Source organism: Herbaspirillum autotrophicum (assembly GCF_001189915.1).
Classification (GTDB): Bacteria; Pseudomonadota; Gammaproteobacteria; order Burkholderiales; family Burkholderiaceae_D; genus Herbaspirillum; species Herbaspirillum autotrophicum.
In genome coordinates, this window is record NZ_LFLS01000011.1 from 1 (window position 1) to 57,671 (window position 57,671).

General features: G+C 56.3%; 49 protein-coding genes, 1 tRNA gene and 1 riboswitch (1 of these 51 running past the window's edge). Of the genes, 26 read left to right on the forward strand and 24 right to left on the reverse strand.

Annotated elements, in window-relative coordinates; all coding sequences use genetic code 11:
- Positions 1-362: 362 nt before the first annotated feature.
- The gene (locus AKL27_RS10475; protein ID WP_050462771.1) at positions 363-1,139 is read right to left on the reverse strand and encodes an enoyl-CoA hydratase; all 777 of its coding nucleotides are present in this window, start codon (positions 1,137-1,139) and stop codon (positions 363-365) included.
- 176 nt (positions 1,140-1,315) lie between these two features.
- Here AKL27_RS10475 and AKL27_RS10480 point away from each other — a divergent pair, with 176 nt between their 5' ends.
- Positions 1,316-1,753, forward strand: coding sequence for a universal stress protein (locus tag AKL27_RS10480; RefSeq protein WP_050462772.1), 438 nt, complete (start codon positions 1,316-1,318; stop codon positions 1,751-1,753).
- Positions 1,754-1,843: 90 nt separating this feature from the next.
- Here the strand turns inward: AKL27_RS10480 and mltA are convergent, their stop codons facing one another.
- Both mltA and apaG read right to left on the reverse strand, forming a co-directional pair.
- Positions 1,844-3,040: a murein transglycosylase A gene (gene mltA / locus AKL27_RS10485; RefSeq protein WP_050462773.1), complete on the reverse strand. Its 1,197-nt coding sequence runs from the start codon at positions 3,038-3,040 to the stop codon at positions 1,844-1,846.
- 161 nt (positions 3,041-3,201) lie between these two features.
- A complete protein-coding gene (gene apaG / locus AKL27_RS10490; RefSeq protein WP_050462774.1) occupies positions 3,202-3,576 on the reverse strand; it encodes a Co2+/Mg2+ efflux protein ApaG in 375 nt (124 codons plus the stop codon).
- A gap of 126 nt (positions 3,577-3,702) precedes the next feature.
- Here apaG and rpe point away from each other — a divergent pair, with 126 nt between their 5' ends.
- The 7 genes from rpe (at position 3,703) to trpC (ending at position 9,994) form a co-directional block, all read left to right on the forward strand.
- Positions 3,703-4,365 carry a ribulose-phosphate 3-epimerase gene (gene rpe, locus AKL27_RS10495; protein WP_050462775.1) on the forward strand — a complete coding sequence of 221 codons (663 nt, stop codon included), beginning with the start codon at positions 3,703-3,705 and terminating at the stop codon, positions 4,363-4,365.
- Positions 4,366-4,388: 23 nt separating this feature from the next.
- A complete protein-coding gene (locus AKL27_RS10500) occupies positions 4,389-5,057 on the forward strand; it encodes a phosphoglycolate phosphatase (protein WP_050462776.1) in 669 nt (222 codons plus the stop codon).
- A gap of 315 nt (positions 5,058-5,372) precedes the next feature.
- Entirely contained in the window at positions 5,373-6,869 is a 1,497-nt protein-coding gene (gene trpE, locus AKL27_RS10505; protein ID WP_050462777.1) for an anthranilate synthase component I, read from the forward strand.
- Complete coding sequence (locus AKL27_RS10510; RefSeq protein ID WP_050462778.1) at positions 6,870-7,445, forward strand: aminodeoxychorismate/anthranilate synthase component II; 576 nt, start codon at positions 6,870-6,872, stop codon at positions 7,443-7,445.
- A 38-nt stretch (positions 7,446-7,483) separates the two neighbouring features.
- Positions 7,484-8,521 (forward strand): anthranilate phosphoribosyltransferase, encoded by a 1,038-nt coding sequence (gene trpD, locus AKL27_RS10515; RefSeq protein WP_050462779.1) that lies wholly within the window; start codon positions 7,484-7,486, stop codon positions 8,519-8,521.
- A 28-nt stretch (positions 8,522-8,549) separates the two neighbouring features.
- Positions 8,550-9,182 (forward strand): LysE family translocator, encoded by a 633-nt coding sequence (locus AKL27_RS10520; RefSeq protein ID WP_050462780.1) that lies wholly within the window; start codon positions 8,550-8,552, stop codon positions 9,180-9,182.
- An 11-nt stretch (positions 9,183-9,193) separates the two neighbouring features.
- Positions 9,194-9,994, forward strand: coding sequence for an indole-3-glycerol phosphate synthase TrpC (trpC, locus tag AKL27_RS10525; protein ID WP_050462781.1), 801 nt, complete (start codon positions 9,194-9,196; stop codon positions 9,992-9,994).
- 103 nt (positions 9,995-10,097) lie between these two features.
- Here the strand turns inward: trpC and AKL27_RS10530 are convergent, their stop codons facing one another.
- Positions 10,098-10,859: a 3-oxoacyl-ACP reductase family protein gene (locus tag AKL27_RS10530; RefSeq protein WP_050462782.1), complete on the reverse strand. Its 762-nt coding sequence runs from the start codon at positions 10,857-10,859 to the stop codon at positions 10,098-10,100.
- A 164-nt stretch (positions 10,860-11,023) separates the two neighbouring features.
- Between AKL27_RS10530 and AKL27_RS10535 the strand changes: the two genes are divergently transcribed.
- Positions 11,024-11,947 carry a LysR family transcriptional regulator gene (locus AKL27_RS10535; RefSeq protein WP_050462783.1) on the forward strand — a complete coding sequence of 308 codons (924 nt, stop codon included), beginning with the start codon at positions 11,024-11,026 and terminating at the stop codon, positions 11,945-11,947.
- A gap of 9 nt (positions 11,948-11,956) precedes the next feature.
- On the opposite strand, the gene AKL27_RS10540 is transcribed toward AKL27_RS10535, so the two are convergent.
- The 8 genes from AKL27_RS10540 to AKL27_RS10575 all read right to left on the reverse strand — a co-directional run bounded on the left by AKL27_RS10540 (position 11,957) and on the right by AKL27_RS10575 (position 22,535).
- Positions 11,957-13,396, reverse strand: coding sequence for a DHA2 family efflux MFS transporter permease subunit (locus AKL27_RS10540; RefSeq protein ID WP_050462784.1), 1,440 nt, complete (start codon positions 13,394-13,396; stop codon positions 11,957-11,959).
- 114 nt (positions 13,397-13,510) lie between these two features.
- Complete coding sequence (gene ubiB, locus AKL27_RS10545; protein WP_050462785.1) at positions 13,511-15,082, reverse strand: ubiquinone biosynthesis regulatory protein kinase UbiB; 1,572 nt, start codon at positions 15,080-15,082, stop codon at positions 13,511-13,513.
- Positions 15,082-15,648 carry a ubiquinone biosynthesis accessory factor UbiJ gene (locus tag AKL27_RS10550; RefSeq protein ID WP_050462786.1) on the reverse strand — a complete coding sequence of 189 codons (567 nt, stop codon included), beginning with the start codon at positions 15,646-15,648 and terminating at the stop codon, positions 15,082-15,084. Before AKL27_RS10550 ends, ubiB begins: the two co-directional genes overlap by 1 nt.
- 158 nt (positions 15,649-15,806) lie before the next feature.
- Entirely contained in the window at positions 15,807-16,748 is a 942-nt protein-coding gene (locus AKL27_RS10555) for a Tim44 domain-containing protein (protein WP_050462787.1), read from the reverse strand.
- Between the two features lie 33 nt (positions 16,749-16,781).
- Positions 16,782-17,516 carry a bifunctional demethylmenaquinone methyltransferase/2-methoxy-6-polyprenyl-1,4-benzoquinol methylase UbiE gene (gene ubiE / locus AKL27_RS10560; RefSeq protein ID WP_050462788.1) on the reverse strand — a complete coding sequence of 245 codons (735 nt, stop codon included), beginning with the start codon at positions 17,514-17,516 and terminating at the stop codon, positions 16,782-16,784.
- 115 nt (positions 17,517-17,631) lie between these two features.
- Complete coding sequence (locus tag AKL27_RS10565; protein ID WP_050462789.1) at positions 17,632-18,060, reverse strand: gamma-butyrobetaine hydroxylase-like domain-containing protein; 429 nt, start codon at positions 18,058-18,060, stop codon at positions 17,632-17,634.
- 39 nt (positions 18,061-18,099) lie between these two features.
- Positions 18,100-18,531 carry an HIT family protein gene (locus AKL27_RS10570; protein ID WP_050462790.1) on the reverse strand — a complete coding sequence of 144 codons (432 nt, stop codon included), beginning with the start codon at positions 18,529-18,531 and terminating at the stop codon, positions 18,100-18,102.
- A 2-nt stretch (positions 18,532-18,533) separates the two neighbouring features.
- A complete protein-coding gene (locus AKL27_RS10575) occupies positions 18,534-22,535 on the reverse strand; it encodes a DUF3683 domain-containing protein (RefSeq protein ID WP_050462791.1) in 4,002 nt (1,333 codons plus the stop codon).
- A gap of 384 nt (positions 22,536-22,919) precedes the next feature.
- Between AKL27_RS10575 and AKL27_RS10580 the strand changes: the two genes are divergently transcribed.
- A complete protein-coding gene (locus tag AKL27_RS10580) occupies positions 22,920-23,849 on the forward strand; it encodes a ZIP family metal transporter (protein ID WP_157056889.1) in 930 nt (309 codons plus the stop codon).
- A 21-nt stretch (positions 23,850-23,870) separates the two neighbouring features.
- Here the strand turns inward: AKL27_RS10580 and AKL27_RS10585 are convergent, their stop codons facing one another.
- Entirely contained in the window at positions 23,871-24,362 is a 492-nt protein-coding gene (locus tag AKL27_RS10585) for a YqaA family protein (protein WP_050462792.1), read from the reverse strand.
- Positions 24,363-24,528: 166 nt separating this feature from the next.
- On the opposite strand from AKL27_RS10585, the gene ilvA reads away from it, so the two are divergent.
- The 6 genes from ilvA (at position 24,529) to rapZ (ending at position 30,391) form a co-directional block, all read left to right on the forward strand.
- Positions 24,529-26,055, forward strand: coding sequence for a threonine ammonia-lyase, biosynthetic (ilvA, locus tag AKL27_RS10590; RefSeq protein ID WP_050462793.1), 1,527 nt, complete (start codon positions 24,529-24,531; stop codon positions 26,053-26,055).
- Between the two features lie 23 nt (positions 26,056-26,078).
- Positions 26,079-26,915 (forward strand): NADPH-dependent 7-cyano-7-deazaguanine reductase QueF, encoded by an 837-nt coding sequence (queF, locus tag AKL27_RS10595; RefSeq protein ID WP_232310961.1) that lies wholly within the window; start codon positions 26,079-26,081, stop codon positions 26,913-26,915.
- A 336-nt stretch (positions 26,916-27,251) separates the two neighbouring features.
- A complete protein-coding gene (locus AKL27_RS10600) occupies positions 27,252-27,842 on the forward strand; it encodes a hypothetical protein (protein WP_050462877.1) in 591 nt (196 codons plus the stop codon).
- Between the two features lie 136 nt (positions 27,843-27,978).
- Complete coding sequence (locus AKL27_RS10605) at positions 27,979-28,452, forward strand: PTS sugar transporter subunit IIA (RefSeq protein ID WP_050462795.1); 474 nt, start codon at positions 27,979-27,981, stop codon at positions 28,450-28,452.
- A gap of 60 nt (positions 28,453-28,512) precedes the next feature.
- Positions 28,513-29,451 carry an HPr(Ser) kinase/phosphatase gene (hprK, locus tag AKL27_RS10610; RefSeq protein ID WP_050462796.1) on the forward strand — a complete coding sequence of 313 codons (939 nt, stop codon included), beginning with the start codon at positions 28,513-28,515 and terminating at the stop codon, positions 29,449-29,451.
- Between the two features lie 64 nt (positions 29,452-29,515).
- Positions 29,516-30,391, forward strand: a complete 876-nt coding sequence (rapZ, locus tag AKL27_RS10615; protein WP_050462797.1) for an RNase adapter RapZ — start codon at positions 29,516-29,518, stop codon at positions 30,389-30,391.
- An 18-nt stretch (positions 30,392-30,409) separates the two neighbouring features.
- On the opposite strand, the gene mutY is transcribed toward rapZ, so the two are convergent.
- Entirely contained in the window at positions 30,410-31,549 is a 1,140-nt protein-coding gene (gene mutY, locus AKL27_RS10620; protein ID WP_050462798.1) for an A/G-specific adenine glycosylase, read from the reverse strand.
- A complete protein-coding gene (gene mutM, locus AKL27_RS10625; RefSeq protein ID WP_050462799.1) occupies positions 31,546-32,367 on the reverse strand; it encodes a bifunctional DNA-formamidopyrimidine glycosylase/DNA-(apurinic or apyrimidinic site) lyase in 822 nt (273 codons plus the stop codon). The genes mutY and mutM overlap by 4 nt, the downstream gene beginning before the upstream one ends.
- 120 nt (positions 32,368-32,487) lie before the next feature.
- Here mutM and AKL27_RS10630 point away from each other — a divergent pair, with 120 nt between their 5' ends.
- The 6 genes from AKL27_RS10630 to AKL27_RS10655 all read left to right on the forward strand — a co-directional run bounded on the left by AKL27_RS10630 (position 32,488) and on the right by AKL27_RS10655 (position 37,781).
- A complete protein-coding gene (locus AKL27_RS10630) occupies positions 32,488-34,299 on the forward strand; it encodes a tetratricopeptide repeat protein (RefSeq protein WP_232310962.1) in 1,812 nt (603 codons plus the stop codon).
- 17 nt (positions 34,300-34,316) lie between these two features.
- Positions 34,317-34,955 carry a lipoprotein insertase outer membrane protein LolB gene (gene lolB, locus AKL27_RS10635; protein WP_050462801.1) on the forward strand — a complete coding sequence of 213 codons (639 nt, stop codon included), beginning with the start codon at positions 34,317-34,319 and terminating at the stop codon, positions 34,953-34,955.
- A gap of 4 nt (positions 34,956-34,959) precedes the next feature.
- On the forward strand, positions 34,960-35,829 hold the full coding sequence (gene ispE, locus AKL27_RS10640; protein WP_050462802.1) for a 4-(cytidine 5'-diphospho)-2-C-methyl-D-erythritol kinase: 870 nt from the start codon (positions 34,960-34,962) through the stop codon (positions 35,827-35,829).
- A 75-nt stretch (positions 35,830-35,904) separates the two neighbouring features.
- Positions 35,905-35,981: transfer RNA gene (locus AKL27_RS10645), tRNA-Gln, on the forward strand.
- A 129-nt stretch (positions 35,982-36,110) separates the two neighbouring features.
- The gene (locus tag AKL27_RS10650; RefSeq protein ID WP_050462803.1) at positions 36,111-37,061 is read left to right on the forward strand and encodes a ribose-phosphate pyrophosphokinase; all 951 of its coding nucleotides are present in this window, start codon (positions 36,111-36,113) and stop codon (positions 37,059-37,061) included.
- A 108-nt stretch (positions 37,062-37,169) separates the two neighbouring features.
- On the forward strand, positions 37,170-37,781 hold the full coding sequence (locus AKL27_RS10655) for a 50S ribosomal protein L25/general stress protein Ctc (protein ID WP_050462804.1): 612 nt from the start codon (positions 37,170-37,172) through the stop codon (positions 37,779-37,781).
- A gap of 74 nt (positions 37,782-37,855) precedes the next feature.
- Here the strand turns inward: AKL27_RS10655 and AKL27_RS10660 are convergent, their stop codons facing one another.
- The 6 genes from AKL27_RS10660 to AKL27_RS10685 all read right to left on the reverse strand — a co-directional run bounded on the left by AKL27_RS10660 (position 37,856) and on the right by AKL27_RS10685 (position 48,285).
- On the reverse strand, positions 37,856-39,646 hold the full coding sequence (locus tag AKL27_RS10660; protein WP_157056882.1) for a M61 family metallopeptidase: 1,791 nt from the start codon (positions 39,644-39,646) through the stop codon (positions 37,856-37,858).
- Positions 39,647-39,775: 129 nt separating this feature from the next.
- Positions 39,776-41,239 (reverse strand): glutamate synthase subunit beta, encoded by a 1,464-nt coding sequence (locus AKL27_RS10665; RefSeq protein WP_050462806.1) that lies wholly within the window; start codon positions 41,237-41,239, stop codon positions 39,776-39,778.
- Between the two features lie 99 nt (positions 41,240-41,338).
- Positions 41,339-46,015 carry a glutamate synthase-related protein gene (locus tag AKL27_RS10670; RefSeq protein ID WP_050462807.1) on the reverse strand — a complete coding sequence of 1,559 codons (4,677 nt, stop codon included), beginning with the start codon at positions 46,013-46,015 and terminating at the stop codon, positions 41,339-41,341.
- Positions 46,016-46,188: 173 nt separating this feature from the next.
- A complete protein-coding gene (locus AKL27_RS10675) occupies positions 46,189-46,926 on the reverse strand; it encodes a transposase (RefSeq protein ID WP_050462808.1) in 738 nt (245 codons plus the stop codon).
- 66 nt (positions 46,927-46,992) lie between these two features.
- Entirely contained in the window at positions 46,993-47,958 is a 966-nt protein-coding gene (locus AKL27_RS10680) for a TerC family protein (RefSeq protein WP_083438975.1), read from the reverse strand.
- A gap of 24 nt (positions 47,959-47,982) precedes the next feature.
- A complete protein-coding gene (locus tag AKL27_RS10685) occupies positions 47,983-48,285 on the reverse strand; it encodes a TFIIB-type zinc ribbon-containing protein (RefSeq protein WP_050462810.1) in 303 nt (100 codons plus the stop codon).
- 144 nt (positions 48,286-48,429) lie between these two features.
- Between AKL27_RS10685 and nhaR the strand changes: the two genes are divergently transcribed.
- Positions 48,430-49,335, forward strand: coding sequence for a transcriptional activator NhaR (gene nhaR / locus AKL27_RS10690; RefSeq protein ID WP_157056883.1), 906 nt, complete (start codon positions 48,430-48,432; stop codon positions 49,333-49,335).
- A 589-nt stretch (positions 49,336-49,924) separates the two neighbouring features.
- The gene (locus tag AKL27_RS10695; RefSeq protein ID WP_050462812.1) at positions 49,925-51,133 is read left to right on the forward strand and encodes an MFS transporter; all 1,209 of its coding nucleotides are present in this window, start codon (positions 49,925-49,927) and stop codon (positions 51,131-51,133) included.
- A 31-nt stretch (positions 51,134-51,164) separates the two neighbouring features.
- On the opposite strand, the gene AKL27_RS10700 is transcribed toward AKL27_RS10695, so the two are convergent.
- Complete coding sequence (locus tag AKL27_RS10700) at positions 51,165-52,667, reverse strand: AMP nucleosidase (RefSeq protein ID WP_232310967.1); 1,503 nt, start codon at positions 52,665-52,667, stop codon at positions 51,165-51,167.
- A gap of 528 nt (positions 52,668-53,195) precedes the next feature.
- Between AKL27_RS10700 and AKL27_RS10705 the strand changes: the two genes are divergently transcribed.
- Positions 53,196-54,263: a type II asparaginase gene (locus AKL27_RS10705; protein ID WP_050462814.1), complete on the forward strand. Its 1,068-nt coding sequence runs from the start codon at positions 53,196-53,198 to the stop codon at positions 54,261-54,263.
- A 106-nt stretch (positions 54,264-54,369) separates the two neighbouring features.
- Here AKL27_RS10705 and AKL27_RS10710 read toward each other — a convergent pair whose 3' ends face one another.
- Complete coding sequence (locus AKL27_RS10710) at positions 54,370-54,945, reverse strand: TMEM165/GDT1 family protein (RefSeq protein WP_050462815.1); 576 nt, start codon at positions 54,943-54,945, stop codon at positions 54,370-54,372.
- A gap of 4 nt (positions 54,946-54,949) precedes the next feature.
- Positions 54,950-55,130: riboswitch (yybP-ykoY riboswitch) on the reverse strand.
- 306 nt (positions 55,131-55,436) lie between these two features.
- Here AKL27_RS10710 and AKL27_RS10715 point away from each other — a divergent pair.
- Positions 55,437-57,050 (forward strand): glucan biosynthesis protein, encoded by a 1,614-nt coding sequence (locus AKL27_RS10715; protein WP_050462816.1) that lies wholly within the window; start codon positions 55,437-55,439, stop codon positions 57,048-57,050.
- Between the two features lie 12 nt (positions 57,051-57,062).
- Here AKL27_RS10715 and AKL27_RS10720 read toward each other — a convergent pair whose 3' ends face one another.
- On the reverse strand, positions 57,063-57,671 hold the final stretch of the coding sequence (locus tag AKL27_RS10720; protein ID WP_050462817.1) for an MFS transporter. The gene runs 681 nt beyond the window's last position; only the last 609 of its 1,290 coding nucleotides appear in the window; its start codon lies off the right edge, out of view; it ends in the stop codon at positions 57,063-57,065.

Below are 57,671 nucleotides of genomic sequence, written 5' to 3' on the forward strand. Positions count from 1 at the left end.
TTTGTTTGTCATCAGCAGAGAAGCGAGATTATGTAGTCATTTTCGATTCGCGTCAACTTCTTTTTTAACGCTTTTCTTAAATTTCTTACTGCTAAATCCGCACTTCTGAAACCTTCCCCACCACACTTGCTTCGTCACTCGCTACTGCTTGTTTCGTCGCTGCTTCAGCGGGGAGGCGAACTATAGCAAGACATCCCCTGCACTGCAACACTTTATCGCAAATAATTTACTCTTTTTATACCATCTCCCCGCAAACCCACGTCCAGACTCACTTCCCTCAAATTCAACATCACAAACAAAAAGCCCGTCCCTGGCGGGACGGGCTTTTATCTGGCGGAGATGAACGATCAATCCTGCGACAATCAGCGATTCTTGAAGTTAGGCACCCGCTTTTCGAGGAACGCACTCATGCCTTCCGTCTGATCTTCCGTGGCAAAACAGCTATAGAACACTGCGCGCTCGTATTTGATACCTTCTGACAATGTGGTTTCATAAGCACGATTGACCGATTCCTTGACCAGCAATGCTACCGGCTGCGACATCCCGGCAATGGCATTGGCTGCCGACATGGCCTCATCCAGCAACTTGTCCGCCGGCACAATACGCGATACCAGTCCGGCCCGTTCCGCTTCCTGCGCATCCATCATGCGTGCCGTCAGGCACATGTCCATTGCCTTGGCCTTGGAAATTGCCCGCGGCAAACGTTGCGTACCGCCGGCGCCCGGGACGATGCCGAGCTTGACCTCGGGCTGACCGAACTGCGCATTGTCGGCAGCGATGATGAAATCGCACATCATTGCCAGCTCACAGCCACCGCCCAGCGCATAACCGGCTACCGCTGCGATCACTGGCTTGCGTACCCGGCGAATGGTTTCCCAGTTGCGGCCGATGAACTCGCCCTTGAGGACATCCATATAGTTATAGCCGGCCATGACCGTAATATCAGCGCCCGCAGCGAATGCCTTCTCGCTGCCGGTAATGATGATGCAGGCAATACCTTCGTCGGCATCGAAGCCGAGCAGCGCATCGCCCAGCTCAATCATCAACTGTTCGTTGAGGGCATTGAGCGCTTTCGGGCGATTCAGGCGAATCAAGGCAACCTTGCCTGTGACTTCGGTTATTAGTGTTTCGTAGCTCATGCGGTCTCCTGGTCTGATTACATCTATATAGGTATGGTGCAAAATCGAATCACGCACGATTGTAACGTCATTAAAACTTGTGCGAAATCAAACCCGCGTCAGGAATTCTTACAGCAGATCATGGTCAGGACTATACTGAGTCATACCCCCCTTCACCTCTAACAAAGGAGGACCATATGTTCAAGACTATTCTTGTACCGACGGATGGATCCGATCGTTCGGACAAAGCGATCAACAACGCAATCGACTATGCCCGCCACTGCAACGCCAGAATTATCGGCATCTCGGTGGCCGAGCCGTACCCCTTCTCACCGCTGGCGGAAAGCTCGATGGCAATTGATCCCGGGATCTATGAAGATAATGTGCGCTCACTGGCGGAACAGCATGTCAAGAAAATTGCCGATGCCGCCAGAGAAGCCAACGTCACCTGCGAAACCGTCACGGTCCTGTCATTCGCGCCGGATGAAGAAATCGTCAATGCCGCCAAGAAATTCAACTGCGATGTTATCTTTATGGCATCACATGGCCGCAGCGGATTAAGCCGACTGTTTCTCGGCAGCAAGACGCAAAAGGTATTGGCTCATTCGACAATCCCGGTACTGGTATTGCGCTAAACCGCGCACGGTCTTGAAAGACAGAAGCCTGTCCGTTTTCCAACGGGACAGGCTTCTTTGTTTACCCCTATGTACAGAGCGCGCTGATTTTCAGCGTGGCGCCACGCCCGTTGGCAGCAACACCCACATCAAACCGCGCTGCTTCATGCCGCCGGCCTTGTCGCCGGCTTCATCGCCAAAACCCCAGAAGTAATCTGCCCGCACCGGACCGCGAATCGCGCCACCGGTATCTTGCGCCAGCACCAGTCGTTGCAGCAACACATCGCTGTTGGGCTGCGTGGTTGCCAGAAAGACTGGCGCGCCCAGCGGAATGAATTGCGGGTCGACTGCAATCGAGCGCTGACCGGTCAACGGCACGCCCAATGCACCCTTGGGACCTTTGGACGGATCGAGCAGCTTTTCTTCCTTGAAGAAGATATAGCTCGGGTTCACATTCAGCAATTCTTGCTGGCGCGCCGGATTGGCGGCCACCCATGCCTTGATTCCCTGCGCCGAGGCTTGTGCCAGCGTCATTTCACCTTTGTCCACCAGATAGCGGCCAATCGATTTGTAAGGGTGACCATTCTGATCAGCGTAAGCCAGACGCACCGTTTCATTGCTGTCCGGCATGAAAACCCGTCCCGAGCCCTGCACTTGCAGGAAAAATGCCTCGACCGGATCATCTACCCATACCAACTCCTTGCCACTCAGTGCATGCGACTGCAACAGCTCGGCCCGTGACGGATAAGGCACAACCTTGTTGCCGACCACGCGGCCACGCAGACGCATGTTTTTGAGATCGGGATAGACGCTGGCCAGGTCAATCGTCAGCAAATCTTCCGGCGCGCGATACAGCGGTGTCTGATAGACCCCACCGCGCTTGCGGGCGCCACGCAGCAATGGTTCGTAATAGCCCGTCACCAAACCGTTATCGGAGCCGTCCTGATTCAACACCTTATATGGCGTGAAATAGGTTTCAAAGAAAGCCCGTACCGCATTCTGATCACCGGCATTGACCTGACGCGCGGCGGTACAGACCGATTTCCATTCAGCGCGCTTTACCAACGTCGAACAGGAAGTCATGAATGCCGGCCATGCTTCGCGCACATCGTCGCGCGCCCATCCCGGCAATGCGGAAAAATTGCTGGGTTGCATGGTTTGCGTGGCGCCGGCAGGGGTTGCCGGTTGTGGTTTGGCGACCGGCGTTGTTCCGGGAACCACCGGCGCCGGGCCCGGCGTGGTACACGCGGCGAGGCAAACAACGACGATGGCGGCTAATGCAGGTAAACTGATGCGGGTAAAAGACATTGAGGAAAATTTAAAATGTGGTGGTTAATACTGGAAGCGGCGGGAGCATTCTTTATATTCGTATTCATCGTCTGGTGGACCATGTTCTCCGGCCGGAAGCCTGACCGGCCGGCAGCGCAGAAAAAGCCGCAGCCGACATCCAGGGACAAGGAAACGAATTCTTAATGCAGCGTGCGCGGCAATGACAGGATGAATTCAGGAATTCTTACATCAAACTGCTCTCCATCTTCTGCGACACAAAAATACTCTCCGTGCATGGAGCCCTGCGGTGTCTGCAGGGCCGTGCCACTCGTATACTCAAATTGCTCTCCTGGCTGCAAGAACGGTTGATGACCGACCACGCCGAGTCCGCGCACCTCTTCCGTATGGTTATTCGCATCGGTAATCACCCAATGACGTGAAATCAGCTGGGCAGCCACTTTCCCGCTATTGACGATCGTGATCGCATAAGCGAATACATAATGCGACCGCGACGGATCAGACTGTTCCTCCAGATACTGCGTCTTCACCGTCACCGTTAATTCATACGTTGCCATGCGGATTCCTCGATTTTATGGATTGCGTGAGCCATTCCACACGAAATTAACCGCAAGTGCAAGGCTTGCCCCAAACCGATCGGACTCAAACAGGTAAAATAGCGCATCTTTTTAAGCCATACCGCCATGCCTACCTATCGTATTGCTCCAAGCATCCTGTCTGCCGATTTCGCCCGTCTGGGAGAAGAAGTCCGCAATGTCGTCGCCGCCGGCGCTGATTTCATCCACTTCGACGTCATGGATAACCATTACGTTCCCAACCTGACCATCGGTCCGTTGGTATGCGAAGCAATTCGCCCCCACGTGCAGGTGCCGATTGACGTCCATCTGATGGTGAAACCGGTGGATCGCATCGTTCCCGACTTCGCCAAGGCCGGTGCCAACATCATCAGCTTTCATCCGGAAGGCTCCGAACATATCGACCGCACCTTGCAACTGATCCGCGACAACGGCTGCAAAGCCGGTCTGGTCTTCAATCCGGGGACGCCGCTGCATTACCTGGATCACGTCATGGATAAGCTCGATCTGATTCTGATCATGTCGGTCAATCCGGGCTTCGGCGGTCAGTCCTTCATTCCTGAAGCACTCAACAAGATTGCCGCAGTACGCCGCCGCATCGATGAGAGCGGTCGCGACATCCTGTTGCAGGTTGACGGCGGCATCAAGATCGACAACATCGCGGCGGCGGCCAAGGCTGGTGCCGATACCTTTGTCGCTGGCTCTGCCATCTTCGGCAAACCCGACTACAAAGCCGTGATTGACGCCATGCGCGTACAACTGGCCGCATAAAGACCAACAGAAAGTACGTTCCCATGCTGCACGATATCAAAGCTGCCATCATCGACCTCGACGGCACCATGCTCGACACTGCGCCTGACTTTCATGTCGCGGTCAATCGCATGCGCGCCGATCTGGGTCTGACCCCGCTGGCGATGCAGACCATCGTGGATTTCGTCGGCAAGGGGACCGAAAATCTGATGCGACGCGTGCTGGCAGTCGACTATGACGAGCAGGAAGTGGAACAGCATTTCGCGCAGGCGCTGGAGTCTTACCAGTACCACTATCCGTTGATCAATGGCGATTACTCGACGTTGTACCCGGGCGTCATCGATGGCTTGAACGCCATGAAACAAAAGGGATTGCGACTGGCATGCGTGACCAACAAGCCGCTCGCCTTTGCCTTGCCGCTGCTGGAGAAAAAGGGACTGCGTTCCTATTTCGAGATTGTCTATGGCGGCGATTCGCTGCCACAGAAGAAACCGCATCCGGCGCCACTGCTGCAAGTCTGCAAGGATTTTGATCTGCAACCGGCACGGGTAGTCGCCATCGGGGACTCCTCCAATGACGCGCAAGCAGCGCGGGCAGCGGGTTGCCGGGTATTGAACGTACCGTATGGGTATAACCACGGCGAGCCTATACACGACGTCGATTCCGATGGTATAGTTCAAACCTTGCTGGAAGCAGCAAACCTGATTTCGTAAGCATCGGACTGAGTCACACAGATTTACCTGAAGATTACTTAAACGCCACCACAAATGTTTCTCGACAAAAAAACTACCGTCCAACAATCAGCCGCCCCTGAGGCCTGGCTGTGGCGACGCTGGCAATCCTGGGCTAACTGAACCCGAATGCCTCCGGCTGCTCCGCGCAACCGGAAAGTTTTTTGCAACATCCCCCCTATATTAGTACCCGTAAGCAGTACCCCTGTTTAGATAGCGCTATTGCCCGGAACGGCTTCGTAAAGACGCATCTTGCGGATTTATAAACGTTCTACAATAGCGATCCTGGAGAGATACATGACTGAACTCGAATTCAAATCGCTGGCCGCAGAAGGCTATAACCGCATTCCCCTGATCGCTGAAGCCTTTGCCGATCTGGAGACGCCGCTGACGCTGTATCTCAAGCTGGCACAAACCCAGAATGCGGGGAAAAATACTTTCCTGCTGGAATCAGTCGTCGGTGGCGAACGCTTCGGCCGCTATTCCTTCATCGGCCTGCCGGCGTCTACCAAATTACGCAGCTACGGCAACAAGATCGAAGTTCTGAAAAACGACAAGGTGATCGAAACCGCCGAAGGCAATGCGCTGGAATTCATCTCCGAATACCAGGCCCGATACAAAGTGGCGATTCGTCCGGGCATGCCGCGTTTCTGCGGTGGCCTCGCAGGTTACTTCGGCTACGATGCGGTACGTTATATCGAAAAGCGTCTGGCGCATTCGACCCCAAAAGATGATCTCGGCCTGCCCGACATTCAATTGCTGGTTACCGAAGAACTGGCCGTGATCGACAATCTGTCCGGCAAGTTGTATCTGATCGTGTACGCCGATCCGTCGCAGCCGGAAGCATTCTCGAAAGGCCGTCAGCGCCTCAAGGACTTGCGCGCCATGCTGCGTCGCGCCGCCGATGCGCCGGTCACCAGCGGCTCGGTCCGCACTGAAACAATCCGCGATTTCTCCAAGGAAGCGTATCTGAAGGCAGTCGCCAAAGCCAAGGAATACGTCATGGCCGGCGATCTGATGCAGGTGCAGATCGGTCAGCGCCTGCGCAAATCCTATGTCGATTCGCCGCTGATGCTGTATCGCGCACTGCGCTCGCTCAATCCTTCGCCCTATATGTACTTCTACAATTTCGGCGATATGCAGATTGTCGGCGCGTCACCGGAAATTCTGGTGCGCAATGAAAGCCTCGGCGACGGTCAAAAGAAAATCACCATCCGGCCGCTGGCGGGAACCCGTCCACGCGGCTCGACCCCGGAACGCGATGCTCAACTGGCAACCGAGTTGCTGGCCGATCCCAAGGAAATTGCCGAACACGTCATGCTGATCGATCTGGCGCGCAACGATATCGGCCGCATTGCCGCTACCGGCAGCGTGAAAGTAACCGATCAGATGGTGATCGAAAAATATTCGCACGTGCAACACATCGTTTCCAACGTCGAAGGCATTCTCAAGCCGGGCTTGTCGAATCTGGACGTGCTCAAGGCCACCTTCCCGGCCGGCACGCTGTCGGGCGCACCGAAGGTACGGGCCATGGAAATCATTGATGAACTGGAACCGACCAAGCGCGGTATCTACGGCGGTGCCTGTGGTTATCTGTCGTTTGGCGGCGAAATGGATGTCGCCATTGCGATCCGCACCGGGGTGATCAAGGATGGCACGCTGTATGTGCAAGCCGCTGCCGGCATCGTCGCCGATTCGGTGCCGGAAATGGAATGGGAAGAAACCGAAAACAAGGCACGTGCCGTATTGCGTGCTGCCGAACAAGTACAAGATGGCCTGGATGGAGAAATCTAAATGTTACTGATGATCGATAACTACGACTCCTTCACCTACAATCTGGTGCAGTACTTCGGTGAACTCGGTGAAGACGTGCTGACCATCCGCAATGATGAAATCACGCTCGATGACATCGCCAAGCTCAATCCGGAGCGGATTTGCCTGTCGCCCGGGCCATGCAGCCCGAAAGAAGCCGGTATCTGCGTCGATTTGCTCAAGCAATTTTCCGGCAAGCTGCCGATTCTCGGCGTCTGCCTCGGCCATCAGGCCATCGGCGAAGCGTTCGGCGGCAAGATTGTGCGCGCCAAACAGGTCATGCATGGCAAGACTTCGCGGATTGCCCATACCGGCGTTGGTGTGTTCAAGGATATTCCAAGTCCCTATACCGTGATCCGCTATCACTCACTGGCCATTGAACGGGCGTCCCTGCCGGACTGCCTCGAAGTCACGGCCTGGACTGATGATGGTGAAATCATGGGTGTGCGCCACAAGGAGTTCGATCTGCAAGGAGTGCAATTCCACCCTGAATCGATTCTTTCGGAACACGGCCATGCCCTGCTGAAGAATTTCCTGACTGGTTCGGCCCGCGCCTGAACACCGTCATATCACTGAACCCGGATCGGAATCACATCATGTCTATCACTCCGCAAGAAGCGCTGCTGCGCTGTATCGAGCACCGCGAAATCTTTCACGACGAAATGCTGTCGCTGTTTCGGCAAATCATGCGCGGCGAAATGTCGCCGGTCATGATTGCCGCACTGACACTCGGTTTGCGCGTCAAGAAGGAAAGCATCGGCGAAATCGCCGCCGCCGCACAGGTCATGCGCGAATTCGCCACCAAAGTGCCGATGGCGGAAACCGGCAACCTGCTCGATATCGTCGGCACCGGCGGTGACGGCGCGCATACGTTCAATATTTCCACCGCCTCGATGTTCGTCGCCGCCGCCGCCGGTGCCCGCATTGCCAAGCATGGCGGCCGCAGCGTGTCATCTTCGTCCGGCAGCGCCGACGTTCTGGAAGCACTCGGCGCCGATATCAACCTGCAACCGGAACAGGTCGCGCAATCCATTGCCCAGACCGGTATCGGCTTCATGTTCGCGCCCAATCATCACGCCGCCATGAAACACGCGGCGCCGGTACGCAAGGAACTCGGCGTGCGCACCATTTTCAACATTCTCGGCCCGCTGACCAATCCGGCCGGCGCCCCCAATATCCTGATGGGAGTATTTCATCCGGATCTGGTCGGTATCCAGGTGCGCGTCCTGCAACGCCTCGGCGCGCAGCATGCCATCGTGGTCTGGGGTCGCGACAATCTGGATGAAGTCACACTGGGCGGCGCCACCATGATCGGTGAACTGGTCAATGGCGAAATCCGGGAATATGAAATCCATCCGGAAGATTTCGGCATGAGCATGTTTGCCAGCCGCAATCTGCAAGTGGCCAATGCGGCCGAATCCAAGGAAAAAATCTTTGAAGCCCTGGCGGGCACGCCCGGTCCGGTGCACGACATCGTCGCGCTCAATGCCGGTACGGCGCTGTATGCCGCCGGCGTGGTTGAGTCGATCGAAGCCGGTTTGCAAAAAGCCCGTGCCTGTATTGCTTCCGGTGCCGCCCGCGCCAAGCTGGATCAATTTGTCGAAGTGACCCGGCAACTGGGCGGCAAACTCTGAACGATGACCTGACCAAGCCCTGTACATCATGATTCCATTAAACGATTTGCTGCTGTTTTCACTCGCCGCTCTGGCGCTGGTTCTGACACCCGGCCCCAACATGGTGTATTGCGTATCGCGTTCGATTTGCCAGGGCCGCATGGCCGGCATGATTTCCCTGCTGGGAGTCGTGGCCGGCTTTGTGGTGCACATGCTGGCCGCCGCCTTCGGATTGACGGCCTTGTTCCTGGCGATTCCGCTGGCCTACGATATCGTCAAGTATGCCGGCGCCGCGTATCTGTTGTGGATGGCATGGAACACGCTCAAGCCGGGCGGTTCGTCGCCATTTCAAACCCGCGACCTGCCTCACGACAGCACCCGCACGCTTTTGCGCATGGGGTTTCTCACCAATCTGCTCAATCCCAAGGTGGCCGTGTTTTATATGTCGCTGTTTCCGCAATTCATTCACGCTGAACAAGGCCACGTACTGCTGCAAAGCGTGACGCTCGGCGTGACGCAGATCAGCATCAGCTTTACCGTCAATGCACTGATCATTCTCTCAGCCAGCGCCATCACCGGTTTTTTCTCGAACAACCCGGGATGGCTGCGGGCGCAACGCTATGTGATGGGATTGACGCTGGGCGCACTCGCAGTTCGCGTGGCACTCGACCAGCGTAAATAAGGAAAATTCTCATGTCCGACATTCTCAATAAAATTCTCGACGTCAAGGCCGACGAAGTCAACGCTGCCAAAAAATACCGCGACTTCGCCAGTCTGCGCCGCGATGTCGAAAGCGATACCGAAGCACGCGCGGATTTGCGCCATTTCGAAAACAGCCTGCGCGGGAAGATCGCCAACGGTCTGGCGGGCGTGATCGCCGAAGTCAAAAAGGCATCCCCATCGAAAGGCGTGATCCGTGAAAACTTCAACCCGGCCGAGATCGCGCAAAGTTACGCCAGCAATGGTGCCGCCTGCCTGTCAGTACTGACCGACGTGCAATTCTTTCAGGGTTCGCCGGAATACCTCAGACAGGCGCGTGCCGCCTGCGCCATTCCCGCCTTGCGCAAGGATTTCATGATCGATCCGTATCAGATCTATGAAGCGCGCTCCTGGGGTGCCGATGCGATCCTGCTGATCGTGGCGGCACTTGATCACGGCTTGATGGCCGAACTCGAAGCATGCGCACACGATCTGGGCATGAGTGTATTGGTGGAAGTGCACGACGGCGTCGAACTGGATGCCGCACTGAAATTGAAAACGCCCCTGCTCGGCATCAACAATCGCAATCTGCGCACTTTCGAGACCACACTGGAAACTACACTCAATCTGTTGCCGCGCATCCCATCCGACAAACTGGTGGTGACGGAATCGGCCATCGCCACGGCGGCGGATGTCAAACGCATGCGTGATGCCAATGTCCATGCATTTCTGGTCGGCGAAGCCTTCATGCGTGCACCGGAACCCGGTGTCGAACTGGCGCGCCTGTTTGCGTGATCGCAGTTGCCAATGAAAAACCCCGAAAGTTGATGTCCAACTTTCGGGGTTCAGTTCACTGCAGTTCCGCTTTTTTTACGTCTGTTGCGTCAGTTTGACCGGCTCAGGCCGAGAAACCGCCGTCGATGGTCAGGCTGGCGCCGGTGATATAGCCGGCTTCCGGTCCGGCCAGATAGGCAACGAAACTGGCAATTTCCACATCCTTGCCATAGCGCGGCAAAGCCATCAAGCCCTTGAGCGTTTCAGCAAAATCGCCGCTGGCCGGATTCATGTCGGTGTCGACCGGTCCGGGCTGCACATTATTGACTGTAATGCCACGCGGACCGAGGTCGCGTGCCAGCCCCTTGGTCAAACCGACGATGGCAGATTTGCTCATGGCATACACGGCGCCGCCGGCAAACGGCATGCGGTCGGCATTGGTGCTGCCGATGGTGATCACGCGACCGCCATCGCCCATGAAGCGCACCGCCTCCTGCGTGGCAACGAATACGCTGCGCACATTGACGGCGAGAGTGCGATCCAGATCTTCCAATGTGAATTCCTCGACCGGTCCCATCGCCAGCACGCCGGTGTTATTGACCAGAATATCGAGGCGACCGAAGGTTTCGGCGGCAATCCGGATGGCTTGTTGCAGTGCTGCGGAATCGGCACTGTCGGCTTGAATCGCCAGCGCCCGGCCGCCTTTGGCGTCGACTTCATTGACCAGCGCTTGCGCCTTGTCGGCCGAACTGACATAGGTGAAGGCAACCAGCGCGCCTTCGCGTGCCAGACGTTTGACAATCGCGGCGCCGATGCCGCGTGAGCCACCTTGCACAAAGGCAACTTTATCTTGCAGTGACAGATTGGTATTGAGGTTGGCAGTCATGATACAGCTCCTGAATGACGATAGAGAGTGAATAAGATGGCCTGCGGTTTCGCGGATGGGGATTGGATTCCGTTTGGCTTGAAATGAAGTATGGAGCAGCGATTATGTTTAAACCAGATAGCAATCACTCTGTTCTTTATAAACATAATGTTTAAAATTAGCCTATGGAATCCCTGACCAGCATTGAATGTTTTGTTACTGCCGCCGAATACGGCAGCTTCTCGGCTGCTGCGCGACGACTCGGACTGAGCTCTGCCGCAGTCGGCAAGAATGTCGCCCGGCTGGAATCCAATCTGGGAGTACGCCTGTTTCAGCGCAGCACGCGCAGCTTGCGTCTGACCGAGGCCGGTGAACGATTCCGGCAAGAAGTCAGCAGCGGTTTGTTCAGTATTCAACAGGCAGTCGCCAACCTGGCCAGCGCTGACGGACAACCGTCCGGAGTACTCAAAGTCAGCATGGGAACCGGTTTCGGGCGTGAATACATCGTCCCTTTGCTGGCGGATTTTCTGCAGCGCTATCCGGCCATCTCCCCTGACTGGCATTTCGATAACCGCCCGGTAGATTTGATTACGGAAGGTTTCGATGCCGCCATCGGCGGTGGGATCGATCTGCCGCCCGGCATTGTCGCGCGTGAACTGGCGCCGGCGCACCGCGTGTTGCTGGCGTCACCGGACTATCTGGCGCGGCACCCGCCGATACGCTCGCCGGATGACCTGGAAGTGCATGACGGCATTCTGATCCGCTCACCGCAAACCGGCCGGGTTCGTTCCTGGACCTTGCGCAATCGCGAGGGCGCGCAAACGCCGATCAATCTGAAGGTGAAGATGACCATGAGCGACCCGAATGTGGCGTGTGAAATTGCGCAGATGGGATTGGGTATCACGCTGGCAGCCATGCCGCATGCCGTGGTGTATATCGACAGCGGAGCACTGGTGCGGGTGTTGCCGGATTGGCATGTCGATGGCGGCATGCTGGCGCTCTACTTCGCAGCGGCGCGCCTGTTGCCGGCGAAAACCCGTGTGTTTATCGATTATGTGGTCGAGCACTTTCGCCGCGAACAGCTGGCGCGGCGCTTTTCTGCTTTCTAGTGCCAGCGCTCAGCGGCTCTTGGGGAGCGCGCGCGCACCACCGCCAAGATTATTTCCCGCATCCTTTTCCAGTCGCCGGTATCCCAGCGCCGAGCACAATATCAATATGCCGGCCATGGCAAATGCCCAATGGAAGTCGGTCACCGAGAAGTGCGCGCCGGTATCGTCCGTGCCACCGCTGAAGTAAGACGCCACCCGCAAAGCCAGAGCGCCGAATGCGATGCCCATGCCGATGGTCATTTGCTGCGCCACGCTCCACAACGTGCTGGCGGCGCTTTTCTGCTCTTCGGTGACATCTGCATAGGCCAGTGTTGCCAGCGTGGAAAACTGCATTGAGCGCGACAATCCGTAGATGAAAATCGTCAGCAACACCACCACCAGCGGCGTGTCCGGGGTTAACAATCCGCACGCCAGTACGAATACGCCGGCCAGCACCGCATTGTTGAGCGATACGCGACGAAAGCCGAAACGCCGCAAGACGCGCGTGGTAAACATTTTCATCCCGAGATTGCCGAGCGCGCTGGCCAGCAGCAACATGCCGGAATGGAACGCCGACAAGCCGAAGCCGATCTGGAACAACAGCGGCAACAGATACGGCACGGCTTCGATGCCGATACGGGTGAAGGAACCGGTGACGATGGTGACATTGAAGGTCGGTATCTTCAGCGTCGAGTAGTCGAGCAAGGGATGGGCGCTGCGTATGCCATGGCGATAGGAAAACAGGCCGAGCACGATGCCGGCCACGATGAACAGTATCGATACCGTCAGATTGGTTTCGGTATGGCTGGCCAGCTCAGTGCCGTACAACAATGACGTCAGCGCCGTGCCGCTCAGGAAAAAACCCACCAGATCCAGCGGCCGGCGTTGCGTGCCGCGCTCATTCGGTACGATGCTCAGGACCGCAATCAACGCTGCGATGCCGAATGGCACATTGATCAGAAAAATCCAGTGCCAGGAAAAATAGGTAGTGATGAAGCCACCCAGCGCAGGCCCGACCACCGGCGCCGCAATCGCCGGCCAGGTAATGGTCGAAATCGCCTGCATCAGCTTGTCTTTGCTGGTATTGCGCACCACGATCAGGCGCCCCACCGGCACCATCAGCGCACCACCCATGCCTTGCAGGATACGCGCCGCAGTAAATTCAAATACGCTGCCGGAAATGCCGCACAGCACCGATGCCAGCGTAAAGATCACGATTGCCGTACCGAACACGGTGCGCGATCCAAGCCGGTCCGCGACCCAGCCGCTGATCGGGATGAATACCGCCAGCGTCAGCATGTATGCCGTCATGCCCAGACTCAGTTCATTGGGTCCGACGTGAAAGGTTTGCGCCATCTGCGGCAATGCCGTCGCGATGATGGTGGTATCCAGGTACTCCATGAAAAACGTGGCGGCGACGATATACGGCAGCCAGTGCAACCGTGACTTGGCATTGACAGCTGCCGTCATGACGACCTCTCAGAAGGAAAGCGGGCCCGGGGCACGCGCAAAAGATCGCATGAGTATACAAAAAATGCCGGATGCGGGTGCGGCCGGATGCAATATCCGGCGGCACCCGATCCATCAGAAGAAATGGATGAAGCGCATGAACAACTGCAAGACGATAATGCCGCCGATCAGGCCGCCGCCAAAGTAGACGATCACACCAAGCAGCATATTGGTACGCCGCTGTTCGGCCACCAGTTTTTTCATCAGATCGGTATTCTGGTTTTGCCGGGATTCGGTCGCCATGGTCAGCGCCTGATGCGCCAACCGCGGCAACTGTGGCAACAACCGGCTGTAGCGTGGGACTTCCACTTTCAATTGTTCAACAAAACCGCGCCATCCGATCTGTTCGCTCATCCAGCGTTCCAGATAAGGTTTGGCGGTTTTCCACAAATCGAGTTCGGGGTCGAGCTGGCGGCCGAGTCCTTCCACGTTGAGCAAGGTCTTTTGCAGCAATACCAGTTGCGGCTGCACTTCGACATTGAAGCGACGCGAAGTCTGGAACAGGCGCAACAAGACCTGGCCGAACGAAATATCTTTCAGCGGACGATCGAAAATCGGTTCGCAACAAGCGCGTACTGCAGCTTCGAGTTCATCGACACGGGTTTCCTTTGGTGCCCATCCGGATTCGATATGCGCTTCCGCGACGCGTTTGTAATCGCGCTGAAAAAACGCCAGGAAATTCTGCGACAGGTAATCCTTGTCGAAATCATTGAGGGTGCCGACGATACCGAAATCGAGTGCGATATAACGACCGAAAGTGGCCGGATCAACCGAGACCAAAATATTGCCGGGATGCATGTCGGCGTGAAAGAAACCGTCACGGAATACCTGTGTAAAGAAAATCTCGACCCCGTCACGCGACAGTTTTTTGAGATCGACCCCTTCCGCCAGCAAGCGCTCGGTTTGTGAAATCGGAATGCCGCGCATGCGCTCCATCACGATCACCGATGAGGAGCAGTAATCCCAGTGCATTTCCGGCACGATCAGCAAATCGGAGCCGGCAAAGTTGCGCCGCAACTGGCTGCCGTTGGCGGCCTCGCGCATCAGGTCCAGTTCATCGTGCAGATATTTGTCGAACTCGCCGACCACCTCTTTGGCTTTGAGACGACGACCGTCGGCCCACAAGGTTTCCAGCCAGTCGGCCGCAATATGCATCAGGCCGATGTCGTTATCGATGGTGCTGCGCATGCCCGGTCGCAGAACTTTGACCGCCACTTCGGCGCCATTCTTGAGTGTCGCGAAATGCACCTGCGCAATCGAAGCCGAGGCTACCGGCACCCGTTCAAAATTGTTGAACAGTTCATCCGGATGGGCACCGAGCGATTTTTCGATCTGCGCGATTGCCAATGCCGAATCGAATGGCGGCACCCGATCCTGCAAGCGCGCCAGTTCATTGGCGATATCGAGCGGCAACAAGTCGCGCCGGGTCGACAGCACCTGACCGAACTTGACGAAAATCGGCCCCAGATCTTCCAGTGCCTTGCGCAGACGTTCGCCGCGCGGCGCCGACAGATCGCGCCAGAAAAATACCGCATTGGCAAATCTGGCGATACGGGGCGTATCGAAACCGGAAATGACGATTTCATCCAGACCGTACCGGATCGCCACACGCAAAATCTTGAATAATCGTAAAGAACGCAACAACATCAGCGCTTCTCCAGTTTCTCGATGCGCTTGCCAAGGCGTTCGATATCATCACGCAACTTGATCACATCAGCCGAAAAATCGGTAACGGCATGAGGACGTATCAACATCGGTTGCTCTTCCAAAAAGTATTCGGCGACATTTTCTGCCAGTTTTCTGTGGGTCGTCTGTGCCACGTCGATTGCCGAGCGCGCTCCTGCGACGACGCGAGTGGCGGCGATATCGCCGACTACCTTGCTGAGGTCATCCTCGGCATCCCAGCGCAATGACCGGGTCAGTTGCGAAACCGCATTGGCGAAATCAGCATCGCCTTCAATCTTGACGTAAGAAACTGCGCGTTCACGGTTGGCCGCAATCAGCGGCAAGTCGCTCAGTTTGATGCGAATGGTGACATTGGGCGTGGCCCCGGCATCCACTGTTTCGACCATGCCATCAGCCATTACCCGCAGGCGCAACTGAAACAGGCCGGTGTCGATACACGCCAATTTGCCGCCGTGCTCGGCCAACTGGCGTTGTGCCGCAGGTTCTTGCGCAAGTAAATGATTGATGACGGCAGCAGCAGGACGCATGAAGAAAACACTCAAGGGTTAATAAGAAAACAGCGAGGACTACCGCAGGAAAAACAGCGGCAAGACAGATACCGGGCCGGAAACTGGTATAAAACGAAACCGCCCGGCAATCTTGCGGGCGGTCTCAAGTTTAACAGTTTGCTGCAGCCTGCGGCACTTCAGGCGACCTGCTGAATGCCTGCCAGTACCCAGCCACCGTTGCCGCTCTGTGGTTTGGACAGATTCCAGAGTTCCGCAAATGGCTCGGCCGAGGCGTCCGGTGCTTCCTTGATCAGGCCAGTGAACTTGAGAGTGGCCAGATAATCGTCACCAACGGTATCAATGCCAAGCAGTTCGCCATCGATCTGGACCACATCGGTCTGATTCGGTGCCGGGCCGCGTTCTTGCAATTGCAAGCGCAGTTCGGCGAACATTTCCGGCGTCGTGAATTCACGGATATCGTTGATATTGCCCTTGTCCCAGGCGTCCTGCAGACGAATGAAGTAAGCCTTGCCGTTGCGCACGAAGCCGGGCACATCAAAATCGGCAGGAATGCCCCATGGCGCCGCCTTGGCGGCACCTGCGCCGGCGCCGAAGTTGTCGGTCTGCAGCGAAAACGGTGTCTGGGCGCCGGTCGGCTCAATGCGCGAGCCGATTTCAGGCGTGTATGCCGCACCATAGCCCGGCTGGCTGCCGGCAGCGTATGCCGGTTGATTGTCATTGTTGCCATTCTTGCGGCTGAACATGCGAATCACGAACATGACCGCGAATGCCAGCACCGCAATCATCAGCAATGAACCGATCATGCTGCCGAAAGCACCGCCGAGACCGAAGTGGGACAGCAATGCGCCCATGCCGAGACCAAGCAACGCGCCGCCGAGGATACCCTTCCACGGACTGGCCGGTTTTGGCGGCACCGCGCCCGGTGCAGCGGCCGGTGCGGCAGGACGTGCCGGTGAGATATTGCCCGGTGCCGCTGGCTGCGAAGGCATTTGCCGCGAATAGCTTGGCGATTGCTTGCCGAATGAACCGCCGCCGCCCAGACGCTTGGCCTGTGCCGATGACATGCCAACTGCCGCGGCAGTCAGTATCAACATCAAAACGATCAATAGCTTTTTCATGCGAACTCCCACACAAGTTGTTCAGGCTGCAATTTACAGCTTGATCCCGGTATGCAATGCCGCCACACCGGCTGTCAGATTGAAATACTGGACCCGCTCCAGACCGGCGTCCTGCATCATTTGCTTCAAGGTTTCCTGATCCGGATGCATGCGGATCGATTCAGCCAGATAGCGGTAGCTTTCTGCATCACCGGCAATTTTCTGACCCAGCCATGGCAGCACCGAGAACGAATACACGTCATACGGTTTCTTGAGCGGCTCCCATACCTTGGAGAATTCCAGTACCAGCAATTTCCCGCCCGGCTTCAGCACCCGGCGCATTTCGGACAAGGCGACATCCTTGTGCGTCATGTTGCGCAAGCCAAACGCGACCGATACGCGGTCAAAGTAATTATCGGGAAATGGCAACTTCTCGGCGTCACACAGCAAGGTGGGGGTCGGAATACCTTTATTCAATAAGCGATCGCGCCCGACCCGCAACATCGATTCATTGATATCGGTCAGCCAGACTTCGCCGTTTGGTCCGGCCTGACGTGCAAATTCCTTCGACAGATCGCCGGTGCCACCGGCGATATCCAGCACTTTGAAGCCGGGACGCACGGCCGCCTGCGCAATCGTGAAAATCTTCCACGCCCGATGCAGGCCAGCCGACATCAGGTCGTTCATCACATCGTACTTGGAAGCGACGGAGTGAAAGACTTCAGCGACTTTATGAACTTTGTCTTCTTCTGAAACGGTCTGATAACCGAAGTGAGTGGTATTGGTCATGGTGGCAAAGCGCGTTTATTGAATCGACATTATACAAGTGGGGGCAAGTGCGTCTCGCGCTGCCCCGCAAGGCCGGCTGTCGACAGACCGGCGGCGGCCTGACTCCAGGCAGAATTCAGTGCGAATGTCCGCAGGCGTGCCCGGTAGCAGCGGCCGGAGTAGTTTGCGGATCGCGCCCGCTGTCGCCGGCAAATCCGGCTGCATGCAGCTTCTGCAGATAGGTTTCCCACATTGCAGCCTGATCTTGTCCGAGCTGATACAAATAGTCCCAGGTATAAATACCGCTGGCATGACCATCCGAGAATATCGGTTTGATGCCGTAGTTGCCGACCGGTTCGACGCCGACAATTTCCACTTCGCGCTTGCCGACCTGCAAGGTTTCCTGACCCGGGCCATGGCCGCGTACTTCTGCCGACGGCGAATACACGCGCAGCAATTCAAACGACAACGAAAACATCGCACCATCGTCGAATTCGACTTCCATCACCCTGGACTGTTTGCGTACTTTGAACGAGACCGGAACAGGTGCATTGGCAGAGCTCATGGCTTGCGCTTTCTATAAGACTATAAGACGTGAAGCAGATTAATCGAGCAGCGCAATATGGCGCACGATCGCCGCCGTCAATTCCGGCAAGCGGGCGCGCCGCGCCGCCAGCGTCCCGGCCGCTGCCTCGCGGCGGGCTTCTGCCCAGACCGGACTCGGAAAATGCGCATCATTCGTATAACGCGGGATGACATGCCAGTGCAGATGCGGCGTCATGTTGCCCAGCGTCGCCAGATTGATTTTTTCCGGCTGCATGACTTCGCGCACCGCAGCTTCCACGGCCCAGACGACATTACTCAATGCAGTCCGGTCAGCGGCCGGCAAGTCACTCATCTCTTTGACATGCGCATTCCAGATGACCCGGCAAAATCCCGGGTAAGCCGCATCGTCTACCAGCACCACACGATAGTGCGGGCTGCGGTAGACGATCTCACCGCCATCACTGTCACACAGTTCGCAAGGTGCTGTCATGGCTACACCAGAATCCGTTCGATGCCGCCGTTGTTGGCGCGGGCGACATAATCAGGCAACCAGTTTTCACCGAGCAGATGCTTGGCCATTTCGACCACGATGTAGTCGGCAACGGTGCCGGAGTCTTCGTTATAACGCGACAAACCCTGATAGCAGGACGGGCACGAGGTCAGAATCTTGACTTCGCCTTCGAAGCCGTCAGCCCGTACCTTGTCCGCGCCCTTGCGCATTTCTTCTTCCTTGCGGAAGCGCACCTGCGTCGAGACATCCGGACGGGAAACACCGAAGGTGCCGGACTCGCCACAGCAGCGGTCATTCTTTTCGATCTTTTGCGCATCGGCCGTGGTGATCAGTGCATTCACCGTTTTCATCGGATCTTGCAGTTTCATCGGGCTATGGCATGGATCGTGATACATGTAGCGGGTGCCGGTAACGCCTTCGAGTCGCACGCCCTTTTCCAGCAGGTATTCGTGGATGTCGATGATGCGGCAACCCGGGAATATCTTGTCGAACTGGTAGCCCTGCAACTGATCGTAGCAAGTACCGCACGACACGATCACGGTCTTGATATCCAGATAATTGAGGGTATTCGCCATGCGATGGAACAGCACGCGGTTATCCGTAATGATCTTTTCCGCCTTGTCGAAATCGCCCGAGCCGCGTTGCGGATAGCCGCAGCACAGATAGCCCGGTGGCAATACGGTCTGCACGCCGACATTCCACAGCATGGCCTGCGTTGCCAGACCAACCTGCGAGAACAGACGTTCCGAACCGCAACCGGGGAAATAAAACACGGCTTCGGTATCGGCCGTGGTGGTCTTCGGATCGCGGATGATCGGCACGATCTTGTCATCCTCAATATCGAGCAAGGCACGTGCTGTTTTTTTCGGCAGGTTGCCAGGCATCTTCTTGTTGATGAAGTGGATCACCTGTTCCTTGATCGGCGCTTTGCCAACCGTCGCCGCCGGCTTTTGCGTCTGCTTTTTGGCAAACTTCTTCAATACGTCATGCCCCAGACGCTGCGCCTTGAAGCCCCAATCGGTCATCACTTTGCGCGTGGCATTGATGGTGGCCGGATCGGTGGCATTGAGGAAGAACATCGCCGCCGTGGTGCCGGGATTGAAGGACTTCTTGCCCATCTTGCGCAACAGGTTGCGCATGTTCATGGAGACATCGCCGAAGTCGATATCGACCGGGCACGGTGTCACGCACTTGTGGCAAACCGTGCAATGGTCGGCCACATCTTCAAATTCTTCCCAGTGCTTGATCGACACGCCGCGGCGCGTCTGCTCTTCATACAGGAAGGCTTCGACCAGCAACGATGTCGCCAAAATCTTGTTACGTGGCGAGTAAAGCAGATTGGCGCGCGGCACATGAGTGGCGCAAACCGGTTTGCATTTGCCGCAACGCAGACAATCCTTGACGCTGTTGGCAATGGCGCCGATATCGCTTTGCTGCATGATCAGCGATTCATGCCCCATCAGACCGAACGATGGCGTATAGGCATTGCGCAGATCGGCTTCCATGCCCGGCAGGTTCAGCAACTTGCCTTTATTGAAGCGTCCTTCCGGGTCGATCCGCAACTTGTAGTCGCGGAAGTCGCCGATTTCTTCTTCCGTCAGGAATTCCAGTTTGGTGATGCCGATGCCATGCTCGCCGGAGATCACGCCATCCAGCGAACGTGCCAGCTTCATGATGCGCGCTACTGCTTCGTGCGCATCTTGCAGCATTTCATAGTGATCGGAATTGACCGGCAAATTGGTATGCACGTTGCCGTCGCCGGCATGCATGTGCAACGCCACGAAGACGCGGCCGCGCAGGATTTTCTTGTGAATCGCGCTGCACTCTTCCAGGATCAGCTTGAAGGCGGCACCGCTGAAAATCTGGCGCAGTTGCGCCCGCACTTCCTGTTTCCAGGAAACCCGCACGGTGCGATCCTGCACCACGTCGAATACGGTGGCTTCGGGTTGCGCCTGCAAACGCTGTTCAAATACCAGCTCCAGCTTGTCCAGTCCGAGTGCCTGCAATTCGCTGCTGGCCGCGCGCAGCGGTTTATCCAGATTGCCGAGCAGATAGGTCCAGCGTGCCTGCGTGCGCGCAATCAGTTCTTGTGCCTGATGCACGCGGTCCTCCAGCATTTCCGCGGCCGGAATTTCTTCGCCTTCACCATCGTCGCTTTTACCGAGCGGCAGATTGCCGGCGGCGAAGAAGCTATCGAGCTCGCCGAGCAACTGCAACTTGTTCTTGACCGACAATTCGATATTGATGCGTTCGATGCCGTCGGTGTACTCGCCCATGCGGTTGAGCGGAATCACGACGTCTTCGTTGATCTTGAAGGCGTTGGTATGTTTGGCAATGGCGGCAGTGCGCGAACGATCCAGCCAGAATTTCTTGCGTGCTTCCGGGCTGACCGCGATGAAGCCTTCGCCGACGCGGTTGTTGGCCATGCGGATCACTTCCGAAGCCGCCTGCGCTACCGCGTTTTCATCATCGCCGACGATATCGCCGAACAACGCCATCTTCGGCAACACGCCGCGCTTGGATTTGGTGGCATAGCCGACGGCACGCAAATAGCGCTCGTCCAGATGTTCCAGACCGGCCAGAATCGCGCCGCCCTTGCGGGTCTCGGCATCAAGGTAATCCTTGATTTCGACAATCGACGGAATCGCATCGCGCGCCTGACCGAAAAACTCCAGGCAGACGGTACGCGTGTGCTTGGGCATCTTGTGCAAAATCCAGGTCGCCGATGTGATCAGACCATCGCAACCTTCTTTTTGCACGCCCGGCAATCCGGACAGGAATTTGTCGGTAACGTCCTTGCCCAAACCCTCTTTGCGGAAAGTACGGCCGGCAATTTCAAGAATCTCGGTCTTGAACGGCGCGTTCTTTTGTCCCTTGGGAGCCGGATGCGTCCACTGCAACTGGAAGCGGGCCAGCGCCACATCATGAATCTTTCCGAGGTTGTGATCGAGACGCGTGACATCCAGCCAGTCGCCGTTCGGATCCACCATGCGCCAGCTGGCGAGGTTATCCAGTGCGGTTCCCCACAACACGGCCTTTTTGCCGCCGGCATTCATGGCGACGTTGCCGCCGACGCATGACGCCTCTGCCGAGGTCGGATCGACCGCGAACACAAAGCCGGCTTTTTCGGCCGCATCGGAAACCCGCTTGGTGACCACGCCGGCGCCCGAATAAATCGTCGCATACGGTTTGTCCAGACCGGGCAAGACAGTCATCTCGACCGCGCCCAGCTGTTCCAGCTTTTCGGTATTGATCACTGCCGACATCGGTGTCAGCGGAATCGCACCGCCGGTATAACCGGTGCCGCCGCCGCGCGGGATGATGGTCAGTCCCAGTTCGATACAGGCTTTGACCAGACCGGCCATCTCTTCTTCGCTGTCCGGCGTCAGCACCACGAACGGATATTCCACCCGCCAGTCGGTCGCGTCAGTGACATGCGACACCCGGGACAGGCCGTCGAACTTGATATTGTCTTTGGCGGTATGACGGCCAAGCACCTTGTTGGCACGCTTGCGCAAGTCATATATTTGCCTGAATTCTTCGCCGAAATCGGCAATCGCCTTTTTCGCCGCGCGCAGCAATGCTTCCACGTTGGTGCTGCGCCGCACGGCATCAGCGTCACCGGCTTCTGCCAGATCGGTCACGATACGCCGCTTGTCCACTTCACCCAGACGATGATTGAGCGCATCAATCAATGCCGCCCGGCGTTTGGGGTTGTCCAGCATATCGTCCTGCAGATACGGATTGCGCCGCACCACCCAGATATCCCCCAACACTTCATACAGCATGCGTGCCGAACGTCCGGTCTGCCGCTTGCCGCGCAATTCATCGAGCAAATGCCAGGCATCTTCGCCCAACAGGCGAATCACGATTTCACGGTCGGAAAACGAGGTGTAGTTGTAGGGAATTTCGCGCAAGCGCGTGGGAACAGCACCGTGTGGTGCGTCAGTAAGCAATGCCTGAATTTTTGCGGGGGCGTTCATTAATATGGAAGAAAATCTGCTGCCGGATGTGCATTTTATCTTATTGCTGATTCCCGCGAGGTAATGCCCTTACTTTTAGAGGCCCCATCAGAAATGATTCTTGTTTATGGAGAAATAAGAAGCAGATTGCCGACATTTCAACGAACAAGATAGGCAAAAGCAATTGAATCAATAAAAACAATCAAATTAACAGAATCGATAATTAAAAACTATAATCAATCAAAATTCAAAGCCAGTCCCCCTACCTTTTGCGGAGCGTGCTATGTTTCAACAACTGATTATCGATTTTCTAGAGAATCTAGCCATCACCCTGGCCGACTATGCGGAATGCAAGGCATGAAGACTTCTCTGTCTTCTACCCATCCACTGACCAGGATGCCTGCCATGATCCCCACATTGAACCAAGATATACCGATTCCATCGACTGCCGCCAAGCGCCCGTGGTTGCAACTGCGTTTCCGTCAGATTGCCATGCTGGCGGTTGCCGCAGTGTTTCTGCTGGCAAAGCTGGCTGATGCCGCCTCCGGCTTCTTCGTCGCCTATCCGCATGTGAAGCAGGCGTTGATTGCCTCTTCTGCTGCGGCAGGCCTGACTGCGCTGGGTGCGCTGGGGGTTCTGTTCACGCGCCGCATTTCCTTGCGCATGCAGGACATACTGCTCGGCTACGGCGGCGGCGTGATGCTGGCGGCCAGCGTGTTTTCACTGATCTTGCCGGCCATGCAACAGGCGCAGGCGCTCGGCTACGAAAAAACCGCAGCGGTCTTGCTGACGGCTACCGGCATCATGCTTGGCGGTTTGTTTGTGCTGGCGATCAATCATCTGGTGCCGCATGAACACTTCATCGCCCCCAATGCCGCCATTTCATCGGCCCGCAGCAGCCGGATCTGGATGTTCGTGCTGGCAGTGACGATTCACAATTTCCCGGAAGGCCTGGCCATCGGCGTCGGCTTTGGCGGCGATGACTTCGGCAAGGCCGTCGCCCTGGCTACCGGCATCGGCATTCAAGATATCCCGGAAGGTCTGGTTGTCGCATTGGCCTTGCGCACGCTGGGCTACTCGCCGCTCAAAGCGGCCGGTGCCGGCATTCTGTCCGGACTGGTGGAACCGATTGGCGGCGTGCTGGGCGCGCTGGCAACCGGCATCTCGGCCACGGCCCTGCCATGGACTCTGGCTGGCGCAGGCGGCGCAATGTTATTTGTGATCAGCCATGAAGTGATCCCCGAATCGCACCGTCAAGGCCACGAAACGCAAGCCACACTGGGCTTATTGGCAGGTTTCGTGACGATGATGCTGCTCGATGTCTTGCTCGGATGACGCGCTGACAGGCGACCGCGTTTACGCCAGCCAGTCAGCCACCGAACGCCAGAAACCGTCCGGCACATTCAGCAGCAGCCAGGTCATCAGGATATAGCGCAGGAATTTGCCGACCGCCATATAAAACACCGATGGCCAGAATGGCAAACGCAACCAGCCGGCCAGTGTACAAATCGGATCACCGATCCCGGGCAGCCAGCCGAGCAGCATGGTTTTGGCACCGAACCGCTCCAGCCAGCCAAACCATTTGCTGCTGCGCTCCTTGGCAAACGCCTGCTTGGCGCCATATCCCATCCAGTAATCCACCACCCCACCCAGAGTGTTGCCGACCGTAGCCACCAGAATGACTGACCAGTACATGGCCGGATTGGCCTTGATCACGGCGAACACAGCGGGTTCCGAACCGAGCGGCAGCAGCGTGGCAGAAACGAAACTGATGATGAAGACGGAAGTCAGTCCGACGGTCGGTACGGCGAGTACATTCAACATCCATAAAACGGCGGATTCAATCATGCGTAGAGGGGAAAAGGTTAGAGAAAAACGACAAGCCCGGGGCGGTTTGCGCAATCGGACAGCGCCCGGCTTTGAGCGTCCATTATAATGACCAGTTCCTCGCAAGCGTCGCAATATTGCGGATTCGCGCCAAGGCGCGCTTGACAGACTCTGCCTAGACTGGACCATGACTACCGATTATCTGCAAAAAATTCTGACCGCCCGGGTCTACGACGTCGCCATAGAAACACCTTTGGAGCTCGCCAACACTCTCTCGGAGCGGATGGAAAACCGCATTTATTTCAAGCGGGAAGACATGCAAAGCGTCTTCAGCTTCAAGCTGCGCGGCGCTTACAACAAAATGGCGCATCTGACGCCGGCCCAACTGAAGCGCGGCGTGATTTGTGCGTCGGCCGGCAATCATGCCCAGGGCGTGGCGCTGTCCGCCGCCAAACTCGGCTGTCGCGCCGTGATCGTGATGCCCACCACGACGCCGACCGTCAAGATTGAGGCAGTAAAGGCGCGCGGTGGTGAAGTCGTGTTGCACGGCGACTCCTTCACAGATGCCTACAATCACGCACTGACGCTCGAAAAGAAGCTGAAGCTGACCTTTGTCCACCCGTTCGATGATCCGTATGTGATTGCCGGACAAGGCACCGTCGGCATGGAAATTCTGCGTCAGCATGCCGATCCGATCCATGCGATTTTTGTCGCCATCGGCGGCGGCGGTCTGATCTCGGGGATTGCCGCTTACGTCAAGGCCGTGCGTCCGGACATCAAGATCATCGGTGTGCAGACTGCTGATTCCGATGCCATGGCCCGCAGCCTGAAGGCCGGCCGTCGCATCACCTTGCCGGATGTCGGTCTGTTCTCGGACGGCACTGCCGTCAAACTGGTCGGCGAAGAAACCTTCCGCATGGCCAAGTTGTATGTGGATGACATCATCATTGTTGATACCGATGCCGTCTGTACCGCGATCAAGGATATTTTCCAGGACACCCGCAGCATTGTGGAACCGGCCGGCGCGCTCGCCGTCGCCGGCGCCAAGGCGTATATCGAACGCGCCAAGAACAGCAAGAAACCGATCAAGAATGAAGCGCTGATCACGATTGCCTGCGGCGCCAACATGAACTTCGACCGTCTGCGCTTCGTCGCCGAGATGGCAGATGTCGGCCAGTCGCGTGAAGCGGTTTTTGCCGTCACCATTCCGGAAGAACACGGCAGCTTCAAACGTTTTTGTGAAACCGTCGGTCCGCGCAACGTTACCGAATTCAACTACCGCATCAGCGATGAAAAATCGGCGCACATTTTCGTTGGCATTCAGACCGATAGTCAGGACGAGTCGGCCAAAATCGCCCGCAATTTCGAAAAGCAGGGATTTGCCACGCTGGATCTGACGCACGACGAACTGGCCAAGGTTCACATTCGCCATCTGGTCGGCGGCAAGAGCCTGCTGGCGCAAAACGAATTGCTGTACCGGTTTGAATTCCCGGAACGTCCGGGTGCACTGATGCGCTTCCTGAACGCGATGAATCCGAACTGGAATATCAGCCTGTTCCATTACCGCAATCAAGGCAGCGACGTCGGCCGCATTCTGGTCGGCTTGCAAGTGCCGAAAAAAGAAATGAAAACCTTCCGCCTGTTCCTCAGCAATCTGGGATACCGGCACTGGGATGAAAGCAAAAATCCCTTGTACAAACTGTTCCTCGGCTAATGCCGATATCACGATCGTTCATCATGCACGCCAATTCGCCTGACACCTCGCCACTGGGAAAGGCATCCGAATACCCGGATGCCTACAACCCGTCCCTGCTGTTCCCGATCCCGCGCCAGGCCAAGCGCGACGAACTGGGACTGCATGGCACGCTGCCGTTTTTCGGCGTCGATCTCTGGAACGCCTACGAGGTATCGTGGCTCAATCAGCGCGGCAAACCGTGCATCGCGATTGCCACATTCCTGGTGCCGGCCGACTCCGCTTTCATCATTGAATCGAAGTCATTCAAGCTGTACCTGAACTCCTTCAACCAGGCCCGGCTCGACGATGCGCAGGCACTCAGCGCCATCCTGCAAAAGGATTTGTCTGCCGCAGCAGGAGCACCGGTACAGGTAACCCTGACCGAAGCTGGCAATTTTCAGCAATTGAAAATGGGCGAACTGAGTGGATTGCTGCTCGACCGGCTTGATATCGAAGTTGTCGACCGTCACCCCGATCCTGATCTGCTCAAGGCGCGGCATGACGAAGCAGCGGTTGAAGAAACACTGGTATCGCATTTGCTGAAATCAAATTGTCCGGTGACCGGCCAACCCGATTGGGGCAGCGTGCAAATTCGCTACGTCGGCGCACCGATTGAGCAAGAAGCATTATTGAAGTATCTGATCGGATTCCGCGAACACAACGAATTTCACGAGCAATGCGTGGAACGCATTTTTGTGGATATCCTGCGCCAGTGCAAACCGCAAAAGCTGGCCGTGTATGCGCGCTACACGCGACGCGGCGGACTCGACATCAATCCCTGGCGCAGTAACTTCTCGAGTGGCAGCCTGCCATCCAATTTGCGTAACGCCCGCCAGTAACTCCGGCGGCGCAAGCGTACTAAGAATCACTCCGTAAAATTTGTTGGCGCACAGAAAAATTTATTGTTTTTTTCGTTGCGCCACGCAAACACATCACGCAATCCTTCCGCAACAATTTGATACCATTTCGCTACGTCAGACGAAACTTCAGGCCACTACAATTGGTCTGAAGAACACGTTTCAACGTCAGCGCAGTGTGCAATACGACGCGACGCTTCACGGCGGCCGTTTTTTGCCGATGCCCTTCCTGATTGAATGTTTTTTGCCTGAACATTGAATAAGCAACACTTGCCGGGATGCGCTGTGCTCAAAAAAACCATGCCATTTAAGAAAAACATGAAAAGCCTTACTCCCCTCAAAAGCCGCACAGCATTGCTGGCGGCATCCGCTTTTGCATGCGCAGCCTTGAGCGCGCCGGCACTGGCACAACAAAGCGATGAATTCAGCTGGTGGGACAGCACCAAGAGCCATGCAGCAAATATCTGGGACAAGGGCGACGACGCCATTTATCTGTCCGGTTATGCCTATCATGGACGCAGTACCTATTCGGCAGAAAAACTGGCTGAACTCAATGAAAAGGCCTGGGGCCTGGGCTACGGAAAAACGCTGCGCAACGAAAGCGGCAACGATGAATCGCTGTACGGCTTCGTCATCCGGGATTCGCACAAGCATCCGCAGATCATGGCCGGCTACGCCTATGAATGGGTATGGTCGCTGGGTCATTCGCCACTCGAAGTCGGGCTCGGCGGTACCGCCATGCTGATGAGCCGCCAGGATTATTTCGGTGGCGTGCCGTTTCCGGTACCACTGCCGCTGGCATCGATTGGCACCAAAAAAGCAAAAATCATGTTTTCCTATGTGCCGCGTTTTTCAAAAAACAAAAACAACGGCGATGTACTGTTGATTTTCGGTCGTATCGAGTTGTAATTGCGCTCTCTGGCATCGATGTTGCCCGGTTGAAACCGGGCAACACTTTGCCGCACGGCAAATACGGAATGCGTTGCAGAACTCATAAAGAAGCCTATAATCCTGCACAAAAGTCCGCCTTGCTTCCCCTTGTGTCATGACAAATCTTGCAAAAATCCTGTCGCCAGAAAACGTTGTTCTGGATCTAGAAGTTTCCAGTAAAAAACGAGCTTTCGAACAAGCTGGCCTGACCTTTGAAAACAACAGCGGCATTGCGCGCTCCACCGTATCCGAAAACCTGTTTGCCCGTGAACGACTGGGCTCGACCGGACTCGGCCACGGTGTTGCCGTACCGCATGGTCGCATCAAAGGTTTAAAAGCACCGCTGGCATTGTTCATGCGGCTGGCAGAGCCGATCCCGTTCGAATCGCCTGATGGTCAGCCCGTCAAACTGCTGATCTTCCTGCTGATTCCCGATCACGTTACGCAACAACATCTGGAAATACTTTCAGAAATTGCTGAAATGTTTTCTGATGACGCGTTCCGCGCCGAGTTGTCTGCCGAAGCCGAACCGGCATTGGTTTATGCCCGTCTGGTCAGCTGGCAAGCATCGCTGGAAAAAAACAATTAATTCGCGCGTCCGGGGCACCAGCTCCGAGACAGTCTCGTTCGCTTGCCTCATCGGATTGCCATGCCCGCCTATACCGCATTATCGATACAACAACTGTACGAAGAAAATCGCGAATCATTGCAACTGGGCTGGTTCGCCGGTTTTCCGGGCGGAGAACGCCTGATTTCAGGCGATGCGGCATCCGCCGCCGATCAGGTAGGTCACTTGAATCTGATTCACCCGGGACGGATTCAAGTCTTCGGCCATCAGGAAACCGAGTACTACCAGCGCTTATCCAACACTTCGCGCGCCTACCAGACTGCTGAGCTGGTGGCCGGCGAGCCACCGGCTTTCATCATCGCGCAGGGCCTGGCCACACCGCCTGACATTCTGGCGGTGTGCGACGAAAAGAATATTCCCTTGTTTTCGACGCCGTTGCCGGCAGCACAGGTAATTGATTACCTGCGCGTCTATCTGTCCAAGAAACTGGCGCAGCAAATCACCATGCACGGCGTTTTCATGGATGTATTGGGTGTCGGCGTGCTGATCACCGGCGAATCCGGCCTCGGTAAAAGCGAACTGGGGCTGGAATTGATTTCCCGCAGCCACGGCCTGGTCGCTGACGACGCTGTCGAATTTGCGCGCATCGCACCGAACATGATTGAAGGCCGTTGCCCGTCGCTGCTGCAAAATCTGCTGGAAGTGCGCGGCCTGGGCTTGCTCGACATCAAGGCCATCTTCGGCGAAACCGCAGTGCGACGCAAAATGCGCCTGAAATTGATTGTGCATCTGGTGCGACGCAGTACGCTGGAAGAAAACTACGAGCGCTTGCCGCTGGATGCGCAATTTGAAGATGTACTGGGATTGCCTATCCGCAAAGTAGTGATTCCGGTGGCAGCCGGCCGCAATATTGCGGTGCTGCTGGAAGCCGCAGTGCGCAACACCATTCTCCAACTGCGCGGTATCGATACCTTGAAAGAATTCATCGACCGCCAGCGCAAAGCCATGAACGGCGAATAGAAATCCGCATCGTCATTTTTCATGCCCGGCGAAAACAAATCGCAAGCTGCGTTATCATTGCGCCATGCGTATCGTTCTCATCACTGGCATTTCCGGCTCCGGTAAATCAGTAGCACTCCACGTGCTCGAAGATGCCGGCTATTTCTGCGTCGACAATCTGCCGCCGACCTTGCTGCGCGATCTGGTCGGCACCCGTATCCGGGAAGGCGCCGAAATGCTGGCCGTCGCCACCGATGCCCGCAGTGCCGGCTCGCTGGCCAGTCTTGGAGCAGATATTCAGCAACTCAAGGACGAGGGGCATGACGTCAAGGTATTTTTCCTGACCGCCACCACTGAAGTCCTGGTAACCCGCTTTTCTGAAACCCGTCGCAGTCATCCCTTGTCGCATCGGCTGCTGCCGGATCACAATCCCGCCGACCGGTTGACGCTGACCGAATGCATTCACCTCGAACGCGAAATGCTCAGCGCCATTGAAGGTATCGGCCACGTGATCGACACCTCGGGCCTGAGCGCCAGCAAACTGCGCAGCTGGATCACCGATCTGATCGACGTCGAGCGAGCTTCGCTGACACTGCTGTTCGAGTCATTCGCGTTCAAGTTCGGGGTGCCGCTCGACGCCGACATCGTGTTCGACGTCCGCATGCTGCCGAATCCGCATTACGACCTGCGACTGCGGCCGCTCACCGGACTCGATCAGCCGGTCATCGATTTTCTGGCGGCCTTGCCGGAAGTCGACGATCTGCTGAGCGACATCCGCAATTTCATTGAGAAATGGTTACCGGCATTCAAGCGCGATAACCGCAGTTATCTGACAGTCGCTATCGGCTGTACGGGCGGCCAGCACCGCTCGGTGTATATCGCGGAACAATTGGCCATGCATTTTGCCGCCACCGAACATGTGGTGCGCCGGCATCGCCAGCAAAACTCATTTCACAAATGACACTGCGGCGCTCTGCAATCAGAGCGCCGCAGCTTCGCTCAGCAAATCTTCCGTCTGCAACACCGCCAGCAGCAATTTCTTGACCGGCGCCGGCAATGGCGCATCAGCCAGCCTGCTCACCGGATACCACACGTATTGGTGTTGCGCGGCATGCAGCAATCGGCTTTCGAGTGCGACCTGATATGGCGACACATGCAATTTGAAATGGGTGAATACGTGAGAAAACGGTGTCAGCTTGCGACACGCCGAGATCTCGCCGAATGGCGCCACGAGACCTCGTACCGACCTATCGAATTCCGCCGCATTGGGCATGAGCGGCAATTCCGGCAGTGACAGCAAGCCACCCCAGATACCGCTGTCAGGACGCTGCTCAAGCAAGACATCAGCACCATCATTGATTACCAGCATCACGGTTTCGCGTTCCGGCACCGCCTTTTTAGGCTTGCGCACCGGCAGCACTGCAACACGATCAGTCGCCAGCGCCACACAACGCTGCGCCAGCGGACATTTTTCACAAGCCGGCTTGCCGCGCACACAAAGTGTCGCTCCCAGATCCATCAATCCCTGGGTATACGATTCCATGTCGGTTTGCGGCAACAAAGCCACGGCGCGTCGCCACAACTGATCTTCAACCGCCTTGGCGCCGGGATAGCCATCGACGCCGAAAACCCGTGCAAATACCCGCTTGACGTTGCCATCGAGAATCGCCGCGCGTGTACCGTAGGCAAATGCGGAAATGGCGGCGGCTGTGGAGCGGCCAATACCGGGCAGATCGGCCAGCAACTCAGGATCACTGGGGAAACGTCCGCCATATTCGGCGCTCACGCGCTGGGCACAGCGATGCAAATTGCGCGCGCGCGTGTAATAACCAAGTCCGCTCCAATGCGCCATCACCGCTTCGGACGGTGCCGCAGCCAGACTGCCGACATCCGGAAAGCTGTCCAGAAACCGCTGGTAATAGGGAATTACCGCAGTCACCTGCGTTTGCTGCAACATGATTTCGGACAACCAGATGCGATAGGCATCGCGCGTGTTTTGCCACGGCAGTGCATGTCTGCCATGTTGTTTCTGCCAGCCGATGACGGCCGCGGAAAACGATGGATCGACGAATTCAGAAGGCGCGGTCGACAGTGGCGCTTTGGCGATGACGCGTTTCATCGTTGGCAGTTGACACAATAGAAGGTGGAGCGCTGACCTTGCTTGATCTGACGGATCGGCGCCGTGCAGACACGGCACGCCATGCCGGTACGGTTATATACAAAATAGCTTTGCTGAAAATAGCCGGATTGACCATTGACGGCGATGAAGTCCTTGAGACTGCTGCCGCCCTGCTCGATTGCAGCAGCCAGAATTTCGCGGATCGCAATCACCAGTTTTTCGTAACGCGCCAGACTGATTTTGCGGGCCGGTGTCTTGGGATTGATTCCGGCCCGGAACAGACTTTCCGATGCATAAATATTGCCGACGCCAACCACGATGTCGCCGGCCAGCAGTACTTGCTTGATCGGCGCACTGCGGGTACGCGTCTGCCGGTGCAATTCGCGCGCCGAAAAGACTTCTTCCAGCGGTTCCAGCCCAAGACCACGCAATAACAGATGCTCCTCCACCGGCCCTTCGCTCGCCGGGTGCCACAATACCGCACCAAAGCGCCGCGGATCCGTCATGCGCATGACTTTGCCGCCAGCCACCAGATCGAAATGATCATGTTTTTGCGGCACAATCCCGGGCGGCAGAATCCGCAAGTGGCCGGACATTCCCAAATGCACGATCAGGGTGCCATGCGCAAAGTGAATCAGCAGGTACTTGCCGCGCCGCCCGGTCTTGATAATCCGCTTGCCTGCCAGCTCCTGCTCAAGATCGGCCGGAAACGGCCAGCGCAAACCGGTATGGCGCATGACGACCGCGCTGACCGTCTTTCCTTCCAGATAAGGGGCAACACCGCGTCGGGTAACTTCAACTTCAGGCAATTCAGGCATGGGGGCAGGCGATATGGGTCAAGGCGGCTATGATAAAGCAGATGGTTTGCACTCGCTTGCACCTATAAACGTGCGGTTGAGCGTAAAATCGAAGTTTGTCTGCACATTCAGGATTTTCCCTTGAAAAAACCTCTCGCCATTGTAACGCTCTCCGTCATGCTGTCCGCGTGCGCAAGCCTGCGACAACCCAGCGAGACAGAATCGGCTCCGACCGCTGCCGACAAGGCTGCGGCCAATACCAAGAAGGCCCCGGCCAATGCCCGCAGCAAGTCGCTGCTCAAGGCCAAGGTCCAGCAGACAGAGGATGTATTACCAGGCAACGAACTGAGCGAAGAAATCCTGTACAAGGTGCTCAGCTCGGAAATCGCCTTCCAGCGCGGACAATGGCAGGCCGCCTATGTCACCTTGCTCAGCACCGCACAACAGACCCGCGATCCGCGCCTGGCACGGCGTGCCGCCGAGATTGCATTGTCGGCGCGACGCCCGCACGAAGCACTGACGGCAGTCCGGCTGTGGACCGAACTGGCGCCGCATTCTGATGAGGCCCTGCAAAACTATCTCGGCCTGATCATGCTGAGCGAGAATATTTCGGAAATCCAGCCATTGCTGTCGCAGCGGCTGGCCGATGCCGCGCCGCAGGCACGCGGACCGATGATTCTTCAAATCCAGCGCCTGCTGGCACGCGCCAAGGACAAAGCATTGGCGCTGTCGATTCTGCGTGATGTGGTGGCGCCCTACTCCGACCTGCTGGAATCGCATCTGGCATTGGCGCAGGCGACCTATGCCAACGGCGACATCGCTACCGCCCGCAAGGAAGCAGATACCGCACTCAAGATCAAACCCGACTCCGAACTGGCAATTCTCACTGTCGCTCAGGTAACGCAAGACCCGGCCGAAGCCATGAAGCTGGTCGGCAATTTCCTGAAACGCTATCCCGATGCGCGCGAAGTACGGATTGCCTATGCCCGCGGCCTGGTAGAGCAAAAACAATACGTCGACGCCCGCAATCAGTTTGAAACGCTGCTCAAGAGCGACGCCGATGACCTGACCACCTTGTTTGCGCTCGGCATCCTGAGCGTCCAGACCGGCAAGTTGCAGGAAGCCGAAGGCTATCTCAAACGTTACCTGGCAGTACTGGCAACGCAACCGGAAGATGAACGGGAACCGACTCAGGCCCTGCTCTTGCTGTCGCAGATCGCCGAAGAGCGCAACGATATCGATGGCGCATTGAAATGGCTGGAACAGGTCGAACCGGGCGAGGCGTATGTCAATGCCCAGATCCGGCGTGGGCAGTTGCTGGCACGGCGCGGTGACATCGACGGCGCCCGCAAGGTGCTGGAGCAGGCACAACTGGAAGCCGGCAGTGAACGCGAACAACTGCAACTGATTCAGGGCGAAGCCCAAATTCTGCGCGACACCAACCGTCACGCCGAAGCTGCCGCAGTATTGCAGAGTGGCCTGAAGCGCTTCCCTGACAATACCGAGCTGCTGTATGACTACGCCATGGCCGCTGACAAGCTCGGCGACTATGTGTCGATGGAAGCGGCATTGCGCAAGATCATGGCAATCAACCCGGCCAATCAGCATGCCTACAACGCGCTGGGATACTCGCTGGCCGATCGCAATACCCGCCTGCCGGAAGCACTCACCCTGATCAAGAAGGCATCGGAACTGGCACCTGATGATGCCTTCATCACCGATAGCCTGGGCTGGATCCAGTTCCGCCTCGGCAATCTCGATGAAGCGGAAAACCAATTGCGCCGCGCCTATGGGTTGCGGCCGGATCCGGAAATAGGCATGCATCTGGGCGAATTGCTCTGGGTACGCGGCAAAAAGGAAGAAGCCAAACAGCTCTGGCGTGACGCCCAAAGCAAGGATCCCGGCAATGAAGCGTTGAAAGCGACCCTGACCCGACTTAACGTGCAGCTATAAACCTGGCCGATTACTGAATGGATTTTCTTTTACCTATCCGGCGCCTTGGCGCCCCTGTCGCAACGCTGGCCTTCACCGCCATTCTCGCTGGCTGCTCCACGTTCCAAGGGCCGGCCACGCCGGCCGCCTCCAATGTGGCGCGCAACTACCAGCAAAGCATCAGCCTGAGCGGACGGATGTCGGTGCGCTATCAGCAAAATGACAAGGAACAGGCAATCCATGGCAGTTTTACCTGGGATCAGCAGCAGCAGCAGACGGTAGTCGATTTGCTGTCGCCGCTGGGCCAGACGCTGGCGACGATTACCATCAAGCCCGGTATGGCGTCACTGACGCAATCAGGCAAGCCGCCAAGAACGGCAGCCGATGTCGATACGCTCACCGAACTGGCGCTGGGATGGCCATTGCCGGTATCCGGACTGCGCGACTGGCTGCAAGGATTCAGCCGCCATGACGCCGGCGGTCCTTATGTTGCGGTCCCCGCCGATACCGAATCGAGCTTGCAATCGCCCGATGGCTGGAAAATCAGCTACGACACCTGGCAACGTGAAGACGGCGCGAACAGCAGCCATCCAAAACGCATTGACCTGTCACGCAATACCGAACAGGCGGGTCAGGTATCGATTCGCATCGTCATCGACACCTGGCAGCCACGTTAATCTCATGTCCGTCAGTCTGCTCAATTGCCCGGCGCCGGCAAAGCTCAATCTGTTTCTGCACGTGGTCGGCCGCCGTCCCGACGGTTATCACTTGCTGCAAACGCTGTTTCAACTGATCGATCGCAGTGACACGCTGGATTTCGTCACCCGCGATGATGGCCAGATCCAGCGCTGCAACGACATTCCCGGCGTGCCGGCAGAAACCGATCTGGTGGTGCGTGCCGCCAAACTGTTGCAAACCGCTGCCGGACGCAGCGATCTTGGCGCCGACATCACCGTTCACAAGCGTCTGCCGATGGGTGGTGGTCTTGGGGGCGGCTCATCCGATGCAGCGACAACACTGATGGTATTGAATCATTTGTGGCAGACCGGACTGACGCGTGAACAATTGATGGCCCTGGGGCTGCAATTGGGGGCCGATGTGCCGTTTTTTGTGTTCGGTCAAAACGCCTTCGCCGAAGGTGTCGGCGAAGCGCTGACGCCCCTCAAAACCCCTGATCGCTGGTACCTTGTCATTGAGCCGGGCGTCTCGATTCCGACTTCAATAATATTTTCATCCAAAGAATTGACAAGGGATTCAAAAGTCGTCAGAATAACGGACTTTCCTGAAGCCAAAAATCTTTTCGATACGGGCTTCGGCAAAAACGACTTGGAAATGGTGGTAACCAAACATTTCCCGCCTGTCGCAGCAGCAATACAGTGGCTGAAGACATACGGAGATGCAAGGATGACCGGATCAGGTGCATGTGTATTCTGTTCTTTTGAACATGAGGCGCAAGCAGACGAAGCACTCAGCAAAGTGCCTTCGGAATGGACCGGTTGGAAAGCCCGGGGATTGCAGTATCATCCTCTGCACCATTTATCAGGCTCGTAACCAAGAATTGGTTTGACGAAGAATTGCACCTGTTTCTGCAAAAGGTGTGATAAAACGGCAAACAGCAGATTGCGTAGGGGAATCGCCAAGTTGGTTAAGGCACCGGATTTTGATTCCGGCATTCCAAGGTTCGAATCCTTGTTCCCCTGCCATTGAATTTGGGCAATATCGTCCGATAGAGAAACGATTGAGTAAGAAACAAGCCGCCAACGCAAGACTAAGACCTAGTCGTGCATTGTCGGCTTTTCGACTTTATAACGATTGCATTCAGGGATACCCACATGGCATATGAAAACCTGATGGTTTTTACCGGCAACGCCTATCCGGAATTAGCGCGCGGAGTTGCCGAAAAGCTGGGGATTCCGCTCGGCAAGGCGAATGTTTCCAAGTTCTCCGACGGTGAAGTCATGGTCGAGATCAATGAAAACGTGCGCGGCAAAGACGTATTCGTGCTGCAATCGACATGCGCCCCCACCAATGACAACCTGATGGAAATCATGCTGATGGTCGATGCGCTCAAACGTGCATCCGCCGGTCGCATTACAGCAGCGATTCCCTACTACGGCTATGCCCGCCAAGACCGTCGTCCGCGTTCGGCGCGGGTTGCGATCTCGGCCAAGGTGGTCGCCAACATGCTGCAGGAAGCTGGCGTCGAACGCGTATTGATCATGGATCTGCACGCAGACCAGATTCAGGGCTTCTTCGACATTCCGGTCGACAATATTTATGCATCACCGATTTTGCTGGGCGATCTGGTCAGCAAGAACTACGACGACCTGCTGGTGGTCTCGCCTGACGTCGGCGGCGTAGTACGCGCCCGCGCGCTGGCCAAACGCCTCAATTGCGATCTGGCAATCATCGACAAACGTCGTCCGAAGGCCAACGTCTCGGAAGTGATGAACATCATCGGTGAAGTCGAAGGCCGCAACTGCGTGATCATGGATGACATGGTCGATACCGCCGGTACGCTGACCAAGGCTGCTGAAGTATTGAAAGAACGCGGCGCGAAAAAAGTCGTGGCCTACTGTACTCACCCGGTATTGTCGGGTCCGGCGATTGACCGCATTGTCAATTCGCCGCTCGATGAGCTGGTGGTTACCGACACGATTCCGTTGTCCGATGCAGCCAAGGCTTGCGACAAGATTCGCCAGTTGTCCTGCGCATCGTTGCTGGCAGAAACCTTCAAACGTATCAGCAAGGGCGATTCTGTGATGTCCTTGTTTGCCGATTAAACCGGCACAGTAATTTTGCTTCTTCACGCAAGTGAAGGAGCTACTTGAATCCCCTGGTCGCGGGGGATTTTTAACGCGGGGCCTGGCCCCGCATCAATGGAGCTTAAAATGAAAGTAATCGCATTTCCACGCAAAGAGCAGGGGACCGGAGCGAGCCGCCGCCTGCGTATTGCTGGTCAAACGCCAGGTATCGTCTACGGCGGCACCAGCGCACCAGTATCTGTGACACTTGATCACAACGCGCTGTACCATGCACTGAAAAAAGAAACATTCCACTCGTCGATTCTCGATCTGGAAATCGAAGGCAAGGTTGAACAAGTTCTGTTGCGCGACTTCCAGGTCCACGCATACAAACAACTGGTTCTGCACGTTGACTTCCAACGCGTTGATGCTTCCCAGAAGATTCACGTCAAGGTGCCACTGCACTTCGTGAACGCTGAAACATCGCCAGCAGTCAAGCTGTCGGCCGGTATCATCAGCCACGTGCTGTCCGAGCTGGATATCTCCTGCCTGCCAAAAGATCTGCCTGAATTCGTTGAAGTTGATCTGGCCAAGCTGGAAGTCGGTCACTCGATTCACCTGGCCGACATCAAGTTGCCAAACGGCGTGACTGCAGTGACTCAAGACAACCCAACCATCGCTACCGCTTCGGTACCGGCTGGCAAGGTTGAAGCTGAAGCACCGGCAGCACCAGCCGCAGGCGACGCAGCAGCGAAGTAATTCGACTCTGCATTGCAAGCGTCAAATAAAAAACCCGCCTCGGCGGGTTTTTTATTGCCTGTTGCTGCGGGAAATCACTTTTCCAGCCAGGCAGTCCGTTTCCGCGTCGCTGCCACCGGCTTGGATTGCACGGTCAATGCGACCTGCGGTGCATCATCACGGCTGAGTTTGAATGTGAACGTCAGCAATTCATCGCGTCGGAACACATGCAAGGTCACTGCATCATTGACGTTGTAGCGATTCAGCAATTCATCCGGCCCGGCTGCCGGCACCCGCAATCCATCCAGCGCCACCAGCCGGTCACCCGCCGACAAACCGGCACGATGCGCCGCCCCGCCCTCGTACACACTGGCAATCTTTGAGTCACCATTGTCACGCGACAAACGCACGCCAAGGCTCGGCTTGGTATTTTTGGCAGTGTCCGCATACGTCACCGCAAACGGTGCCAGCAATTGTTCCAGCGGCAGGTCATCCGTGCCGCGAATATAGCGGTCAAAGAAGCGCTTCAGCTTCAACCCGGTGACTTCATTGAACAGTGTCTCAACTTCATCCTCGGCGATACCCTTGCCACCATCACGCGCATAAAAGCGACGGCCACAGGTCTGCCACAAGGCACGCATGACATCGTCCAGCGACTTCTTGCCATTGGTTTCGCTGCGTATCGTCAAATCCAGCGCCAGCGCGACCAGCGAACCCTTGGTGTAATAGCTGACGATGGCATTCGGCGCATTTTCATCCTGGCGATAATATTTGACCCAGGCATCGAAACTCGATTCCGCCACGCTCTGCTTGCGGCGGCCGGTTCCGCGCAGTACCCCGTTGACTGTTTTTGCTACCAGCTTGAGATAAGCATCAGTATCGATCACACCGCTGCGCACCAGAAACAGATCGTCGTAATAGCTGGTAAAGCCTTCGAACAACCACAACAGCGAGGTGTAGTTCTCATTTTGCAGATCATATGGCGCAAACGCTGCCGGTTTGATGCGCTTGACGTTCCAGGTATGGAAGTACTCGTGGCTGCACAAACCCAGATAAGTCCGGTAGCCATCACTCAGCGCGGCCTTGCCTTTGACCGGCAAATCGCTGCGCGCGCAAATCAGGGCGGTCGATGCCCGATGTTCGAGTCCGCCATAGCCGTCGCCGACTGCCAGCGTCATGAATACATAACGCGACATCGGGGCACGCCGGCTTTTCGGTTCAAAAAAAGCGATCTGCGCTTCACATATTTTTTTCAGATCTGCACTCAGGCGATCCATATCGAGATTCGGCACCTGACCGGTAATCACGATGTCGTGTGCAACACCATGCGCAGAAAACGTTGCCAGCGCAAAATTGCCCTGTTCTACCGGATGATCAATCAGCTCGTCGTAATCGGCTGCGATGTAAGTGCCGAAGCCATAGCGCTTCGCCTTCAGCTCCGGCAATGCGGTAGCCACACGCCAGCGTTTGAATGCGTCACCGGCCGGGCGCACCATATCGACGATATGCGGCACATGCTCTTGCCCTTCCACCCGCAGAAATACGCTGGTGCCATTGAAAAATGCATGGGTCTGATCAAGATGTGCCGTGCGAACCGATAAATCCCAGGCATACACCTGATAGCTCAGGGTCAGCGGACCGCTGCACGGGGCAGCTTGCCAGCTATGCTTGTCGCGTTTTTTGAGCGTGATTTTTTTGCCATTCGACCCGGCACGGATTTGAACGATATTGCGCGCAAACTCGCGAATCATGTAACTGCCCGGAATCCAGGCCGGCAGACTGAACACCTGTCCGTCTGCAGCAGGATTGGCAACGGTGAGCGACACCTCGAACAAATGGGCGCCGGCATCAGTGGAAGTAATACGGTATTGGATCGCGTTAGACATGGTCATCCTGAATCAAGCACATGCCTGCCATTCTACTTGAGCCCGGCAAAATGCAAACCGGGCCAGACGGAAATACGATTCCGACTGGCCCGGTCTGTTTTTATCGCCGGCAACGACTGCCGGTAATGCTTAGCGTGGCAACAGCGAAGAACCCATCAGGAATTCATCGACTGCACGTGCGCACTGACGGCCTTCACGGATCGCCCACACGACCAGCGACTGACCGCGACGCATATCGCCTGCGGCAAATACCTTGTCGACCGAAGTTTTGTAGCAGCCGTCGCCATCGGTAGTTGCCTTGGCATTGCCGCGCGCATCCTTGTCAACACCGAACGCGTCCAGCACTTGCTGCACCGGCGACACAAAACCCATCGCCAGCAAGACCAGATCGGCCTTCATTTCGAATTCCGAGTTCGGCACTTCCTGCATCTTGCCGTCTTTCCATTCGACGCGTGCGGCAACCAGTTTCTCGACCTTGCCATTTTTGCCTTCCAGGCGTTTGGTGGCAACTGCCCAGTCACGTTCGCAACCTTCTTCATGCGACGACGAAGTACGCAGCTTGGTCGGCCAGTAAGGCCAGACCAGCGGCTTGTTCTCGGTTTCCGGCGGTTGCGGCATCAATTCGAATTGCGCCACCGAAGCTGCGCCATGACGGTTCGAGGTACCAACGCAATCGGAACCGGTATCACCACCACCGATCACCACCACATGCTTGTCGGTTGCCAGCAATTGGCCCTTGATCTTGTCGCCGGCGTTGACCTTGTTTTGCAGCGGCAGGAAATCCATCGCGAAATGGACGCCCTTCAGTTCGCGACCTGGCACCGGCAAGTCGCGCGGTTGCTCGGCACCGCCGGCAATCACGACGGCATCGAAGTCTTGCTTGAGCTGTTCCGGCGAAATGGTTTCTTTCGACCAGTTGGTGACATTGGCGGGAAAATCCTTGCCGACCAGCACGCTGGTACGGAATACCACGCCTTCGGCTTCCATCTGTTGCACGCGCAGATCGATGTGTGTCTTTTCCATCTTGAAGTCAGGAATGCCATAACGCAGCAAACCGCCGACGCGATCATTCTTTTCAAATACCGTCACATCATGGCCGGCACGCGCCAGTTGCTGTGCTGCCGCCATGCCGGCAGGACCGGAGCCGACCACGGCCACTTTCTTGCCGGTCTTGACTTGTGCCGGTTGCGGCACGACCCAACCGTTTTCCCAACCCTTGTCGATGATGAAATGCTCAATCGACTTGATGCCGACGGCATCGCTGTTGATGCCCAATGTGCATGCGGATTCGCATGGCGCCGGGCAGATGCGGCCGGTGAACTCGGGGAAATTGTTGGTCGAGTGCAAGGTGTCGAGCGCTTGCTGGTAGTCGCCCTGATACACCAGATCATTCCAGTCAGGAATGATGTTGTTGACCGGGCAGCCGTTGTTGCAGAACGGGATGCCGCAATCCATGCAGCGCGCGCCCTGAATCTTGGCTTCTTTGTCGCCCAGATGCAAAACGAATTCTTTGTAATGTTTGGTGCGCGACTGCGGCGCTTCACTCGCCTCTTTCAGACGCTCAAATTCCATGAAACCGGTTACTTTACCCATTTTCCACTCACATTCTTCGCTAAGGATAATCGGCTGATGTCATTCACATGAGACATCAGCCATGCGTATCAGATAAATCGCTTGAGGCTGGCCGCCGGCTTACGCCGCGACCTTTTCCTTGGCATTCACTTTGGCTGCATTCAACTCGCCAAGCGCGCGCTTGTACTCGGTCGGGAATACCTTCACGAACTTGTTGCGCGATACCGCCCAGTTATCCAGCAAGAAACGGGCACGGGTACTGCCGGTGTACTTGAAGTGACGCTCAATCAGACCACGCAAAATCAATTCATCCGTCTGGCCCTGACCGTTGCGTTGCAGGCTGTGCCAGATGGCGCGATCAACACCGGCTTCTTGCTCGGCATCGGACAAGACCTTTTCCAGTGCCACCATCGCCATGTTGCACTTGCCAGCAAAGTCAGCATCTTCGTCGTAGACGTAAGCGATACCGCCAGACATACCCGCCGCAAAGTTGCGACCGGTACCGCCGAGTACCACCACCGTGCCGCCGGTCATGTATTCACAACCGTGGTCGCCAGTACCTTCGACCACTGTAGTCGCGCCCGAGTTACGCACCGCGAAACGCTCGCCGACCACGCCATTGATGAATGCTTCACCTGCAATCGCACCGTACAGCACGGTATTGCCGGAGATCATGTTATCGACTGCGCGGCCGCGGAATTCGGTATTCGGACGCACGATGATGCGACCACCCGACAACCCCTTGCCGACATAATCATTACCTTCGCCGACCAGATCCAGCGTGATGCCGTGTGCCAGGAATGCACCGGCCGACTGGCCTGCAGTTCCTTGCAACTGGATATGGATGGTGTCATCCGGCAAACCTTCGTGACCATAACGTTTGGCGACTTCACCCGACAGCATGGCGCCGACAGTACGGTTCAAATTGCGGATCGGCGAAATGAACGAGACCTTCTCGCCCTTGTCCAGTGCAATCCGGGCTTGTGCGATCAGCTTGTGATCGAGTGCCTTGTCCAGACCGTGGTCTTGCGTTTCGGTATGGAAGTACGGGGAAGTCGTTTCCGGCTGATAGAAAATCTTGCTGAAATCCAGACCCTTGGCTTTCCAGTGCTGGATAGCCTTGCTGCGGTCGAGCAGATCGGCGCGGCCGATCAGTTCGTTGAAGCTGCGGATACCGAGCTGCGCCATGATCTGACGTACTTCTTCTGCGATGAAGAAGAAGAAGTTGACGACATGCTCAGGACGACCGGAGAACTTGGCGCGCAATACAGGATCTTGCGTAGCAACACCGACCGGGCAGGTATTCAGATGACATTTGCGCATCATGATGCAACCCTCGACCACCAGCGGTGCCGTCGCGAAACCGAACTCATCGGCACCGAGCAGCGCGCCGATCACGACGTCACGACCGGTCTTCATCTGACCATCGGCCTGGACCCGGATACGATTGCGCAAGCCGTTCAATACCAGTGTCTGCTGGGTTTCGGCCAGACCGAGTTCCCATGGCGTACCGGCATGCTTGATCGACGACAGCGGCGAAGCACCGGTACCGCCATCATGACCAGCGATCACGACGTGATCCGACTTGGCCTTGGCAACCCCGGCAGCAACCGTGCCGACACCGACTTCCGACACCAGCTTGACCGAAATCGAAGCGCGCGGATTGACGTTCTTCAGATCATGGATCAGTTGTGCCAGATCTTCGATCGAATAAATATCATGATGCGGCGGCGGCGAAATCAAACCGACGCCCGGCACCGACACGCGCAATTTGGCGATGTATTCGGATACCTTGTGACCTGGCAGTTGACCGCCTTCGCCCGGCTTCGCGCCCTGCGCCATCTTGATCTGAATCTGATCCGCAGAAATCAGGTACTCCGCCGAGACGCCAAAACGACCGGACGCCACCTGCTTGATGCGTGAGCGCAGGGAATCGCCGTCCAGCAACGGAATATCCACTTCGATGCGGTCTTTACCGATTACCGAAGCCAGTGTTTCGCCCTGCTTGATCGGGATGCCTTTCAATTCATTGCGATAGCGGTTTTCATCTTCGCCGCCTTCACCGGTATTCGACTTGCCGCCAATACGGTTCATGGCAACTGCCAGCGTGGCGTGCGCTTCGGTCGAAATCGAACCGAGCGACATCGCGCCGGTAGCAAAACGCTTGACGATTTCCTTGGCTGGCTCGACTTCGTCAATCGAAATTGCCTTGGAAGGATCGATCTTGAATTCGAACAAACCACGCAGCGTCATATGACGACGCGACTGGTCGTTGATGATTTGTGCGTATTCTTTATAGCTGTTGAAATTGTTGGCGCGGGTCGAATGCTGCAACTTGGCAATCGCATCCGGCGTCCACATGTGTTCTTCACCGCGAATACGGAATGCATATTCACCACCGGCGTCGAGCGCGTTGGCCAGCACCGGATCCTTGCTGAATGCCGAGTTGTGCAGACGCAATGCTTCTTCGGCCACTTCGAACACGCCGATACCTTCGACGTTCGACGCGGTCCCCTTGAAGTACTTGTTGACCAGCGCCTTGTTGAGGCCGATTGCTTCGAAAATCTGTGCGCCGCAGTACGACATGTATGTCGAAATACCCATCTTCGACATGACTTTCAGCAAGCCCTTGCCGACTGCCTTCTGGAAGTTGTAGATGGCTTTTTCAGGCGACAGCTCGCCCGGCAGATCCTTGGCCATTTCGCTCAGCGTATCCATTGCCAGGTACGGGTGAATCGCTTCCGCGCCGAAACCTGCCAGCAAGGCAAAGTGATGCGTTTCACGCGCCGAGCCGGTATCCACAACCAGACCGGTCGAGGTACGCAAGCCCTTGGCCACCAGATGCTGGTGAATCGCGGAAGTTGCCAGCAGCGCCGGAATCGCAACCTGTTCGGCATCCACTTTGCGATCCGACACGATCAGAATGTTGTGACCCGATTTGACGGCGTCGACAGCTTTGGCGCACAGCGATGCCAGACGTGCTTCGATACCTTCTTTGCCCCATGCCTTCGGATAGCAGATGTTCAGTTCATGCGACTTGAACTTGCCGCCGGTATGGGCGCTGATGTTGCGCAGCTTGGCGATATCCGCGTAGTTCAGGATCGGCTGCGACACTTCCAGACGCATCGGTGGATTGATGTTGTTGGTATCGAGCAGGTTTGGACGCGGGCCGATGAACGACACCAGCGACATCACCATCGCTTCGCGAATCGGATCGATCGGCGGATTGGTTACTTGCGCGAACAATTGCTTGAAGTAGTTGTAGAGCGTCTTGTTCTTGTTGGACATGACGGCCAGCGGCGAGTCATTGCCCATCGAGCCGATGGCTTCTTCCGCCGATGCGGCCATTGGCGACATCAGGAACTTGATATCTTCCTGGGTATAGCCAAACACTTGCTGACGATCCAGCAGCGGAATGGTGGAACCGGATTCGACCGGCTCGGCCTTGAGTTCGTCGAGCTTGACGCGCACCGACGCAATCCATTGCTTGTATGGTTTGGCGTTGGCGTATGTGTCCTTGAGTTCTTTGTCGTCGATGATGCGACCGGCATCCAGATCGATCAGGAACATCTTGCCCGGTTGCAGGCGCCATTTCTGAATGATCTTCGATTCCGGAATCGGCAACACGCCGGATTCCGAAGCCATCACCACCAGATCATCATCCGTCACGATATAACGCGCAGGACGCAGACCGTTGCGGTCCAGCGTACCGCCGATGTGACGGCCATCGGTAAAGGCCATCGCTGCCGGACCATCCCATGGTTCCATCATGGCCGCGTGATATTCGTAGAAGGCGCGACGGTTGTCGTCCATCAGCGTATGGTTTTCCCACGCTTCCGGCACCATCATCATCATTGCCTGTGCCAGCGGATAGCCCGCCATCAGCAGCAATTCCAGTGCATTGTCAAAACAGGCAGTATCGGACTGACCTTCATAGATCAGCGGGAACAGCTTCTTGAGGTCGTCGCCCAGCACCGCTGATTGCATCACGCCTTCGCGCGCGCGCATCCAGTTAAAGTTGCCTTTGACCGTGTTGATTTCGCCGTTATGCGCGATCAGACGGTAGGGGTGGGCCAGCGGCCATTCAGGGAAAGTATTGGTGGAGAAGCGTTGATGCACCAGCGCCAGCGCCGATACACAGCGCTCGTCTTGCAAGTCTTTATAGTAGACGCCAACCTGATCGGCCAGCAGCAAACCCTTGTACACCACGGTACGCGCCGACATCGACGGCACGAAGAATTCTTTGCCATGCAACAGATTCAGGGCCTGGATCGCGTGACCGGACGATTTGCGGATCACGTACAGTTTGCGTTCCAGCGCGTCGGTCACCATGATGTCCGGACCACGGCCAATGAAAATCTGGCGGATCACCGGCTCTTTGTCGCGCACGGTAGGCGACATCGGCATTTCCATGTCGACCGGCACATCGCGCCAGCCCAGAACAACCTGGCCTTCCGCCAATACCGCGCGCTCGATTTCCTGTTCGCAGGCGATGCGCGATGCATTTTCTTTCGGCAGGAACACCATACCGACACCGTACTCGCCTGGTGGCGGCAGTTCAACGCCCTGCTTCGCCATTTCTTCACGATAGTACTGGTCAGGAATCTGGATCAGGATACCGGCACCGTCGCCCATCAACTTGTCAGCGCCGACTGCGCCGCGGTGGTCGAGGTTCTTCAGAATGAGCAAGCCTTGCTCGACGATCGAATGGTTTTTCTTGCCCTTGATATGGGCAATAAAACCGACGCCGCAGGCATCATGTTCATTAGCTGGGTCGTATAGGCCTTGCGCATGCATAACGGTGCTCCACCACTTTGAAAGTAAGGATTCAAGAATAGTGCACTGCACCCAAATCTTCAACAAGAATAAAGAGGGTCAGAGTAAAATTAAAAACCTTAGTTTTTTTGCCGATTTAAAATTAGGGACATAGTGATTGCCAATACAGTGCAAGCGCTTGTATTCATTCAGTATTATTGCTCTTTTGGCGGGATATTTGCCCCATCATTGGGCACACTATTGTCTTGAATCTTGGCCGGCCGCCCTCTTTTTGCCGGACTGACGCGACGGCTGGCCTGTTTTTCCAGACTCAGCTTGAAATCATCCGCACCCAATGCCCAGCCTTTCAAGGTTGCCTGACTGACCAGCGCCACTTCTTCCGTACTGAGCGGCTGTTCTGCCTGCTGTTTGTAAGCAATTTCCCGGTCAAACGGCGTATTGCCGAGCGCCCAGTACACCGAATGATCAGTAATCAGCGGATCCGGCTTGGCGCCAATGTGATGCATATAACTGGACCAAGGGTATTCTGCCGCAACCATCGCCAATCCACTGCGTACCGGATTAAGCTCGATATAACGACTGCACACCAGCAGATAGCGCTCGGCATCCACCACCGTCGCTTTGTAGCGTCCCTGCCACAACGTGCCGTTACGCGCATATTTATGATTGAAGTACGGTACATAGCAACGTCCGACCCACTGCATCATTCGTGCCAGACCTTGCATGTCAGAGGGGGTTGCCAGCAAATGGATATGATCATCCATCAGCACATAGGCGTGAATAGCCAGCTTGAAGCGCTTGGCGCCTTCACGCAGCCACTCCAGAAAAGCCGTGTAATCGGCTGAATCGCGGAAGATTGTTTGTTTGTCATGCCCCCGCTGGATGATGTGATGCACTTGATTGGGGACAACCAGACGGGGCAAACGGGCCATGGCAACACTCGGATCGGAGAAGATGAACTATTGTAAATCAACTCCGACCCTATTTATCGCAACTGCTTAAGATGCAGCCTTGTTCCTGGTCAGCACCAGACTGAGGATGACGGATATCAACAAGATGCCCCCTACCACCAGCAACGATGCCAATACCGGAATGTGGAACCAGTAAGCCAGCAACATCTTTCCGCCCACGAATACCAGCACCAGTGCCAGGCCATACTTCAGCAAGTGGAAACGATCTGCCACGTCAGCCAGCAAGAAGTACAGTGCACGCAAACCCATGATCGCGAACATATTGGATGTGAACACGATAAACGGATCGGTCGTGATCGCGAAAATCGCCGGGATGCTATCCACCGCGAACACCAGATCGGTCAACTCGATCAAAATCAGTACCAGGAACAGGGGCGTCATGAAACGAACGCCATTGATCACGGTAAAGAACTTGGGACCATCGTATTCCTGACTGACCCGCAAATGCCGTCGCATGAACTTGAGCAGCGGGTTTTGTCCGAGATCAGTCTCCTTATCGGCAAAAATCAACATCTTGACGCCGGTCAGGATCAGGAAAGCACCAAACAGATACATGACCCAACTGAACTGCGCGATCAGCCATGCCCCGAGCAAGATCATCACTGCCCGCATCACAATCGCCCCGAGCACGCCGTACAGCAAAACGCGTCGCTGCATTGCAGGCGGAACAGCGAAGTAACCAAAAATCACCAGAAAGACGAAGATGTTATCGACCGACAATGACTTCTCGATCAGATAGCCGGACAAGAATTCCAGACTCTTTTGATTCGCGAACTCGCGTCCGATGTTCTGATCCAGATACCACCACAACAACACACTGAAGGCCAGCGCCAGTCCGACCCAGGCCACCGACCAGCCCAGCGCCTCCCTGACCGTTACCTTATGTTCATTGCGTCCGCCCAGCACCAGCATGTCGAATGCCAGCATGCCGAGCACAAACACGATGAAACCGATCCACATGGGAGCGGTTGCAAAACTTTCGACACCGTTCACGATTTACCCCCAATTTCTGTCTTATCAATCGAAATCAAACATTTCTCCCAGAAAGCTCTTCTTCTTGCGCGCCGGATAGGCTTGATGTTCATGACGGCTGCGCTCATCGCGCCGGTCTGAATCATCATAACGCCCCTGATTGCCGAAACGCACTGCCGGGTTATGGACCGGGCTGGCGGGTGCGGCAACCGCATTGCCGCGTTCAATCAGTTTGTCGAGTTCCCCTCGGTCAAGCCACACGCCGCGACATTGCGGACAATAATCGATTTCCACGCCTTGACGTTCCGACATGGCCAGCTCAGTGGTTGTGCATGCAGGACATTTCATCACTACCTCCATTTATTGAAAACAGGCAACCGGGCTCCTGATTCGCCCGCATGACCGCACTGTAGTCTCAAATAAGGCATTTGAAAATTCGAATATAATCCAATTTCAATTCGGTTTTTACGAACAATTACCAGAATGCCGGCCATGCTCAATTACAAACATCTCCACTATTTCTGGGTTGTCGCAAAAACCGGCGGCATCAATCACGCCAGCGAGCGGCTGCACCTGACTCCGCAAACAATCAGCGGCCAGATCAGTCTGTTCGAAGAGGGGCTCGGCTACAAATTATTCAATCGTATCGGCCGCCGGCTTGAACTCAACGACGCCGGTCGCACCGTGTTCAGTTATGCCGATCAAATGTTTACGTTGGGAGAAGAACTGGAAGAAGTGTTGCGGTTTCGTCCTGGCGGGCGGCCGCTGCAATTCCGTGTCGGTGTGGCTGACGCGGTTCCCAAGACCATTGCTTACCTGCTACTGGAAACAGCATTGAAACTGCCGGAGCAGTTCCGCATCGTTTGTCGCGAAGGAAAATTGGATCGCCTGCTGGGTGATCTGGCAATTCATCGCCTGGATATCGTGATCGCCGACAGTCCGATGCCCACCAACATCGATGTGCGCGGATACAGCCATTTGCTGGGTGAATGCGACACCAGCTTCTTTGCCACACCGGCGTTGGCCAAACAATACAAAAAGGGATTTCCGCGCAGCCTCGATGGCGCTCCCTTCCTGATGCCGGGTGAAGACGCCGCCGTCAGGCCGCGCTTGCTGCGATGGTTTGACAAGGAAAAGATTCGCCCCAACATCACTGGCGAATTTGACGATGGCGCATTGCTCAATGCCTTCGGCGAAGCCGGCACCGGCATCTTCGCAGCACCTTCGGCAGTTGCCGCGCAGTTGGCAAAACAACTCGGCGTGGTTCAACTGGGACAAACCGATGCCGTCATCGAGCAGTTCTTCGCCATTTCGGTGGAACGCCGCCTTACGCATCCGGCGGTGCTGGCAATTCAGTCGGCGGCGCGCGAAAACCTGATCATCCAACCCGGCAATTAGTTGACGTGCAGACATGTTGTTGTACAGCGAGCACGTCAAGATACCAATGATAAACTCTGCACAACACAAAAGAAAAACCCCACGCACCTTGCGGTACGTGGGGTAAATCCCATTCTCGGGGGAGAGAATGGAGGGGGAACTTCAATATATAAAAAAAACTGCATCTGCTACAGGCCATTTACAAATTGTTACCTGAATTGCCCGCAAACACTGATGCCTGAAGGATATCTTTTATTCAAGAAATTTTGCGCGTGGTAAATTTCAGCGCTGACAGAGAGCAGAACCGCCGCAACTGATCGTCGCCCAAGCGGCATCTTTCATCGATGCCATGGCAAAACATTTCCGCTTCATGCAGAACATAAAGTCTGCCGGCCGCATTAGTCAATCGCAAATTATGATGGATACATTTTTATTATTCATTTTTTAGAATTTGCCAAACACGCTACCATGACGCCTTACAAGCTCACTTAATCAGTCTTCATGTCTGGCCTTCCGTCGCGTAGCACTATTTTCCTCCCGCCGCAGTGTTTCGTCAGCGGGGTATCAATCCATCTCCAGCCATTTGCCAAGGCAGCCGCGAAAGCTCGCCATGGATAAACTGCATGCCGATACGATGGCCCGCAAAAATGCCTGGCGTATCGCGTTTGCCGGCCTCATGACGCTGGCAACGGCGATGGGCATCGGACGCTTTGCTTTCACCCCGTTGCTGCCGATGATGCTGCATGACGGCAGCATCACCCTCAATTACGGCGGCTGGCTGGCCACTGCCAACTATCTGGGTTACTTCGCCGGCGCCATGCTGTGCGCCATATGGCGCGGATTGCCCCCGATCGCCACGATTCGCGCCGGACTGCTCAGCACCATTGTGTTGACGCTCGGCATGGGCTTACTGGATATGCCATCGCTATGGCTGTTGATGCGTTTTCTGTCAGGCGTCGCCAGCGCGCTGGTATTCGTCTATGGCTCAAGCTGGTGTTTGCAGCAACTGACGCACCTCGGCTACCCGGCCATGGGCGGAATCATTTTTTGTGGTCCGGGAATCGGCATCATGCTGACCGGACTGGCGACCGGCAGCATGGTCAGCCACCACTGGAATTCAGCCTCCGGCTGGCTGGCCTTCGGCGCGCTGGCGATTGTGCTGACCTTGCTGGTTTGGCGGATTTATCACGACGACCACAGCACCCAACCCGCAGCGTCGACCCGCCAGCCGACGGCCGCCATCAGTGAAACTGCCGGTCTCAAAAAAGAAATCCGCTTGCAGGTTCTGGCCTATGGGCTAGCCGGTTTCGGCTACATCATAACGGCCACGTTCCTGCCCGTCATCGCGCGCCAGGCATTGCCCAATTCAGTCTGGCCGGATTTTTTCTGGCCGTTGTTCGGTTTGTGTGTGGCGCTCGGCGCCTTTGGTGCGACCCGCTTTCCGGTGCATTACGATCAGCGCAAACTGTTGGCAGCCAGCTATCTGACACAAGCCTGTGGCGTCCTCATCAGCGCGGTTTTTCCGAACGAAGCAGGATTTGCAGTGAGCAGCATCTTGCTCGGTTTGCCATTTACCGCAATCACGCTGTTTGCCATGCGTGAAGCGCGTCGTTTGCGACCGGAACACACCAGCAGTCTGATGGGATTGATGACCGCCTCTTACGGCCTAGGACAAATCGCCGGCCCGCCACTGGCAACACAACTGGTGCATCAGACCGGATCATTCACGGCGTCGCTGAGCATTGCCGCTGCAGCTCTGCTGCTGGGCGCGGTGTTCTATTACAAGATGACCAGAACGACGCCGACCGCAGCCTCCTGACTGCGGTCGGCAAGCCAATGCCGGCAAGCGATTAACGGAACGCCGGCTCGCTGAAACTGCGCAATTTTCGGCTATGCAATTGCTCGATGCCGTTATTGCGCAACAGTTCCAACGCTCTGATACCGATCTGCAAATGCTGCGCCACACGCTGTTCATAGAAACGGTTGGCCATCCCCGGCAACTTGATTTCACCGTGCAGCGGCTTGTCGGAAACACACAGCAGCGTACCGTAAGGAACCCGGAAGCGGAAACCGTTCGCCGCCACCGTGGCACTTTCCATATCAAGCGCAATCGCCCGGCTCTGACTGAAACGCAATAATGGCATCCGATGATCTCGCAACTCCCAGTTGCGATCATCGACCGACGCTACCGTGCCGGTTCGCATGATGCGCTTGAGCTCATACCCTTCCAATTGGGTGATGCCGGCAACCGCATCCTGCAACGCCAGCTGCACTTCAGCCAGCGCCGGGATCGGCACCCACAGCGGCAAGTCATCATCAAGCACATGATCATCACGCACATAGGCGTGCGCCAATACATAGTCGCCCATGCGTTGTGAAGCCGACAGGCCGGCGCAATGTCCGAGCATGATCCAGCCATGCGGACGCAGGACCGCGATGTGGTCTGTGATGGTTTTCGCATTGGATGGACCGACGCCGATGTTGACCAGCGTAATGCCGGAACCGTCAGCACGCTGCAAATGATAGGCCGGCATTTGCGGTTGCCGCACCGGCGCCGTACCGGTGGTGGTTGCCAGCGGCGGATCCTGCAGATTGGCATTGACGGTAGTGACATTGCCCGGCTCGACGAATGCGACGTACTGGCTGCGATAGGCGCGCTCGGCCGGATCGTCGGTGGCTTGCATCAATGACCGTCCGAGACGCACGAACTCATCGACATAAAACGCATAATTGGTGAACAGCACGTAACGCTGAAACTGATGCGGTGCAGTGGCGGTGTAATGCCGCAAGCGATGCAGCGAATAATCAATCCGCGGTCCGGTAAACAATGCCAGCGGATGCACCCCATCCCGCCACGCGCCGTTTTCCACTTCGTAAGTACCGTTGACGATGCGGTCATCCATCTCGGCCAGATCCGGCAAATCGAAGACATCCGGCAACAGCCGCAAATGTTCCGGATCAAGGTCACCTTCGACGTGGATGCCATCGGCAAACGCAAAATGCACCGGAATCGGCAACTCGCTGACGCCGACCTCCAGCGGCACTTGATGATTTTGCAGCAGCAGCTTGAACTGGCTCAGCAAGTATTGAGAAAACAATACCGGCTGGGTCAGGGTAGTCTGATACGTGCCGGGACCGGCGACAAAACCGAAAGACTGACGGGTATCGGTATGGGTCACCTTGTCGGTCGTGATGCGGACAAACGGATAACAGGCGCGTACCCGCTGCGGTATTTCCTGGCCTTGCGTGAACTGCTTGAACGCGGCTCTCAGAATGGCCGTATTGCTGGCGTAGATTTCAATGACACGGTCAAGTGCCGCTTGCGGATCGGTAAATTTTTCACTCAACACAATTTCTCCCGTTGCTCTCAAATCAAGACAAATCGACAATATTGAAAAGTTGCCATGATTCATTTTACTCACATAAGTGCCGGCATGAATGCAAATCACGCAACTGTATTTTCGCACGTCACTGACGACCGAAAAGAATGCAATGCCGACCTCGTTCAATCACTGATTTTCTCTCACCAAGCCACTGCTGTTTCGCATGAAAAACGGCCATCGGCAAACCGCCGGCTGCCAGGTACAAGCGCACATGAGCAATCAATAAAATCTTGCCAGAAAGCAATCACAGCAAGGCTTCCGTTTCGGTGCAAACATGCAAGGGCGCGCACTTTAACGATACTTTTATGCACAACCAGCGAGCAAAAAAATTATCCGAAAACGCGGCGTAAAAAATACCTTCGTTTTAGTCCCCGGGGCTATTCAAGGAAGTGAAAATGGGTGCTATCTTGATCGCTCTCCGGCACCACACAAAAAGTGGCGTACGCGATACCAACTGTACAGCCGGATACATCGCCACCCATCTTGAAGAGGAAAGATATGTACTCTAAAAAAATTGCCGGCCAGTTTCTGATCCTGGCATGCGTCGCAGTATTTTCGGCAGCGCAGGCGCAAAAATTACCTAATGTCACCATCCTCGCAACTGGCGGCACCATCGCCGGCACTGGCGCTTCAAGCACCACCACCGTTGGCTATACCGCGGCCAAAATTGGTGTCGATGCATTGATCGATGCCGTTCCTGAACTGAAGAAAGTCGCGAACGTCAAGGGCGAACAAGTTTTCCAGATCGCCAGCGAAAACATGAACAATGACTATTGGCTCAAGCTCGGCAAGCGCGTCAATACTTTGCTGGCGCAGAGCGATGTCGATGGCATCGTGATCACGCACGGCACCGATACGATTGAAGAAACCGCCTACTTCCTCAACCTGGTTGTCAAAAGCAAGAAGCCGGTGGTGATTGTCGGTGCGATGCGTCCGGCCACAGCCATCAGCGCCGACGGCCCGATCAATCTGTACAACGCGGTATTGCTGGCGGGCAGCCAGGAAGCCATCGGCAAAGGTGTACTGGTATCACTCAACGACCAGATCAACGGCGCCCGCGAAGTTACCAAGACCAATACCTCCACGCTGGATACCTTCAAGACGCCAGAGCTTGGTTTCCTTGGTTACATCCAGGGCAGCAAGCCTTACTTCTACCGCCAGTCGACGCGTCGCAATACCGCTGACAGCGAATTCGACATCAGCAATCTGAATTCCCTGCCGGCAGTCGATATCGTCTATGGCTACGCCAACATGAACCCGATTGCATTCAACGCCTTCGTGGCGTCCGGTGACAAGGGCATCATCCATGCCGGCGTCGGTGACGGCAGCCTGGCCAGCACCGTCGTGCCATCGATTGTCGAAGCGCGTCAAAAAGGCGTGATCGTGGTGCGCAGCAGCCGCGTCGGTCAAGGCATCGTGGCGCGTAACGGCGAAGCCGACGATGACAAACTGGACCTGGTGGTATCTGATACATTGAATGCGCAAAAGGCCCGCATCCTGCTGATGCTGGCATTGACCAAGACCAATGACACCAAGGAAATCCAAAAGATTTTCTACCAGTATTGATCTGATTCAAACTGATCCGGAGTCGCAATGAAAAATGGCCCGCAGTTCACAACTGCGGGCCGTTTGTATTACAGAGGCAAGAGTCTCGACATCGGCGGCGTCCCGGTCAGAAGCCGATCGACTTGCCGGCGCCGAGCAAGGTCGCAATACCAATGATGGCAAAGATCAGGGCTGCAATCGCATGCACCACGCGTACCGGAATCCGTCCCGCAATACGGTCACCAAGCAAGACTGCCGGCACGTTGGCGATCATCATGCCCAGCGTGGTACCTGCCACCACCGCGAAGAACGCGTGATATTGAGCGGCCAGTGCCACCGTGGCCACTTGTGTCTTGTCGCCCATCTCAGCCAGGAAGAAGGCCACCACCGTCGTTCCGAATACACCGAAGCGCACGAACTTGGCTTCCTCTTCGTCGAACTTGTCTGGAATCAGCGTCCAGATTGCCATTGCGATAAATGATACGCCAAGCACCCAGCGCATGATTTCAGGCGACGCGAGCGAGGTGATCCAGGCACCGAGAGCGCCGGCAAATGCATGATTGGCGATGGTCGATACCAGAATGCCCAGAATGATGGGAATCGGTTTGCGGAATTTTGCAGCGAGAATGAAGGCGAGCAGTTGTGTCTTGTCGCCGATTTCGGCCAGGGCAACTACGCCGGTAGAAACGAGAAATGCATCCAATTGGGGTCTCCATGGCCGGACAAAAAAACGATGACCACACCTCTCCCCGGCCAAATCCGAAGGCAGTATGGTCAAAGGTCTTGTCAAGCACAGGAACCGCTTGCACCATGGTCGTTTTTTGACCAAGTATGTTGATGCAAGCCCCTCCTCAGGGCGGAAGGCGACTACTCCCCAATGACCCGCGCATTCTACTCAATTTATTTTTAACCGTCCATCAAAAAGCATCCCGCCAGGCAATCGCGGAACCATCTCCGGCACATCGTACTCAGTACCTGCAGAGCAAGTGCAAGCCGCTGTTCCCTGCGCTTGCGATTGCAGACAACATGTTATCTTTCTGTACTGCAAGCACATGGTTCAACGTGACATTGACAGACCGACATCATCCGGATGCCAATGACAATTGCCAATATCATCCAGTGCCAGCGACCTTTTTTCGCGTCGTTTAATGCCCGCCCATTTCGACAACACACCATTCCCGACATCGCCTGCCCATGATCAATCGCCGTGACTTTCTGACTTCTGCCACCGCCGCTGCCGCCCTTTCTGCACTCGGCATCCCCCCCGCCGCCATTGCCGCTGACCGCATCAAACTTGGCAACGCCCGCGATTTTTCATTTGATGACTTGATCGCCCGCGCCCGTACGCTGGCGCAAACTGCGTATAAAGCGCAAGCGGCAGCGCCGCGCGAGATACTGGAAAAAATCGATTACGAAGCGCACGGCAAGATCAAATTCGATACCGGCCATGCCTTGTTTGCCAACGGCCCGGGACAATTCGCGGTGACCTTCTTTCACCTCGGGCGCTTCTTCCAGTCACCGGTTCACATGCATGTTGTGACAGGGAACGGCGCTGCTGCCAAAGCGCGCGAAATCGTCTACGACGAAAGCTACTTCGACATGCCCGCCGATAGTCCCGCGCGCCAGTTGCCGAAAGGCAGCGGCTTCGCCGGCTTCCGTTTTCAGGAAAGCCGGAGCGGCGATCAAAGCAAACTGGACTGGCGCAAAAACGATTGGGTGGCGTTTCTCGGCGCCTCCTATTTCCGCGCCATCGGTGATCTGTATCAATATGGTTTGTCGGCGCGCGGCATCGCCATTGATGTCGCACAAGCCGGCAAGGCAGAAGAATTTCCCAACTTCACGCACTTCTATTTCGAAACCCCGGCCGAGGGCAGCAATACCGTCACCCTTTATGCGTTGCTCGACGGCCCCAGCATTGCCGGTGCCTACAAGTTCGTGATGACACGCAGCACCGGCGTCATCATGGATATCGACACCGCCTTGTTCCTGCGGCGCGACATCGCCCGTTTCGGAATTGCGCCGCTGACTTCCATGTACTGGTTTTCGGAAACGGTCAAAGGCACCGGTGCCGACTGGCGTCCCGAGGTGCATGACTCGGATGGACTAGCGATCTGGAATGGCGCCGGCGAACATCTCTGGCGGCCGCTCAACAATCCGCCGCGCACCACGGCATCGGCGTTCGGCGACAACAATCCGCGCGGCTTCGGCCTGTTGCAGCGTGACCGCAACTTCGACCACTATCAGGATGGCGTGCGCTATGAAGACCGCCCGAGTCTGTGGGTCGAGCCGCAGCAAGGATGGGGCGAAGGTGCGGTGCAACTGATCGAAATTCCCACCGACGATGAAATTCACGACAACGTGGTGGCAATGTGGGTACCGCATGCACCGGCGGTTGCCGGCAACAGCTACCGCCTGAGTTACCGGTTGCACTGGCTGCACGACGAGCCGTTCCCGACACCATTGGCGCGCTGCGTCGCGACGCGGCTCGGCAACGGCGGCCAGCCGGGGCAGGCACGTCCGCAAAATGTGCGCAAATTCATGGTCGAATTCAAGGGCGCCCCGCTCGAACAACTTCCCTTTGGCGTCAAGCCGGAAGCGGTATTGTCGGCATCGCGCGGCAGCTTCTCTTATGTATTTACCGAAGCCGTTCCGAATGGCGTTGCCGGACACTGGCGCGCGCAATTCGATCTGACTGTCGACGGTGATGCACCAACAGAGATCCGGCTCTATCTGCGTCTCAAAGACAAGACCTTGTCGGAAACCTGGCTCTACCAGTACTTCCCGTTCAAGACCGGCAAACCCTATTGATTTTGCGAACGTTCAGGAATGATTGCCGGCGCCCGTCTGCGGTGCCGGCAGCGTCCTCGTCCGCTTGCCGGCACGCGCGACAAAATCTGCCAGCAAAGAGGCCAGGCAAAATGCCGCGATGACCGCACACACGCCATGCCAGCCACCATGCGCCCAGGCCGCACCGGCAGCCACCGAGCCCAACGCTCCACCGATAAAAAAGATCGCCACAAACAAACCATTGATGCGACCGCGCGCAGCCGGATTCAACAAGTTGATGGCGTGCCGGCCCAGGGTCTGGTCAGCAGTCACACCGGCATCCAGCGCAATCGCCGCCAGTGCCAGCAAACCAATCCCCAATGCACCGCCGACGTTTGATCCGGCATACTGTGCCAGCAGACAAGCCAGCAACATCAGGCCATGCGCAGCGACGGTCAGCGGCCGGGTCCAGCCGCGATCGGCACACCGGCCAGCCAGCGGCGCCACGACGGCACCAGCCGCACCGGCCAGCGCAAACAGGGCAATCGATTTCTGGCTCAAATCAAACGGCGCTTGCGCCAGCCGCAAACCAATCGACGTCCAGAACGCGCTGAACGCGCCCAAACCCAATGCCGCCGTCAATGCACGCTGACGCAGCACTGG

Excerpts from the sequence above, each read along its gene's own strand:
- AKL27_RS10475 (WP_050462771.1), bottom strand. The coding sequence starts at position 1,139 with ATGAGCTACGAAACACTAATAACCGAAGTCACAGGCAAGGTTGCCTTG.
- AKL27_RS10480 (WP_050462772.1), top strand. The coding sequence starts at position 1,316 with ATGTTCAAGACTATTCTTGTACCGACGGATGGATCCGATCGTTCGGAC.
- mltA (WP_050462773.1), bottom strand. The coding sequence starts at position 3,040 with ATGTCTTTTACCCGCATCAGTTTACCTGCATTAGCCGCCATCGTCGTT.
- apaG (WP_050462774.1), bottom strand. The coding sequence starts at position 3,576 with ATGGCAACGTATGAATTAACGGTGACGGTGAAGACGCAGTATCTGGAG.
- rpe (WP_050462775.1), top strand. The coding sequence starts at position 3,703 with ATGCCTACCTATCGTATTGCTCCAAGCATCCTGTCTGCCGATTTCGCC.
- AKL27_RS10500 (WP_050462776.1), top strand. The coding sequence starts at position 4,389 with ATGCTGCACGATATCAAAGCTGCCATCATCGACCTCGACGGCACCATG.
- trpE (WP_050462777.1), top strand. The coding sequence starts at position 5,373 with ATGACTGAACTCGAATTCAAATCGCTGGCCGCAGAAGGCTATAACCGC.
- AKL27_RS10510 (WP_050462778.1), top strand. The coding sequence starts at position 6,870 with ATGTTACTGATGATCGATAACTACGACTCCTTCACCTACAATCTGGTG.
- trpD (WP_050462779.1), top strand. The coding sequence starts at position 7,484 with ATGTCTATCACTCCGCAAGAAGCGCTGCTGCGCTGTATCGAGCACCGC.
- AKL27_RS10520 (WP_050462780.1), top strand. The coding sequence starts at position 8,550 with ATGATTCCATTAAACGATTTGCTGCTGTTTTCACTCGCCGCTCTGGCG.
- trpC (WP_050462781.1), top strand. The coding sequence starts at position 9,194 with ATGTCCGACATTCTCAATAAAATTCTCGACGTCAAGGCCGACGAAGTC.
- AKL27_RS10530 (WP_050462782.1), bottom strand. The coding sequence starts at position 10,859 with ATGACTGCCAACCTCAATACCAATCTGTCACTGCAAGATAAAGTTGCC.
- AKL27_RS10535 (WP_050462783.1), top strand. The coding sequence starts at position 11,024 with ATGGAATCCCTGACCAGCATTGAATGTTTTGTTACTGCCGCCGAATAC.
- AKL27_RS10540 (WP_050462784.1), bottom strand. The coding sequence starts at position 13,396 with ATGACGGCAGCTGTCAATGCCAAGTCACGGTTGCACTGGCTGCCGTAT.
- ubiB (WP_050462785.1), bottom strand. The coding sequence starts at position 15,082 with ATGTTGTTGCGTTCTTTACGATTATTCAAGATTTTGCGTGTGGCGATC.
- AKL27_RS10550 (WP_050462786.1), bottom strand. The coding sequence starts at position 15,648 with ATGCGTCCTGCTGCTGCCGTCATCAATCATTTACTTGCGCAAGAACCT.
- AKL27_RS10555 (WP_050462787.1), bottom strand. The coding sequence starts at position 16,748 with ATGAAAAAGCTATTGATCGTTTTGATGTTGATACTGACTGCCGCGGCA.
- ubiE (WP_050462788.1), bottom strand. The coding sequence starts at position 17,516 with ATGACCAATACCACTCACTTCGGTTATCAGACCGTTTCAGAAGAAGAC.
- AKL27_RS10565 (WP_050462789.1), bottom strand. The coding sequence starts at position 18,060 with ATGAGCTCTGCCAATGCACCTGTTCCGGTCTCGTTCAAAGTACGCAAA.
- AKL27_RS10570 (WP_050462790.1), bottom strand. The coding sequence starts at position 18,531 with ATGACAGCACCTTGCGAACTGTGTGACAGTGATGGCGGTGAGATCGTC.
- AKL27_RS10575 (WP_050462791.1), bottom strand. The coding sequence starts at position 22,535 with ATGAACGCCCCCGCAAAAATTCAGGCATTGCTTACTGACGCACCACAC.
- AKL27_RS10580 (WP_157056889.1), top strand. The coding sequence starts at position 22,920 with ATGATCCCCACATTGAACCAAGATATACCGATTCCATCGACTGCCGCC.
- AKL27_RS10585 (WP_050462792.1), bottom strand. The coding sequence starts at position 24,362 with ATGATTGAATCCGCCGTTTTATGGATGTTGAATGTACTCGCCGTACCG.
- ilvA (WP_050462793.1), top strand. The coding sequence starts at position 24,529 with ATGACTACCGATTATCTGCAAAAAATTCTGACCGCCCGGGTCTACGAC.
- queF (WP_232310961.1), top strand. The coding sequence starts at position 26,079 with ATGCACGCCAATTCGCCTGACACCTCGCCACTGGGAAAGGCATCCGAA.
- AKL27_RS10600 (WP_050462877.1), top strand. The coding sequence starts at position 27,252 with ATGAAAAGCCTTACTCCCCTCAAAAGCCGCACAGCATTGCTGGCGGCA.
- AKL27_RS10605 (WP_050462795.1), top strand. The coding sequence starts at position 27,979 with ATGACAAATCTTGCAAAAATCCTGTCGCCAGAAAACGTTGTTCTGGAT.
- hprK (WP_050462796.1), top strand. The coding sequence starts at position 28,513 with ATGCCCGCCTATACCGCATTATCGATACAACAACTGTACGAAGAAAAT.
- rapZ (WP_050462797.1), top strand. The coding sequence starts at position 29,516 with ATGCGTATCGTTCTCATCACTGGCATTTCCGGCTCCGGTAAATCAGTA.
- mutY (WP_050462798.1), bottom strand. The coding sequence starts at position 31,549 with ATGAAACGCGTCATCGCCAAAGCGCCACTGTCGACCGCGCCTTCTGAA.
- mutM (WP_050462799.1), bottom strand. The coding sequence starts at position 32,367 with ATGCCTGAATTGCCTGAAGTTGAAGTTACCCGACGCGGTGTTGCCCCT.
- lolB (WP_050462801.1), top strand. The coding sequence starts at position 34,317 with ATGGATTTTCTTTTACCTATCCGGCGCCTTGGCGCCCCTGTCGCAACG.
- ispE (WP_050462802.1), top strand. The coding sequence starts at position 34,960 with ATGTCCGTCAGTCTGCTCAATTGCCCGGCGCCGGCAAAGCTCAATCTG.
- AKL27_RS10650 (WP_050462803.1), top strand. The coding sequence starts at position 36,111 with ATGGCATATGAAAACCTGATGGTTTTTACCGGCAACGCCTATCCGGAA.
- AKL27_RS10655 (WP_050462804.1), top strand. The coding sequence starts at position 37,170 with ATGAAAGTAATCGCATTTCCACGCAAAGAGCAGGGGACCGGAGCGAGC.
- AKL27_RS10660 (WP_157056882.1), bottom strand. The coding sequence starts at position 39,646 with ATGTCTAACGCGATCCAATACCGTATTACTTCCACTGATGCCGGCGCC.
- AKL27_RS10665 (WP_050462806.1), bottom strand. The coding sequence starts at position 41,239 with ATGGGTAAAGTAACCGGTTTCATGGAATTTGAGCGTCTGAAAGAGGCG.
- AKL27_RS10670 (WP_050462807.1), bottom strand. The coding sequence starts at position 46,015 with ATGCATGCGCAAGGCCTATACGACCCAGCTAATGAACATGATGCCTGC.
- AKL27_RS10675 (WP_050462808.1), bottom strand. The coding sequence starts at position 46,926 with ATGGCCCGTTTGCCCCGTCTGGTTGTCCCCAATCAAGTGCATCACATC.
- AKL27_RS10685 (WP_050462810.1), bottom strand. The coding sequence starts at position 48,285 with ATGAAATGTCCTGCATGCACAACCACTGAGCTGGCCATGTCGGAACGT.
- nhaR (WP_157056883.1), top strand. The coding sequence starts at position 48,430 with ATGCTCAATTACAAACATCTCCACTATTTCTGGGTTGTCGCAAAAACC.
- AKL27_RS10695 (WP_050462812.1), top strand. The coding sequence starts at position 49,925 with ATGGATAAACTGCATGCCGATACGATGGCCCGCAAAAATGCCTGGCGT.
- AKL27_RS10705 (WP_050462814.1), top strand. The coding sequence starts at position 53,196 with ATGTACTCTAAAAAAATTGCCGGCCAGTTTCTGATCCTGGCATGCGTC.
- AKL27_RS10715 (WP_050462816.1), top strand. The coding sequence starts at position 55,437 with ATGATCAATCGCCGTGACTTTCTGACTTCTGCCACCGCCGCTGCCGCC.